A 54,495-nucleotide genomic window follows, 5' to 3' on the forward strand; every position below is an offset into this window, starting at 1 on the left:
AACTATCTCCCTGGGGGTTTTCGACTATCTAAAGACAAGGGCGCTCGCAAACAATTTCTGGGCCGGTTAGTCACGTCCACACCATAAGCGCGTATGCCTCGATCCGAGGCATCCGCTCTTCCCTGTGTTCCGGCGGTCCGGTGTGCCGACGTCAGCTGATCTTCCTGCGGTAGATCGCCATCGACGCGATGTAGGCGACGACGAGGATGCCGACCAGCCACGCCATCGCGACCCAGATGTCGGTGCCGACCGGCTGGCCGGCGAACAGCGCGCGCATCGAGTCGACGATCGAGGTGACCGGCTGGTTCTCGGCGAACCACTGCACCGGAGCGGGCATGCTCTCGGTCGGGACGAACGCCGAGCTGATGAACGGCAGGAAGATGAGCGGGTACGAGAAGGCGCTCGCACCGTCCACCGTCTTCGCCGTCAGGCCCGGGATCACCGCGAGCCACGTGAGCGCCAGCGTGAACAGCACCAGCATGCCGATCACTCCCAACCAGGCGCCGAAGCTCGCGCCCGTTCGGAATCCCATCAGGAACGCGACGCCGATGACGAGCGCCAGCGAGACGACGATCGACACCAGCGACGTCAGCACATGGGCCCAGAGCACCCCCGACCGCGAGATCGGCAGCGACTGGAACCGCTCGAAGATGCCGCTCTGCAGGTCGAGGAACAGCCGGTAGGCCGTGTACGCGATGCCCGAGGCGATCGTGATCAGCAGGATGCCCGGCAGCATGTAGTCGATGTACGACCCCTGGTCGGCGCCGGTGTTGATCGCTCCGCCGAAGACGTAGACGAACAGCAGCATCAGGGCGATCGGGGTGACCGCTGTCGTGATGATGGTGTCGGGGCTGCGCAGGATGTGACGCAGCGACCGGCTGGTGAGAACGGCGGTGTCGCCGATGGCGTGAGTGGTCATCGCCCTTCCTTCCGTGTCGTGGCGGCGCCGTCCTGGGCGTCGCCGGGCTCTGCGGTGTCGTCCTCGCCGGTGAGGGCGAAGAAGACGTCCTCGAGGCTGGGCTGCTTCTCGATGTACTCGACCTTCGCCGGCGGCAGCAGCTGCGTGAGCTCGCTGAGCGTGCCGTCGACGATGATGCGGCCCTTGTGGAGGATCGCGATGCGGTCGGCGAGCTGCTCGGCCTCCTCGAGGTACTGCGTGGTCAGCAGCACGGTCGTGCCGCCCCGCGTCAGCTCCCGCACCGCGTCCCAGACCTCGAGGCGGGCCGCGGGGTCGAGACCGGTCGTGGGCTCGTCGAGGAAGATCACCGGCGGGTCGCCGATGAGGCTCATCGCGATGTCGAGCCGGCGGCGCATGCCGCCCGAGTACGTCGACACCTTGCGGGAGCCGGCATCGGTCAGCGAGAACCGCGCGAGCAGTCCGTCGGCGATCGCGCCGGGATCCTTGAGGTGGCGCAGCTGCGCGATGAGCACGAGGTTCTCGCGGCCGGTCAGCACCTCGTCCACGGCGGCGAACTGCCCGGTGAGGCTGATCGTCTCGCGCACCTTCTGGGACTGCGCCGCGACGTCGAACCCGGCGATCGCGGCGGTGCCGGCATCCGCTTTCAGCAGTGTCGACAGGATGCGGACGACCGTGGTCTTGCCGGCGCCGTTCGAGCCGAGCAGTGCGAAGATGCTCCCTCGCGCCACGTCGAAGTCGACGCCGCGCAGCACGTGCAGGTCCTTGTAGGACTTCTCGAGCCCCTCGACCCGGATGGCGGTGTCGGTGGTCATTTCTGTTCTCCTCGTTCTGCGTCGTCGATCGCCTTGTTGAGGCGCGAGCGCTCCTTGTCGATCCACTGCTTGCCCGAGTAGGCGGCGGTGAACTCCTCGGCGAAGGCGGAGGCGTCCTCGCCGACGATGTCGCGCACCGGCGTGCCGTCGGCGGCCGCGCGCTCCCAGAGGTCGGCGGAGTCGCCGAGCATCTGCATCATCGTGACGCCGTCGGTCATCCCGCCGACGGTCATGAAGTACCGGTCCAGCGCCTTCGCGGCGGCGCGGTAGGGCTCAGGCAGGGCCTCGATGCGCGCCTTGTACTGGCGGTACTGCTTCTTCTGCTCGAGCGAGCCGGTGACGACTTCGTACCACTTGGCGGCCATGATCAGTCCTCTTCCTGGGGGTTGGCGTTGCTGTCTGCGTGTTCGCGGTGGAGCTGTTCGATGCGTTCTGCGAGGAAGCTCCAGGTCCTCCAGAACTCCGCGAGCTGCTCGCGGCCCTGCGTGTTGAGGGAGTACACCTTGCGCGGCGGTCCCTTCTCCGACGGGACCTTCTCGACGTCGACGAGGCCGCGCTGCTCGACCCTGACCAGCAGGGCGTAGACCGTGCCCTCGGCGATGTCGGAGAAGCCCTGGTCCCGCAGCCACGAGGTGATCTCGTACCCGTAGGCGGGCCGGCCGGAGAGGATCGCGAGCACGATGCCCTCCAGCGTGCCCTTGAGCATCTCGGTCTCCTGCTTGCCCATCGCGCACCTCCTTCTGACTACTCAGTGTTGTTGACTACTGGTAGACAGTAACACTAGGTACTGGTACTTAGCAACAGCGAATACCAAGATTCTCCGAGGGTGGAGAACAAGAAGAGCGGATGCCTCGGATCGAGGCATCCGCTCAAAGCGATGTCAGGGGGAGTGCCGGTGGTGGGAGTCGAACCCACACGCCCTTTCGGGCAACCGAGTTTGAGTCGGTCGCGTCTGCCATTCCGCCACACCGGCCCGCGCGCCGTGCCGCGCGTCCGCGATTGACCATACCGTAGGATTCAATGGTGACTGAGCAGGAGCAGACCGCCGCATCGACGGCATCCACCCCCCGCCGCGTCGTGGTCGCCGAAGACGAGTCGCTCATCCGGCTCGACATCGTCGAGATCCTCCGCGACAACGGATTCGACGTCGTCGGCGAAGCCGGAGACGGAGAGACCGCGGTGGCCCTCGCCACCGAGCTGCGCCCCGACCTGGTGATCATGGACGTCAAGATGCCGCAGCTGGACGGCATCTCGGCCGCCGAGAAGCTCAGCAAGAACCACATCGCCCCGGTCGTCCTGCTCACCGCCTTCAGCCAGAAGGAGCTCGTCGAGCGCGCGAGCGAGGCCGGTGCCCTCGCATACGTCGTCAAGCCGTTCACTCCGAACGACCTGCTGCCCGCGATCGAGATCGCGCTGGCCCGCTACGAGCAGATCATCACACTCGAGGCCGAGGTCGCCGACATGGTCGAGCGCTTCGAGACCCGCAAGCTCGTCGACCGCGCCAAGGGCCTCCTCAACGAGAAGATGGGCCTCTCCGAGCCCGAGGCCTTCCGCTGGATCCAGAAGGCGTCGATGGACCGCCGCCTCACGATGCAGGACGTCGCCAAGGCGATCATCGAGCAGCTCGCGCCCAAGAAGGGCTGAGCCCCCGAACGCGAAGAGAAGCGGATGCCTCGAGCCGAGGCATCCGCTTCTCTCGTTCCCGCCCGGGTTCAGACGGGCGGCAGCTCCTTGATGTGGTTCGTGATGCGCACGGTCGAGCAGCGGCGGCCGTCCTCGTCGGTGACGACGATCTCATGGACGGCGAGCGTGCGACCGAGGTGGATCGGCGTGCAGACGCCGGTCACGAGGCCCGACGTCGCCGAGCGCGTGTGCGTCGCGTTGATGTCGACGCCGACGGCCAGGCGGCCCGGGCCGGCATAGAGGTTCGCGGCCATCGAGCCGAGCGATTCGCCCAGCACGACGTACGCGCCGCCGTGCAGCAGGCCGACCGGCTGCGTGTTGCCCTCGACCGGCATCGTGGCCACCGCGCGCTCGATTGAGAACTCGGTGAAGACGATTCCCATCTTCTCCGCGAGCGCGCCCATGCCGCGGTTCGCCGCCCACGCGAGGCCGTCGACGGGGGAGGGGGAGTGCTCGGGCATGCGTCGCCTTCGGGGTGCGTGGGGCGGGAGATCGGGTGTCGCCGGCCCTGACTAGGCTTGCAGGGTGACGGACTCCGCAAAGCCTACCCTCCTCGTCGTCGACGGCCATTCGCTGGCATATCGGGCCTTCTACGCCCTTCCCGTCGACAACTTCTCGACGAAGGATGGGCAGCACACCAACGGGATCTACGGGTTCCTCGCGATGCTGATCAACCTGATCAAGGCGGAGAAGCCGACGCACCTGGCCGTGGCGTTCGACACCTCCCGGCAGTCCTTCCGCACCCGCGAGTACACCGAGTACAAGGCGAACCGCTCCGAGACGCCGTCCGAGTTCAAGGGGCAGATCCCGCTCCTGCAGGACTGCCTCGCCGCCATGAGCATCCGCGTGCTCCAGCAGGAGGACATCGAGGCCGACGACATCCTCGCGACCCTCGCGTCGCAGGGCGCCGCCCGGGGGTTCCAGGTGCTCGTGTGCTCGGGCGACCGCGACACCATCCAGCTCGTGAACGACGACATCACGCTGCTCTACCCGAACGTCCAGGGCGTTTCGCAGCTGAAGCGCTACGACCGCCAGGCGGTGATCGACCGCTACGGCGTGCCTCCCGAGCAGTACCCCGACATCGCCGCCCTCGTGGGCGAGACGAGCGACAACCTGCCGGGGGTGCCGAAGGTCGGCGAGAAGACGGCCGTGAAGTGGCTGACCCAGTTCGGCTCGCTCGACGCGCTCCTCGAGGGCGCCGACTCCATCAAGGGCGTCGTGGGCGGCAACCTGCGCGATCACCTCGACGACGTGCGCCGGAACCGCCGCCTCAACCGGCTGCTGACCGACGTCGACCTGCCTCTCGGTCCCGACGACCTCGAGGTGCAGCCGATGGACGCGCAGGCGGTGCGCGACATCTTCTCGCGCCTCGAGTTCAAGACGCTCATCCCGCGCGTCGCCGAGCTGGCCGGCATCGAGCAGCAGATGGCCGCGGTCACGTCGGCCGCGGCCGAGCTCGCGCCGGTCGCGGAGGAGCTCGCTCCCGCGGAGCTCGCCGCCTGGCTGACGGACGCGACCGGCGAGCTCGGCGTGACGATCACGGTCGAGGGCGGACTTCCGGCTCGCATCGGCGTCGCGACGACGAGTGCCGCGGCCGAGGCGTCCTGGACTCCCGAGCTCGCGGCGGCCATCGGGCCGTGGCTCGCCTCCGACGCGCCGAAGGTCTTCGCCGACGCCAAGCCGCAGGTGAAGGCGCTGCAGCGGGCGGGAGTACGCCTCGGCGGGCTCGCTTTCGACGTGATCCTCGCCGGCTGGCTGCTGCGCCCCAGCTTCCCCGACAAGACGCTCGCCGACCTCGTCGACCGCTACCTCGACGAGAAGCTCCCCGAATCCGACCCGACGCAGCTCGTGCCCGAGACGGAGGGGGCGACGACCGGCCAGCTGTCCTGGTATCTGATGCGCGTCGCGGCCGCCGTGCGCGCCGAGCTTCCTGAGAGCGTGGGCGCGGTCCTCACCGACATCGAGCTGCCGACGCTGCACACCCTTGCCGACATGGAGCTCGCGGGCGTCGCCGTGTCGCACGCGACGCTGTCGCAGTTCTCGGGCGAGCTCGGTGCCCGCGCAGATGCGCTCGCGCAGGAGGCGTACGCGGCGATCGGCCGCGAGGTGAACCTCGGCTCGCCGAAGCAGCTGCAGGAGGTGCTGTTCGAAGAGCTGCAGCTGCCGAAGACGCGCAAGACCAAGACGGGCTACTCGACGGATGCTGCGGTCCTGGCCGATCTGCAGGAGACCAACCCGCACCCGTTCCTCGACCTGCTGCTCCAGCACCGCGAGGCGACGAAGCTCCGGCAGATCATCGAGTCGCTCGACAGCGCCATCGGGGGCGACCGCACCAGCGGCGCCGACGGCCGCATCCACACGACCTATGTGCAGACCGGCAGCCAGACCGGGCGCCTGTCGAGCACCGACCCGAACCTGCAGAACATCCCGATCCGCACGGAGGAGAGCCGCCGCATCCGTTCTGCGTTCACCGTCGGCGAGGGCTACGAGACCCTGCTGACGGCCGACTACTCGCAGATCGAGATGCGCATCATGGCGCACCTCTCCGAGGACCCCGGGCTCATTGAGGCCTTCAACTCCGGCGAAGACACGCACCGCTTCGTCGGCTCGCGCGTCTTCGGCGTCGCCCCGGAAGACGTGACGCCCGCGATGCGCACGAAGGTCAAGGCGATGTCGTACGGCCTCGTCTACGGACTCTCGGCGTTCGGCCTGTCGAAGCAGCTGCGCATCGAGCAGGCCGAGGCGAAGCAGCTCATGATGGAGTACTTCGCGCGCTTCGGCGCGGTCCGCGACTATCTGCGCTCGTCCGTCGAGCAGGCGCGGATCGACGGCTACACCGAGACGATCTTCGGCCGCAGGCGCCCGTTCCCCGACCTCGCCAGCCCCAACCGCGTCCTGCGCGAGAACGCCGAACGAGCCGCGCTCAACGCGCCGATCCAAGGCAGCGCGGCCGACATCATGAAGATCGCGCTCTTCCACATCCATGACGATTTCACCGCTCAGCAGCTGAGGTCGCGCGTGCTGCTGCAGATCCACGACGAGCTCGTGATCGAAGTGGCGCCCGGGGAGTGGGAGGCCGCCGAGCAGATCGTGCGCACCCGCATGGGAGACGCGGCGCAACTGTCTGTGCCTCTCGACGTGCAGATCGGTCGCGGCGACAACTGGGACGTCGCCGGTCACTGATCGGCCGGCTCGCGTCGGCCGGTCCCGGCACCGGGATCCTCGTTTGTCGGCACCGCGTGCCATGCCTAGGCTCGTTGCTATGACAGACGAAACCCGCACGCCCACGCAGATCGACAAGATCGCTGATGCGTGGGTCGACACCCTCGCCGAGCTGGAACCCCGGATCGCCACGTACATCGGCCGCGACGAGTACAACGATCGATTCGGCGACTACAGCCCGGCGGGCCAGGAGCGCCTGGTCGACGAGGGACGCAAGACTCTGACCGCACTTCAGGCCGCGGACGCGGTCGACGACATCGACGCCGTCACGAAGGACGACCTGAGCCAGCAGATCCAGCTCGAGCTCGACCTGCACGACGCGAAGTGGCACCTGCGCGACCTCAACGTCATCGACTCGCACGCCCAGAACATCCGCGCCGTGTTCGACCTGATGCCCACCGCCACGACGGACGACTGGTCCGTCGTCGCCGCGCGCCTGGGCGCCGTGCCCGGGGCGATCGACGGCTACGTCGAGACGCTTCGCGAGGGCATCTCACAGGGCGTGGTGCCGGCTCGCCGGCAGGTCACGGAGGTGGCCACGCAGATCGCCCGCTACACCGCGGAGAACGGATTCTTCGCGAGCTTCGCCGCCGACGCCGCACCGGAAGAGGGCCAGCTCCCCGCCTCCCTCGCACGCGACCTCGCCGACAATGCCAACGCCGCCCGGGTCGCATACGACGAGCTCGCGGCGTTCCTCACGAATGAGCTCGCCCCCGTCGCCACGGAGAAGGATGCCGTGGGCCGGGAGCTGTACGCGCTGCACTCGCGCCGCTTCCTCGGGGCCACGATCGACCTCGACGAGACCTACGAGTGGGGCGTCGAGGAGCTCGCGCGCATGGTCGCCGAGCAGGAGGCGATCGCGAACGAGATCAAGGCAGGCGCCACCGTCGAGGAGGCCGTGGCGTTCCTCGAGCAGGACCCGAGCCGCAAGCTGTACGGCACCGAGGCGCTGCAGAAGTGGATGCAGGAGACCAGCGACCGCGCCGTCGCCGAGCTCGGCGCGACCCACTTCGACATCGCCGAGCCGATCCGCACGCTCGAGTGCATGATCGCGCCCACCAAGGAAGGCGGGATCTACTACACCGGCCCGACCGACGACTTCTCGCGTCCCGGCCGCATGTGGTGGTCGGTGCCCGAGGGCGTCGAGGACTTCGACACCTGGCGCGAACTCACGACGGTCTACCACGAGGGTGTTCCGGGCCACCACCTCCAGATCGCGCAGGCGGTGTACAACCGCGCGCAGCTCAACACCTACCGCCGGCTCCTCGGCGGCACGTCGGGCCACGCCGAGGGCTGGGCGCTCTACGCGGAGCGCCTCATGGAGCAGCTGGGCTACCTGTCGGACCCCGCCGACCGCCTCGGCATGCTCGACGGCCAGCGCATGCGCGCCGCCCGCGTCGTGCTCGATATCGGCGTGCACCTCGAGAAGCCGCGTCCCGATGGCCAGGGGCCGTGGGACGCCGACTTCGCACTCGAGTTCATGCTGCGCAACGTCAACATGCCCGACGAGTTCGTGAAGTTCGAGGTCAACCGGTACCTCGGCTGGCCGGGCCAGGCGCCGTCGTACAAGGTCGGCCAGCGCATCTGGGAGCAGCTGCGCGACGAGGTCGCCGAGCGCGAGGGCGATGCCTTCTCGATCAAGCAGTTCCATAAGCGCGCGCTCGACCTCGGCGGTGTCGGACTCGACACGCTGCGCTCCGCCCTCTCGCGCTGACCCTTCGACGGGCTCAGGGACCGGCGACCTCGTCGGTCGCTGAGCCTGTCGAAGCGGAGCGCAGCAGTGCCACGACCTCGGCGTCGGTCGTCTGACGGAAGTCGTCGTAGTACTGACCCACCGCCCAGAAGTCGGCTTCCCGGTTCGGGCACACGAACGCATCGACCGCGTCGGCCGGTGGCTCCCACCGCTCCGGTGCCACGGGCACGGCGAGGACGATCTGCTCCGGGGCGCGGGCGCGCAGAGCACGGCACGCCGCGATCGCGGTCGCGCCGGTCGCCACGCCGTCGTCCACCACGATCGCGGTGCGCCCCGACAGCTCCACGGACGACGAGCCGAAGGCATCCGTCCGCCGTGCCAGCTCGTCGCGCTCGGCTGCCTCGACGCGTTCGAGATCGCGCGACGACATGCCCGCCCACCGCATCGCGCCGGGCGTGACGATGCGCACCCCGTCGGCGATCGCACCCACGGCGTACTCCTCGTGCCCCGACGCGCCGAGCTTGCGCACGACGACCGCGTCGAGCGGGAGCCCGAGCACCTCGGCGACCGCTGCGGCGACGACGACGCCGCCTCGCGGGATGCCGAGGACCACGGCATCCGTTCCCCGCCATCGTTCGAGCTCTGCGGCGAGCTCGCGCCCGGCGGACCGGCGATCCGCGAACGGGATCATGCCTCCACGCTACGCTCGCGGGGCGTGGCTGTGTCGGGAATGCGGTGGCTGCTCACCGGGTTCATGCAAGCGCATAGAAGGAGACGAACACATGACCTCTGTCGACCCCGCCACCATCGAGCTCGGACTCGACACCTTCGGCGACGTGACGCGCGACGCGTCCGGTGAGCTCATCAGTGACGCGCAGACGATCCGCAACGTGGTCGAGCAGGCGGTGCTGGCCGACCGCGTCGGCCTGTCGTTCTTCGGGGTGGGGGAGCACCACCGCAGGGAGTTCGCGGTGTCGAGCCCTGAGATCGTGCTCGCCGCCGCGGCTGCACGCACCGAGCGCATCCACCTGGGCACGGCGGTCACGGTGCTCTCGAGCGACGATCCGGTGCGCGTCTTCGAGCGCTTCGCGACGCTCGATGCGGTCTCGAACGGTCGTGCCGAGGTCATCCTCGGCCGCGGATCGTTCATCGAGTCGTTCCCGCTGTTCGGCTACGACCTGCGCGACTACGAGGCGCTGTTCGACGAGAAGCTCGACCTCTTCTCGCAGCTGCTGACGGAGAAGCCCGTCACGTGGAGCGGGACGCTCCGCGCGTCCCTCGACGAGGCCGACGTCTTCCCCAAGACCGAGAACGGACTGCGCGCCTGGGTCGGCGTGGGCGGGACCCCCGAGTCTGCGGTGCGCGCCGCGCGCTACGGCTACGGGCTCATGCTCGCGATCATCGGAGGGCCGGCCGGGCGCTTCGCGCCCTTCGCCGAGCTGTACCGCCGCTCGCTCGACACCTTCGGGCAGCAGCAGCTCCCGGTGGGGGTCCACTCGCCGGGCCACGTCGCCGAGACCGATCAGCAGGCGTGGGACGAGGCGTACGAGGGGTTCGAGGCGATGAACAACTCCATCGGGCGCGAGCGCGGCTGGCCGACCTACAACCGGCTCCGCTTCCAGCACGACGTCGGCCCGGAGGGGGCGCTGTACGTCGGCTCGCCCGAGACCGTCGCCCGCAAGATCGCCGACACCGTGCAGACCCTCGGCGCCTCCCGCTTCGACATGAAGTTCTCGACCGGCACCCTCTCACACGAGAAGATGATGCGCTCGATCGAGCTGTTCGGCACCGAGGTCGTGCCGCGGGTGCGCGACATGCTGTCGTGAGCCCCGCGAAGGTCGCGGCATCCGTAGCATGACGCTATGACGGATGCCGGAACCCGCGCGTCGTCGACGCTCTCGGAGCGCCTCGACCATCTGCCCTTCACCCGCAAGCACCTGCGCGTGCTCACCGGATCGGGGATCGGATGGGCGCTGGACGCGATGGACGTCGGGCTCATCTCGTTCATCATCGCCGCGCTGGCTGCGCAGTGGAGCCTGACACCGACCGAGGCGAGCTGGATCGCCTCGGTCGGCTTCGTGGGAATGGCGATCGGCGCGAGCGTGGGCGGGCTGCTCGCCGACCGGTTCGGACGCCGGCAGGTGTTCGCCCTCACGCTCCTCGTGTACGGCCTCGCGACGGGCGCGAGCGCGCTCGTCGGCGGGCTCGCGGCGCTCCTCGTGCTGCGATTCCTCGTGGGGCTGGGGCTCGGCGCCGAGCTGCCGGTCGCGAGCACGTACGTGAGCGAGTTCGCTCCCGCGCGCATGCGAGGACGCCTCATCGTGATCCTCGAAGCCTTCTGGGCGGTCGGCTGGACGCTCGCGGCCCTCATCGGCTACTTCGTGATCCCGACCTCCGACGACGGCTGGCGCTGGGCGTTCGCCTTGGGCGCCATCCCCGCGGCGTACGCGCTCATCGTGCGGTGGGGCCTGCCCGAATCGGCGCGCTGGCTGGAGCGGCGGGGACGCTTCAGCCAGGCGGAGTCCGTCGTGCGCACGTTCGAAGACGCAGGCGGCGTGCCGGCAGTCCCTGCCGTCGGGCGGCCGACGGTGCCGCCACCCGCCGCGACCTCGCTGGGGGAGCGGCTGGGCGCGCTGTGGTCGGCCGAGTTCCGGGTCCGCACCGCGTGCCTCTGGCTGGTGTGGTTCTGCGTCAACTTCTCGTACTACGGCGCATTCATCTGGATCCCGTCGATCCTCGTGGCGCAGGGGTACGACCTCGTGCGCTCTTTCGGCTTCACCCTGATCATCACGCTCGCGCAGCTTCCCGGTTATGCCGTGGCGGCGTGGCTCATCGAGGTGTGGGGACGCCGGGCGACGCTCTCCGTATTCCTCGTCGGTTCGGCGGTGTCGGCGATCTTCTTCGGCACCGCCGCTGGAGCCGGCGCGGTCATCGCGGCCGGCATGGCGCTGTCGTTCTTCAACCTGGGCGCGTGGGGTGCGCTCTATGCGGTGACTCCCGAGATGTATCCGACGTCGCTGCGCGCCACCGGCTCAGGCTGGGCCGCCGGCGTCGGGCGCATCGCGTCGATCGTGGCGCCGCTCGTCGTGCCGCCGCTGCTCGTCGCCGGCGGCGCGCCGGTGCTGTTCGTCGTGTTCGCGGTGTTCTTCGCCATCGCCGCGACCGTCGCCTGGGGGCTCGTCGACCGGCGCGGCGTCGCGCTCGACGACCGCTGACGACGCCGCGCCCGCGCCGCGCCGAGCCGGTCGTAGGCTGGAGCCCGTGGCATCCGTTCGATACGTCGCGATCGGCGACTCCTTCACCGAGGGTGTGGGCGACGAGCTCCCCGATGGACACGTGCGCGGCTGGGCCGACCTCGTCGCTCAAGGCTGGGCGGACGCCGTCGATCAGCCGGTCGAGTACGCCAACCTCGCGATCCGCGGCAAGCTCGTGTGGCCGATCGTCGAGCAGCAGCTCGAGCCGGCGCTCGCGCTGAGGCCGACGCACCTGTCGTTCAACGGCGGGGGCAACGACATGCTGCGCCCGCGGACCAGCGTCGCGCACGTGCTGGCAGCCTTCGAGACCGTGCTCCGTCGCTGCGACGAGGAGGGCGTGCAGCTCATCGTGCTGTCGGGGGCGAACCCGACGGCGCAGCTGCCGCTCAAACGCGTGATCCAGCGGCGCGGCGACCTTCTGTCGTACGCCGTGGAGGCGCGCCTGGCCGCGCGCACCGACGTCGTGCAGGCGTACAACTGGTTCGACGAGGAGCTCGCGACACCCCCGTACTGGTCGGAGGACCGCCTGCACATGAACTCGCGCGGACACCACCGCGTCGCCGCCCGTGTGCTGAGCGCGCTCGGCGTCGAGCCGGTACCGGACTGGTGGTCGCAGCCGCCGCTGCCCCCGATGGGCCCCCGCGGCGCGGCTTACTACCGCGAGCATGTCGGCCCCTGGGTCCGGCGACGCCTGACCGGGACGTCATCGGGCGACGGCCGCGAGCCGAAGTTCGGTCAGTGGGCCGAGATTGCCCCGACCAGCTGGTAAACGCTCACGCCGAGCCACCGGTCACGGCATAGGTCAGCTCGGCGAACGCGCCCGCCTGCCGTGCGGCCTTCAGCTCGAGCCGATCGGCGCCGAGGCTGCGGGGGAGGAGCGGCTTGCCCGAGGGCAGCGTGGCGGGCGCGATCGAGACCCGGATCTCGTCGAGGAGTCCCGCATCCGCGAACTGGCCCGCGAGATCGCCACCGCCCACGATCCACACGTCGCGGTCGCCCGCCGCGTCGCGGATCTGCGGCCACACCTCGCGGACGTCGCCGGAGGCGAACCGGATGTCGACGCCGGGCACGACGGGCTGGTCCTTGCTCGTGAAGACCCAGGTGGGACGGTCGCCGTAGTAGGACGGCCACTTCTCGGGGTGCGCGACCAGATCTTCATGCTCGAGCACCCACCGGTACGTCGACGAGCCCTGGACGAGCACGCCGATGCCCGACAGGAAGCGCTGGAAGTCCTCGTCGCCGCCCTCGCCGCCGGGAGCGGCGAAAAGCCACTCGAGAGAGTCGTGGTCGTCGGCGAGGAAGCCGTTGAGCGTGGTGGCGGTGTAGAAGACGACGCGGGGCATGCGGTCACGGTAGCGCGCATCTCGGACAAAGTCCTTGACACGATATTCAACCGATGAGTACTATACCTATTGGTTGAATACAGGAGACGAGATGACCGATGCACTGAGCCGCACGTTCGCGGCGCTCGCCGACCCGACGCGTCGCGCCATGCTCGCACGACTGAGCGAGAGCGAGGCGACGGTGGGGGAGCTCGCCGAGCCGTTCGACATGACATTCGCCGCCGTGTCGAAGCACCTGCGCGTCCTCGAGGGGGCAGGGCTCGTCACGCGGGGCCGCAACGCCCAGTACCGGCCCGCCCGGCTGGACGCGCGACCGCTGGCCGCAGCATCCGTCTGGATCGGCGGTTACGCGCAGTTCTGGGAAGACAGTCTCGGCGCCCTCGATCAGTACCTCAACGCCCTGCAGCAGCTCGGGGCGCCGCGCACGACACCGACCGGCGGCCCCGCCGCACCCATCGAGAAGGAGAACGACAATGACTGAGTACTTCACCATCACCCGCACCCTGCAGGCGCCTCGGGAGCTGGTCTTCGAGACCCTGACCAAGCCCGAGCACTTCGCCGTGTGGTTCGGCACCGCGGCCGTCGACGTGCCGCAGGACAGCCTGACGATGGACGTGCGTCCTGGCGGCGCCTTCCGCGCCGTGATGCTGCTGCCCGACGGCAACCGGATCGACTGGGCGGGGGAGTACAAGACCGTCGAGCCGCCGTCGCACCTCGCGATGACGCTGACCGACCAGCCCGGCGACGACGCGGGGCTGCCCGTGCTCTTCGACCTCGAGGAGTCCGGCGACGCAACCGTGCTCACCATCCGCCAGGACCGCAGCGACTTCACCGACGAGCAGGTCGCCGCGACGATCGCCGGCTACAACTCGTTCATCGACGACATCGAGCGCGTGCTGGAGCGTCTGCAGACCGCCTGACGGCGATTCACAGGGCGCCCGGGCGACGCAGCGCACTCATCGCGAGCACGCTGCCCGCCCGGGCGCTCTCGCGCGGGCCGGCACCCTCCAGCGCCGCCACGATGAATCCCGCGGCGAAGGCGTCGCCCGCACCGGTCGAGTCGAGAACATCGTCCACCCGCTCCACGGGCACCTCCGTCGCCTTCCCGTCGACCGTGACGAGCACGGGCGCCGCGCCGCGCTTGACCACGTAGACGGCGTCCGGCTCGACGCCGAGCTCGGTCGCCGTGCGCGCCTCGTCCTCGTTGGCGAAGACGACGTCGGGCTTCAGTTCCCCGAGCACGCGCCGCAGTCCTTCGCCGCCGAGCGCGCGCATCGTCGCGACGCTCGATAGATCGACGCTGACCCGCGCACCCTGCGCAGCGGCCCGGGCGGCAGCATCCGTCACCGCACGCGCGGAGCGCACCGCCGCGAAGCCGTACAGCGGCGCGTGCACCCAGTCGGCGTCGGCCGTCCACGCGGGGTCGATGTCGTCGAGCTCGGCCGCCGCGCCGCGGTCGGTGATCATGGTGCGCTCGCCCACGGCGTCGACGAGCACCACGATCGAGCCGGTGCGGCCGTGCCGCTGCACCTTGGCGTCGACGCCGGCAGCCTCGAGCTCTCCGACGAGGGCGCGGGCGAGCGTGTCGTCGCCGACGCGGCCGATGAAGCGGGACGGATGCTGCACCGCAGCCGCCGCGGCGACGTTCGCGGCGCTGCCGCCCCGCGTGAGGCGGACCTCGGCGGGGTTGTCGGTCCCGCGCTCCAGCGTCGCGCCGCCGAGGACGATCAGGTCGGCGACGAGGTCACCGATCACGACCAGCATCAGGCGGTGCCCGCGAGCGCCCGCGCGATGCGTGCGCCGAGGTCGACGTTGCCGCGATACACCGCGACGTTCACGTCGAGGCTGCGCCCGCCCGTCTCGCGCTGGAAGAAGTCGAGCAGGAACGGCGTCGTGTCATGCCCCGAGATCCGCTCGGCATCCGCCGCGGCGAGCGCCCGCGCGAGCACGTCGTCATGCAGCGCCGGGTCGAGCTGCCGATCCGCGGCGACGGGATTGGCGACCAGCAGGGTCGACGAGATGCCCAGGGCGTCGCGGGTGCGCGCGATCGCGGCGATCTCGGCGGGGGAGTCCACCGAGTACTCCACGTCGTGGCCGGAATCGCCCACGTAGAAGCCGGGGTAGTCCGTCGTGCGATAGCCCACCACGGTGAGGTTCAGCGTCTCGAGGCGTTCGAGGGTCAGCGCGATGTCGAGGATCGACTTGACTCCCGCGCTCACCACCACGAGCGGCAGCCCGGCGAGGGTCGGCAGATCGGCAGACTCGTCGAAGGTCTGCGCGGCGCCGCGGTGCACACCGCCGAGTCCACCGGTCGCGAAGACCCGCACGCCCGCCCTCGCGGCGAGATGTGCTGTGGCCGCGACGGTCGTGCCCGCGCTCAGTCCCTTGACCGCGGCGACGGGCACATCGCGCACGCTCGCCTTGACGACGCCGTCGTCGGACGAGAGGCGCTCGATCTCGTCAGGGGTGAGTCCCACGGTCGGGCGGCCGTCGACGAGGCCGATCGTCGCCGGCACGACGCCCAGCGCGCGCACGCGGGCCTCGGCTTCGAGAGCGACCGCCAGATTGCGCGGTCGCGGCAGTCCGTGCGTGAAGATCGTGGACTCGAGGGCGAGCACGGGATCGCCCGTCGCGACGGCGTCGCGCACCTCCGGAGCGATGACGAGGGGATCGGACACGGGCATCCTTTCGGTCCGGGCAGCTCTTCCGGCCCGGACTAGGGACACAGTATCGAGCGGATGCCGCGACCGCCCGACGCTCGGGCTCAGCCGCGCCGGCGCCGCGGCGTCCGGGGCGGGTCCATCCCCAGGCGGATGCGCGTGCGCTTGCGTTCGATGACGATGAACGCGCTCCCGAGCGCCCACAGGGGCACCTGCATGAGGAACGCCAGCCGGAAGGCGTCGAGATCGTAGGTCGCAGGCGTGCCGGCGCCCTGCAGGTCGAGCGCGAGGCCGATGAGGAGGATCGCGACGAGCGCCGCGAGGAATCCGCCGGCGTTCGTCACCCCCGTCGCCGTGCTGAGACGATGCGAGGGGTTGTGGGTGCGCGCGTGGTCGAACGCGATCATCGACGCCGGTCCGCCGGTGGCGAGGGCGACCGCGAGTGCGATCAGCAGCCACAGCGGCGCGGGACCGGGGTACGCGATGACGGCGAGCCAGGCGACCGCCTGCACGGCGACGGTCGGAAGCACCAGGGCTCGTGACCGCAGGTGCGGGATGCGTCGCGACAGCTCGCCGATGATCGGGCCGAGCGCCATGCCGACGACGACGTACAGCGACATGATGGACGCGGCTCCGGCCGTGCTGAGGCCCTCTCCCGCAGTCAGGAACGGCATGCCCCACAGCAGCACGAATGCGGTTCCGGCGAACGGCGTCGTGAAATGCGACCAGAACGCCAGGCGTGTCCCCGGATGCGCCCACGCCGCACGGATGCCGACACCGGTGTCGACCGAGGACGTCACGACGCGGATCGCTCCGGTGTCGGTGTCGACCGACACGTCGTCGTCGCGGTCGGGCGGGTGGTTGCGGATGAGGACGAACACGAGGATCGCGAACAGCACGCCGAGCCCGGCGATGCTTCCGAACGTGATCGTCCAGGTGGTGGCGTGCAGCAGTGCGGCGAGCGGGATCAGCGCCACGAGCTGCCCCGCCTGCCCCACGATGCCGGTGAGCTGCACCATGATCGGGCCGCGCTGCGCCGGGAACCAGGTCGCGATGAGGCGCAGCACTCCAGGGAAGATCGCGGCGTCTCCCGCCCCCAGCAGCATGCGCGCGACGATCGCGACACCCACGCTGGGGGAGAGGGCCATGGTGAGCTGGCCCACCGCCATCAGCAGCATCCCGACCGTCATGATCGGCCGTGCACCGTAACGGTCGAGCAGCACCCCGATCGGGATCTGCATCCCGCCGTAGACCGCGAGCTGCACCACCGCGAAGAGCGACAGGGTGGCGGCGTCGGCGTCGAAGCGTGCCGCGGCGTCGACGCCCACGGCGCTCAAGGAGGAGCGGTTCGTGATCGCGAGGACATATCCGGCGACGCCCACCGTCCAGATCACCCACGCATATGCTCCCGGCCCCGTCGCGCGAGGACGGGACAGACTGTGCACCCTTCCACAGTAGTCACCGCAACGGATGCCTCTGCCAGCGCCCGCCCGCTCACCGGGCCGCAGGCCGGAATGACGTGGATCCACGCCTTGCGGCAGCATCCGTCACCTGTCAACCCCCTCCCGCAGACGACCGGGGATGCGGGAGCGTACGTACGGGACCACTCGTCCCGAGACAGGGGAGGCTGATCGCCGCGCCCCGGAAAGGACACCTCGCATGAGTATCGGAGCAGGCATCGCCCTCTTCGCCATCGGAGCGATCCTCGCGTTCGCGGTGAACGTGGAGGTCGAGTGGGTGAATCTCGACATGATCGGCTACATCCTCATGGGTGCCGGAGCCGTCATCTTCCTGGTCGGCATCGTCCTGCTGGCGCGCCGGCGTCGGTCGGAGTCCGTCACGCGGACCGCCGTCGACCCGAACGTCAACGAGCAGGTCACGCGCCGGAGCACGAGCTCGACGGACGACGCCGCCGGACTGTGAACGACCCTGCGACCGCGGGTGCTGAGGCTCCCGCGGTCGCGGCCGTGCGCGGTCAGTCGCCGGCGAGCACCGACTCGATCGACGTGCGGAACGAGTCGACACCGCGCATCTCGATCGGCGCGCCGAGCGCGGCGATGTGATCACGCCGGAGCGACTCCCAGCGCTCGCGCGACATCACGAAGCGGTTGTGCAGCACCGCGACGCCCTCACGGGCGACGAAGAACGCTCCGTCGGACTCGTAGCCCACACGCCGCGACACCGCATTGGACGGACCGTTGTCGACGAAAGCGCCGGAAGTGGCCTCCCGGGCACCCAGACCCTCGAACGCGAGGTGCAGCGCGAGCATCCGCATGCGGGTGCCGATCCCGCGCCCCTGGTGGGCACGCCCCAGCCAGGAGCCGGTGTTCACTCGGCGCAGTACGGACCAGTCGTTCGCCGTCAGGCCCTGGACACCGGCCGGCACGCCGTCACGGAGAACCGCGAACTCGAGGACGAACGCGTCCGGGGAGACGCGATTGCGGATGCCCCACTGGAACGTGAGAACGCTCCGCGCGACCTCCTCCGCCGTGCCGCGGGACCACGGGTGTTCGAACGGCATCGTGTCGGGATCATGGATGCCTCGACCCGCCAGTTCCGCCAGATGCACCAGCACTTCGTCGTCGATCCAGCGCAGTTCGAGGTCGCCCGCCCTCACCGACACGGCGCAAGCGGGCCAGAGCGAGCGCGTCGGTGTGCGGCATCCCGGAAGTCTGCCAGACGGACGCGATCGCAGGGTAGAGTGACCGCATGCCCACTTTTAATGGGCGGTTGCCCATTTGGAGGGTCGATGCCTACCGGACGCGCACTCGACGATGCCCGCGGACTCCTGCTGGAGGCGGGCCGCCGTATCCTCGCCGAGAAGGGTGCGAGCGCACTGACGAGCCGGTCGGTGACGGAGGCGTCCGGCGTAGCGAAAGGCGTGCTGCATCGCCACTTCGAGGACTTCGATGCCTACATCGCGGCGCTCGTCGTGGGTGAGATCGTCCGCATCCGCGAGATCGAGCCGCGCGTGGCGGAGTCCGCACCGGCGGCGGTCGCGGATGTGATCGAGCAGGTGTTCACCTCGACGATGCTCGCGCTCGTGAGCCTGGCGATCGGCCGTGACGGCGTGCGACGCAGGGTGAGCGACGGTTCTCGCGGCATTCCGCTGCTCGGCGACGCGACGACGGCGGTCGCCGACGTCTTGGCCGCCGGGCGTGAAGTGGGGTGGATCCGGAGGGACGCGGACGTCCCGGTTCTGGCATTGGCGCTCACCGGAAGCGCCTACCTGCTGTCTGCCGGTGGATCCGGCGCCCTTCCGGATGACGATGCGGTGGAGGAGTTCGTCCAGTCGATCCTCGCGGCGTCCCTCTGACCGGGCGAGCGGCAGGCCCTATTCGCGTTCGACCGGCAGCCACAGCTCGCAGGTCGCGGTGCGGAAGTCGGAGGAGCGGTCGAGCACCGACACGATCGACGGTCCCGGCCGCAGCCGCCAGGGGTTCGACGGGAACCAGTCGCTCGCCGTCGCCGCCCAGGTCGCCTGGAGTGCGGTGGGGTAGGGCCCTTCCGTGCGGAACACCGCCCACGTGCCGGCCGGGACCTCGATGACGTCGAGATCGCCGGGCACTGACGCGTCCTCGCTGACCGCGACGCCGTGCAGATAGGTCAGCTCGCTGCCCTCTGTGTAGTCGGGGTCGACGTCGGCGCTCACTTGCAGAAGTCCCGCCGGCTCGATGCTGCTCAGCTGCTTCAGCCGTTCGTGCTCGCCGGCGGGCAGAGCGGCGATGTGCGCCTGGATGTGCGGGTTGACGCCCTCGTGGATGAGGGGCACTCGCGCGGCGTGGCCGGCGAGCCGGAATGCCGGTCGGTCGGCGATGCGGGTGTCCATGGGTGAGTTCCCTTCTACGGTCAGGCGGAACCTGAGCTGCGTTTGTGAGCGAAGGGGACCGCCATCGCGGCGCACGTCAGCGGGGCTGACGCCGTGCACCGTCCGGAACGCACGACTGAACGCCTCCGTCGAGCCGTAGCCGTGACGAACGGCGATCTCGAGCAGCTCACCGTCTCCGAGCAGGTCGGCGGCGGCGACCGTCATCCGGCGACGTCGCACGTACTCGGACAACGGCATGCCCGCGAGCGACGAGAACATCCGACGCACGTGGTACTCGGTGGTGCCCAGGCTTCCCGCGACAGAGGTGAGGTCGACGTCGTCCGACAGGTCGAGCTCGACGAGCTCGATGACCCGGTTGAGAATCGCGATCACGGTTCCTCCTTCGACATCGAGTCTCGTGGGCCGCGAACGCGTGCACCCGACTATCGCGGTTCGATTCGATCGCGCCGTACCGGATGTCAGAAGGGCGGGTCCTCCGGCGGTTCCGCAATCTGGTCGAGAAGCGCACGGACCCGCTCGCGCAGACCCGCGAACGGGTTCGTGGTGCGATGCCCGCTCGGAAACTCGACCTCGATACTCCCGTCCTCTCGCCTCTGATGTCGGAGCAGCGTGGTGTCTTTGACGGCGTGATCAGGGTCGCACAGGGGATCGAGGTTCGCGATGTCGGTCTGGCCGCGTCCAGGGCCGTGATACGCGCAGTGGTGATCGATGTCGCCATCGATCGCGAGGCGGTCGCAGCCGTCGCGTGCGCAGGTGCCGTGCACCAATGCCAGCCACTCCCGTTGGGCACGAGTGGCTTTGCGGGCTCTGCGGTCCATGTCCAAGATCACGCCGGTGACCGGGTCTGTGACGACCCGCGTGAAGGCCCCGGCCTCGAGCAGCAACTGCCGGGCACTGGCATCGTCGATCGGCCCGACCCCGGGGATCAGGCAGTCGCTGTTCAGATCCAGGCCCGCCATCGGCGTGCGCGCACGGACGTCCCGTACGCTCGCACGCGCCTCAGGAGCGAGCCGGTCGAGCGGAACGGTCACCAGCACCTTCGCCTTCACTCTGGTGACGTCGCGGCCGCGCAACAGGTCGGCGAACAGATCGGCGCGGATCTGGCCTGTCGTGCGACCGTCGCGCTGGTCCGCGGACATCTGCTTCGCCGTGAGCGAGAGTTCGCGATCGAACGCGTGTGCACGATCTGTCGTGACCATCGCGTACACCCACGACATGCCGTCGGCTACGTCCTCGACGTACACCGTGCGACGAGCGAAGGCGGCTGCGTGCCGCTGGGTCCGCGTGGACCCGGTCATCCGGTCGGCGACCAGGCGAGCCTGTCGGCGAGTGGCCGCGACAGTGGCAGCCCGTGCGATATCGCACATCAGCTCATCGAAGCCGCCGATCACATCGGGGACACCTTCGAAGAGTGGAAGCTGGGCAAGCACAGCCTTCACGTGTGCGATCGAAATGAGCCCATCGCGCGCCGCCTGCCACACGTGGGGGAGCTCGGCGCGCGCCCGCTGTGCCACGGCCGCAGACGACCGCACTTCGCCCTCGGTCAGCCGCAGCCGCGAAGACGCCTCCAGAACCGCACACCGCTCTGCGAGCACGGCATCCCCACCGAGAGGTGGTACTTCTCCGGCGAGGCGCGGGTCGAAGTCCACGTTCACATACAGCTCCGGGTGGGCGCGCGCAAAGTCGAGCACGTCAGCGAGATACTCGCACTGCCGCGCCGCGCGGCGATTCATTTCGAACTGCGCCGACTCGGCATCCCAGAACAGCTCTCTGAGAACGAACTCGCCACCGACGCGTTCGAGCGTCGGCGAGGTGGGTTCCATAGGTCGAGTCTAGTACATTTATCCTATTATCAATAGACCTGTGCCGCCGATATACACGAACATAAAGTCCAGATTTGATCTCACACTCCAATCCCCAGGTGAGCCGGGTCTCATCGCACAGTCCCGCGCACTCAAGTCGAATTCCGGCCTCACCCGTCGCTGGGTAGCTCGCCCGCGCAGGAACGCGACGAGGATCGGGTCGAGGATGCCGGGGGAGTCCATCGGAAAGAGGTGGCTGCCGGGATGATGGCGAATTCGCGTTCGGGAACACGCGCGAGGCGGCGAGCATGTGCCCGGCGGCGACGAGGTCTTGCTCACCCTGCACGAGGAAGAGGGGGGAAAGTATTCCGGGCCGTCAGGCGCGAGCAGGACATGGCCTCGGGCGACGCTTTGAGCTGGTTCGATCTGTGCTCGCGAGACCGACAGTTCGATGACGACGTCGGCGCGCCGATTGCCGCCGCACTGTTCGGTGCCGTCGATGCGTACCCAGTCAGTGAGCGCGAGGATCCGCGGCTGCCGCGATCGAAGAGGCGAGTCGTCGCATGGACCTAGTCTCGGGGCGGTCGGGCCTCGCACGAGGAGATCGTTATGAGCCTGCGACCCGCGTGCCCGCATCGTTCGCCGAGTTCAGTGAGACGCTTTGGCGTCCGTGGGACATGTACTTTGTGTGGGCGGCGCGAAGGGAGCGGGCATGGATATCAGCGATGAGCTCGCAGCGGCAGACCCCGCGACGCCGAGCGATCCCAGGGTTCGGGAACTCGTCCGCGGCATGTCTGTGGAAGCCGAACGGGAGATCCGCAGCAACCGGAGGCCGTTCTGGCGGCGTCGTCGGGTCATCATTCCGACGCTTGTTGTCGGTGCGCTGACGCTGGCTGGTGCCGCGGTGGTGGTTCCTCTCAGCCTGTGGGTGAACGGCATGCAGGTGGATGTCGTGAACATCCCGATCAACTACACGACCGACACCGGCGTCCAGGTGAGTTGTCGATACGGGTTCTTCTTCGGCGACCCAGCAACCCGAACCGAAGCTGACGAGGAACTCACCGAGTTTGTCGAGAACCACGACTGGGACGGCATTGGTCAGCGCATCTACGACGAAGCAATGGCCAATCCGTTTGCCCCCGGGCCCAACGACGACTGGGAGGTGGACAACCAGGAACTCCGCGACTCTCACACGTTCATACTCGCAACGAGCCGGGTGATCTGGGCAGAGATCCCACCTGAACTACAACAGCAGAGCGGTTCGGCTGGCTCGACGTCGGACTGCAGGGGACAGCTGCGGTGATGAGCCGACGTCCCACGCCACCAGAACTGCGCGACTGGATCGAGATCGTCGTCGACGACAACGGCGAAGACCTGCTGCACTACCTGCAGCGCCGCACCCTCACCCCCGAAGACGCCGCCGATCTTCTAGGCAAGATCTTGCTCACGCTGTGGGAGCACGCCGCCAAGGTACCCACGGTCGAGGAGGATGCGCGGATGTGGTGCTTCGGCGTCGCCCGCAATGTGCTGCGCAACTATCGTCGACGTGGGATCGCTCAGCTCGCTCTCGCAGACACGCTGAGCGATGAGCTGCTGGAGCGCACTCCGGTCGACACGCCAGACGTCATCATCGAGACGCAGCTGAGGGCCCAAGAGGTCCGCGACGCTCTATATGCGCTCGACGGGCGTTCTCGTGAACTGTTGATTCTGGTCCACTGGGATGGGTTCAGCATCGCGCAGGCAGCCCGCGTCATGGGTCTCAACCCATCGAGCGCTCGCACCCGCTATTCCCGCGCGAAGCAGCGGCTCACGGCTAAGCTCGCGCACCTTGGACCACCGGAAACGGGAGCTACGCATGTTCCACAGGCGACCAGGGGATTGTGAGAACCGTTCTCGCTAGTTGCTGAGGTGTCGGATCAGGTCAAGCGATGGTTGTTCATCCCGTGGGCGGCCATTCGCCGCGCCACAGAAGGGGAGGCCGAGGGGAGAGGCCAATTCGCCTCAGACGCGAGGATGTCGTGTACGAGTTGACATAATGTGCATTATCGGCGCAAGGTGAACCAGCCGACCGGACACGGCTGTAGTTCTGCTGCGACGCCGGGTCAGACCACCCAGTCGCCGTCCCGCATGAGCACCCGGCCGGAAAGCTCGTTCGACTCGCGCCATGCCTGGATGCGGGTCGGCCGCAGCACGAGGAACACGTAGCCGCGAAGCCCGCGCGGGTCCCAGTCGGCCTGCGCCGCGTAGGCCTCGCCGAGCGATGCGTCATCGTCCACGCCCGCCGAGCGCTCGAGCACGACGTCGAGCATCGCCACGTCACGCGTCGGGCCGACCGCGAGTCGCGCGACCCCGGACGCGCCGATGTTGCGCGCCGTCACCGAGTCGCCCTCGAGCGCGATCACGGCGCGGTCGTCGATCCAGGCGAGCGACAGCGGCACGAGGTGCGGCGCCGCCTCGGGCGAGGCCGTCGCCACCCAGACGTCGGCCGCCGGTGAGGTCAGCGCCGCGAGCAGATCGGCCTTGCGGGTCGCGCGGTCACGGGGTTCAGGCATCCGGTGCTCCTTTGGTTCGGCGCGTGCCAGTCTGTCACCCAGCGGCACGCGATTCGCTCCCCGGACAACGACTTCCTAGGCTCGAAGCATGCTGGAGTCGCTCACCGGGTTCGTCGTGGTGGGCGTCGCGATCCTCGTGGGGTGGATCCTCGGACGCATCGACCTGCTCGGCGAGCACGCGCGGCCGGTGCTCGCACGGCTCACGTTCTTCGTGCTGTCGCCGTTCCTGCTGTTCGTGGTGCTCGCGCAAGCCGACGTGCGCACGCTGTTCTCGGCCCTGCTGCCGGTCTCGGCCATCGCCGCGGTGGCGGTGATCCTGGTCTACGCGCTGGTCGCCCGCCTCATCTGGCGGCGCTCCGCCGGCGAGACCGTGATCGGCGCCCTCAGCGCGGGGCAGGTCAACTCGAACAACATCGGCATCCCGCTGTCGCTGTATCTGCTCGGCAGCGCGGCGTATCCCGCGCCGGTGATCCTCTTGCAGCTGCTGGTGTTCACCCCCATCACGATGGCGATCCTGGATGCTGTCACCACCGCCCGCGCATCGCTCTGGCGCGCCGTGGGCCGCGTCGCGACGAACCCGATCGTCGTCGGCTCGGTGCTGGGCACGCTCGTCTCGGTGCTCGGCATCGAGCTGCCGCCGATCGTGATGGAGCCGGCGATGCTCATCGCGAACGCCTGCGTGCCGATCCTCCTGATCGCCTACGGCATCTCGCTGCATGGGCAGCGGGTGCTGGGGGCGTCGGGTCGGCGGCGCGACATCGTGCTCGCCACCGCGCTGAAGCTCGTCGCGATGCCGGTGATCGCGTGGGCGGTCGCCGAGTTCGTCTTCGGCCTCTCGGCGCACGACGTGCTCATCGTCACGGTGCTCGCGGCCCTCCCCACGGCGCAGAACGTCTTCAACTACTCGCAGCGCTACGACGTCGGCGAGACGATCTCGCGCGACACCGTGTTCCTCACGACCCTCGGCTGCGTTCCCGTGCTGATCCTCGTGACCCTGCTCCTGGGCTGACCTCCGCGCGCCGTCACGGGCGTGCGATCTCGTGGAGCATGCCCAGCACGAGCCGGACCCGCTCCCGATCGCGCAGCACTGTGAACAGCGTGTGCGTGCAGGCACGGCACCGGACGATGGCCGCGGTCTCGTCGATCTCCACGACGGCCTCGGCGAGCGGCGAGGCGTCGCCACACCCGCCGCATACCCCGACCAGCGCGGTGACGTCCGCGCCGAACACGTCCCACAGCATTCCCGCCGCGGCGTTGCCGTCGACGACGCTCGTCGCGTTCTCAGCACGCATCATGCACCTCCGAAGCGTTCGGTCCTGATCCGAGCGGGCTCATGCCCCAACCCGACGAGCGCGTCGGCGACGTGCTCGACGAACCCCGTCGGTCCGCAGACGTACGAGATGGGCTCGCGTCCCGGCTCCCAGGTCGCAGACCGCAGCGCGTCGTCGTCGACCCGCCCCACCCGGCCCGACCAGCCCTCGGGGGCCTCTCGGGTGTACCTCCAGGTGAGCCCCACTCCCCCCTCGGCCGCCAGGCGTTCGAGCTCTTCGCGATATATCGCGTCAGTCGTCGTGCGGACGGAGTAGAGCAGACGGACGGATGCTGCCGCCCCGGCGTCCGTCGCCGCCCGCGCGATCGCCATCAGGGGCACGATCCCCGACCCGCCGGCGATGAGCTGCACGGGGACCTCTCCCCCGGGCCGCCACACGAAGTAGCCGCCGAGCGGGCCCTTGACCTCGAGTTCGTCGCCCGGAAGGACGTCTTCGACCAGGTAGGGCGACACCTCGCCGTCGGGGACCTCGTCCACCGCGAGTTCGATCGTCTCCGCTGCGCCGTAGGTGGCGAGCGAGTACGACCGCACCGCCTGATAGCCGTCCTCGGCGGTGAGCCGGATGTCGACGTGCTGACCCGCGTCGTTGCCCGGCCAGCCCGGGACCTGAAGTCGCAGGATGCGCGCCGACGGCGTCGCGGGCACCGCCTCGACGACGCGCCCGGGCCGCCAGCCGCCGACCGTCACCAATACCGCTCCTCGGTCCAGGGGTCGCCGTGCATGTTGTAGCCGTTCTGCTCCCAGAACCCGGGCTCGTCGTCCTGCATGAGGGTGAGCCCGCGCACCCACTTCGCGCTCTTCCAGAAGTACAGGTGCGGAACCAGCAGCCGCGCCGGGCCGCCATGCTCGGGGTCGAGCGGCTCACCCTCGAACTCGAACGCTACCCACGCCTGGCCGCCGAGCAGATCCTCCATCGGCACGTTGGTCGTGTATCCCCCGTACGAGTGCGCCATCGCGTACTCGGCGTCGGTCTCGACGGTGTCGAGCAGCGTGTCGAGCGACACGCCGCGCCACGAGGTGCCGAGCTTGGACCAGCGCGTCACGCAGTGGATGTCGGTGTGGACGTCTTCGATGGGCAGCGCCAGGAACTCGTCCCACGTCCACGAGACGGCGTCGCCGCCCTCGGTGCGGATCCCGAAGCGCCAGTCGTCCTGCTCGATCCGCGGCGTCGGCCCGGCCGACAGCACCGGGAAGTCCTCGGTCAGGTACTGGCCGGGTGGAAGCCGCGGATCGCTCTCCCGACGACGCGCTCCGAACCCTCTCGACACGACGGCCATCGAAACCCTCCTCCTGCACGCCGCACCGGACGCGCACGCTACGCACGCTCACGCTAGCGCGCGGCGACCCGCCGGGGCGATGGGCATCGGGCAACACACGTTCACGGTCGCTTGCAAGTTCGATCTGGGGTCTAAGCTTTAGCCGCACAACGTACAGGGAACTCTCAGAAAGGCCCCTCATGTCCACTGCATCCGAAGCCGAGAAGTCGGCCGTCAACGGAATCCGCACGGCGCTCGGCGTCGGCGGCGTCCTCGCACTCATCGTCGGCATCCTGATCCTGGTCTGGCCGGGCAAGACCGCCGCCGTCGTCACCGCGATCATCGCGATCTACGCGATTGCCGCGGGTCTCGTCTACGCCGGTCTCGGGATCTTCTCGAAGACGAAGGGCGGCTGGGCGCGCGTCGGCCACATCCTGCTCGGCGTGCTATTCATCATCGCCGGCGTCGTGGCCCTGTTCAACCTCGGTCAGACCACCGCGTGGCTCGCGCTGTTCCTCGGCATCCTCATCGGAATCCTGTGGATCGTCGAGGGCATCGTGGCGCTGTCGACGCTCGGCGACGCGGCGTCGAAGGGCTGGTCGATCTTCTTCGCGATCCTGAGCATCATCGCCGGTATCGTCCTGCTCTTCTCGCCGCTGTACGTCTTCGCGCTGTGGTGGATCCTCGGCATCGCGCTCGTCGTGCTCGGCGTCATCAACATCGTGCGCGCCTTCACCTTCAAGGGCGACATCTGATCCGAGCCGAAAACGCCGTCGGCCCCGGGAGCGAAACGCTCCCGGGGCCGACTTCTGTCCGCGCTCGGATCAGCCGACCGGAAGGTGCCGGCTCCACCAGTCGAGCACGGCATCGAAGCGCTGCACGCGGTGCCGCGGCTGGCCCGAGCGCGTGAGCTCGTGGTTCTCGCCGGGGAACACCAGCAGCTCGGCCTCGGTGCCCTGACGCTTGAGGGCCGCGTAGTAGCGCGTCGCCTGCTCGAGCGGGCAGCGGAAATCGAGCTCCGAGTGCATCACCAGCGTCGGCGTCGTGACCTGACCGACCACGGCCATCGGGCTCTGGCGTGCGATGTCCTCGGCCGAGACCCCGACGTACTCGTCGCCGAAGAACGAGCCGATGTCGCTCGTTCCCTGGAACGACAGCGGTTCGAGGAAGCCCCGCTCGACGATCGCGCCGGCGAACCGGTGGTCGTGCGCGATGACCCACGCGGTGAGGTAGCCGCCGTACGAGCCGCCCTGCACGCCGACCCGCTCGCCGTCCAGGCGCGCGTCGCCCGTGATCGCGCCCTCGAGGAAGTCGATGACGTCGGCGAAGTCGACCGTGCCCATCTGCTGACGGATGCTGCGCCCGTGCGCGCGCCCGTAGCCCGCGGAGCCGCGGGGGTTCGAGTAGACGACCGCGTAACCGGCGTCGACGAGCACCTGCGTCTCGTCGAACAGGTGGACGCCGTACGAGGCGAAGGGCCCGCCGTGGATCTGCAGGATGACCGGGAACGGTCCCTCGCCCTCCGGCGTCGCGATCCAGCCGTGCACCGGGTAGCCGTCGCGTCCCGTGACCGTCAGCTCGCGCGGGAGGACGATTCCGGATGCTGCCGCCCGCGCTCCGAACGATGACAAGGTGCGCGCGGCCCCGTCCTCGACGAGGACGAGCTCGCCGAACGAGTCCGGCAGGGACACCGCAGCCACGACACGGCCGCCGCCGGTCGCGTGACCGACCACCTCGACGTCTCCGCCGAGCACCTCGGTGACAGCACCGTCGCGGGCGATCCGCAGCAGCCGCACACGGCCGCGCTGGGCGTCCTGCACGAGGAAGCCCTCGCCGTCGACCCGCAGGTGTCCTTCACCGAGGTTCAGGGCATCGGCGTCGGTGACGCGGCGTGCGCCGCCGTCCTCGACGAGCCACAGCCCCACGCCGGGGGCGATGAAGTCGACGCCGTCGCCGACCTCGTGGGCGAGGAGCGCGATCGTCCCGTCCGCGGCGGCCGCTGCTTCGTAGATCGCGATGCCGGAGTCGGTGCCGAGCACCTCGCGCTGCCCCGCGCCGTCGACGGCGACGGCGACCAGGCGATCCCGCAGATCGCGGCGGTCCCGCTCGATCTCGTCGGGCACTGTGAGCACTTCGCTGCCGTCAGCGGTGAAGACGACTCCGCCGTGCGATGCCGCGCCCTCGGTGAGCTGACGCGCCTCGGCGGCGACCAGCGTCTTCTTGGGGGGCGTCTCGTCGTCGGGGCGCACGGCGGCGGCGGGCTCGTAGAACGGCTCGGCGTCGACCTCGGGCACGGCGATCACGAACACATGGGCGGGGCGGTCGCCGAGGTAGCCGAGGCCGTTCGCGTGCCAGCGCACGCCCGTGATGTGCCGCGGCGCCTCGGCGGCAGCATCCAATCCCTCCACGCTGCCGTAGCGGCCCTTCTCGGGCACGCGCGCGATGAACGCGATGGTCGCGCCGTCGGGCGACCAGGCGAAGTCCTCGACGCCCAGGACCGCATCGGTCGCCTGCACCGGCTCGCCGCCGGCAGCGGCGACCACGTGCACCTGGGGCTTGCCCTTGGCGTCGCCGCGCAGGAAGGCGATCCGGCTGGCGTCGGGCGCGAGCTTGGGCGCACTGTCGGCGGTGCCGCGGGTGAGGCGTCGGGGCGCACCGCCGGGGAGGTCGACGCGCCACACCTGGCCGACGTTCCGGTTGGCCGCGATGTCGGGACGCGAGGTCGCGAAGACGACGAAGGAGCCGTCTGCGGCGATCTCGGGACGCCCGACCGAGACGAGGGTCTCGATGTCGTTCGCCTTCATCGGGTCACTCCGCTTCGAACGACGAGACGTCGCCGACCAGGCGGGTGTTGCCGGCCGGCACCGGGGCGAGCGCGGCCTGCGCGACCTCGGCGGCGAACTCCGACACGTTGTAGAGCTTGCCCGCGTCCTCGCGACGCGCGGCGATCGCACCCGGGTTCGCGCGTTCGAGCAGCGTCGCCGTGATCGTGCCTTCGATCATGTCGCCCGACACGACGACGAACTCGACGCCGCGCCCGGCGAGCGCGGGGATGCGCTCGCGGAGGGCATCCTCGCCGGCGCGCTTCGAGAGGGCGACCGGCTCGTACTCGGGCATCGTCGGAGTGGTGCGGATGAAGTGCGCCTGGTGGCTCGTGACGAAGACCACGCGCGAGCCCTCGCCGAGGAGAGGCAGCGCGGTCTCGAGCACGTTCACCTGGGCGTCGCGGTTGAGCAGCAGCGCGTAGTCCTCGGCCATGCCGGACTCCATGCCGCCCGATGCGTTGAGCACGAGGATGTCGAGCGAGCCGAACGTGTTCGCGACCTCGTCGAACATCGCCTGGACGGATGCCGGGTCGGTCAGGTCGGCGCCGACGACGAGGACCTGCACGCCGAGTTCGCGGAGCTCCGTGGCGAGCTTCTCGGCCCGCGGAGCCTTGTTGCGGTAGTTGATGACGACGTTCGCCCCTGCCTGTGCGAGGTAACGGGCGGTGTCCGCGCCGATGCCGCGGGACGAGCCGGTCACGAGCGCGGTCCTGCCGCTCAGCGAGCTCTCGGGAAGCGGGGTCAGAGTCTGAGTCACGTGTAGACCCTACCTGCTAGGTTCGAGCTGAGGAGGCGCACCGTGGAGCTCATCGAGGTCGTCGAACAGTGGGCATGGATCGGCTGGCTGGTGCTGATCCTCGTCTTCCTCGTGATCGAGATGCTGACTCTCGACTTCACGTTCCTGATGCTGAGCATCGGCGGGCTCGCAGGCCTCGTGACCGACCTGCTCGGCGCCCCCATCTGGCTGCAGGTGATCATCGCCGCCGGCGTCGCCGCCGCCCTCGTGCTCCTGCTCCGGCCACCGCTGCTGAGACGCCTGCGCCGCGGCGAGGACCCGACGCCGTCGAATGTCGACGCCCTCATAGGCCTGGCCGGCACCGTCGTCTCGTCGGTCGGCGCGCACAGCGGCCAGGTCAAGCTCGCCAACGGCGACATCTGGACAGCCCGCACCGAATCGGGCGACCTCGAGCCCGGGACGCGGGTGCGGGTCAGCCGCATCGACGGCGCGACCGCGATCGTCCGCTCCGACTCCCCCGCTCCGCTCACCCCCGCTCCGGAGGACCCGCTCGCATGAACGACTTCACCTCGGCCATCCCGACGGCGATCGGGTGGATCCTCGCGATCGCCGTCTTCATCTTCGTGCTGGTCGTGATCTTCCGGTCCATCCGGATCATCCCGCAGGCGACGGCCGGAATCGTCGAGCGCCTCGGCCGGTACCACAAGACGCTGAGCCCCGGTCTGAACCTGCTGGTCCCCTTCATCGACCGGCTGCGTCCGCTTCTCGACATGCGCGAGCAGGTCGTGTCGTTCCCGCCTCAGCCTGTGATCACCGAGGACAACCTCGTCGTCTCCATCGACACCGTCGTGTACTTCCAGGTCACGGATGCCCGGGCCGCCACGTACGAGATCGCCAACTACCTCAGCGCCGTCGAGCAGCTGACCGTCACGACCCTCCGCAACGTGGTCGGCGGGCTCAACCTCGAAGAGGCGCTGACGAGTCGCGACAACATCAACGGACAGCTGCGCGTCGTCCTCGACGAGGCGACCGGCAAGTGGGGACTGCGCGTCTCGCGCGTCGAGCTCAAGGCCATCGACCCGCCGCACTCCATCCAGGATTCGATGGAGAAGCAGATGCGCGCCGAGCGTGAGCGCCGCGCGACGATCCTGACCGCCGAGGGCTCGAAGCAGTCGCAGATCCTCGAGGCCGAGGGTCGCAGGCAGGCCGAGATCCTCAAGGCCGAGGGCGACAAGCAGGCCGCGGTGCTGCGCGCCCAGGGCGAGGCCGAGGCGATCCAGACCGTCTTCGACGCCATCCACACCGGCAACCCCGACGACAAGCTGCTCGCCTACCAGTACCTGCAGACGCTGCCGAAGATCGCGGACAGCGCGTCGAGCAAGCTCTGGATCATCCCCAGCGAGTTCACCGAGGCCCTCAAGGGTCTGACCGGGTCGTTCGCGGGAGTGATGGCGGATGCTGCGACCAAGGGCCGCACGCCGTCCACCGGTGGCGCGGCCACCTCGTCGGGCGGCACCGGCTCCGGCACCGCCGCGATCGGCGGCCCGCCACCGGCGGTCACCCCGCCCACCCCGTGACCCACCCGTGGTTCGAAGGCGTTCCGACGCCGCGCGTCCTCGCACACCGGGGGCTGGTCACTCCCGACGCCGCCCGCAGCGGCATCGCCGAGAACTCCTTCGCCGCCGTCGCCGCCGCCCACTCCGCCGGCGCGCACTACGTCGAGTCGGACTGCCACCGAACGGCCGACGGGGTCGTCGTGCTCTTCCACGACGATGATCTGTCGCGGGTCACCGGCGATCCCCGCAAGATCGCCGACGTGTCGGTGCGCGAGCTCGAGCACCTGATGGCCGGCCGGGGCGGGCTCATCACGCTCGCGCAGGCCCTGGCCTCGTTCCCGACCATGAGGTTCAACCTCGACGTGAAGGCGGCCGATGCCGCGTCCGCCGTCGGCACCGCGATCGCGCCCTTCGCCGACCGCGTGCTGGTGACGAGCTTCTCGGACGAGCGGCGGCGCGAGGCGCTGACCGCGGCACGGGCCGTGGGCGACGCCGCGGGGCACAGCATCCGTCCCGCCACATCCGGGGGTCGCGGCACCATCGCCCGTGTGCTGGCGGCGGTGTCTTCGCGGTCGGACCGGCTGATCGCGCGGGCTCTCGCGGGTGTGGACGCCCTTCAGGTGCCCGAGCGGCAGGGGCGTCTGCGCATCGTCACGCCCCGGCTCATCGCGGCCGCGCATCGGCACGGCATCGAGGTGCATGTGTGGACCGTCAACGCGCCCGACGACATGCTCCGTCTCGTCGAGAAGGGCGTCGACGGCATCGTCACGGACCGCGCCGACATCGCCCTCGCCGCTCTCGCCTAACATGGGGAGGTAACGGTCCGCATCTCCCCCTGTGCATCCACTGTGAAAGGTCGATGAACAGGGTCGCTTCGGATGATCCGCTCAGGTCACTTCGTTATACCTGTACAGCGACGAGAGGACCACAAAATGGCAGACCGCAGTCTGCGCGGCATCCGACTCGGCGCCCAGAGCCTACAGAGCGAAGAGGGCGTCGTATTCCATGAGCGCGCACAGCACATCTACTCGTGCACGTCGTGTGGACGTGACACGACTTTGACCTTCGCGGCCGACGCCGAGGTTCCGCCGGCGTGGGAGTGCCGCACGTGCGGTGCCGAGGCGCTGCTGCGCGTGGGTGAGGGCACCGCGACCGTCGACCACTCCGGCGACAAGACGCCCCGCAGCCACTGGGACATGCTCCTGGAGCGCCGCACCATCCCCGAGCTGGAAGAGCTCCTCGAGGAGCGCCTCGCGTACGTCCGCGCCCGCCGCGGCGCCGGCGAGGCCGTCACGGTGGACAAGCTCAGCGCCTGACCCGCGCACGCGCGACGCCGGCCCTACGGGGCCGGCGTTTTCGCGTGCCCGCGGAAGCGCCGGCGCGCCACGATGCCGAGCCCTGCGAGCACGACGACGCTGCCCCATGACACGAGGGCGTTCAGCCATGGCCCGACGATGACCGCCGGCGTCAGGCCGGTCCGGAGCGCGACGTCGGTGAGCATGTGCCCGGGCTCATCCGCCGGGAGCCCGTCGACGGTGGATCCGTCGGGCGCGATCACCTGGCTCGTGCCCACCGTCGACAGGTTGACCACGGAGCGCCCGGTCTCGATCGCCCGGAGCCGCGCGACGGCGAGCTGCTGCAGGTTCTCGTCGGTCCCCCGGAAGTCCGCGTTGTTGGTCTGGAAGAGGTACACCCGCGCACCGTCGCGGGCACCCTCCCACACGAGTGCGTCGTAGATGACGTCGAAGCAGATGGCGAGCCCGACGACGGTGCCGTCGATGTCGAACACCGGCGGGTTCGTGCCGGGCGTGTAGTCGCGGCCGATCATGCCGATGAGGTCGGGGGCGATCGACGCGTAGAACTCCCGGTCGGGCACGTACTCGCCGAACGGCACCGGGTTGCGCTTGTCGTACGTCTGCTCGATGCCGGCGCCCTCACGCCAGACGAACGACATGTTGAAGTACTCGTCGCCGCGCTGGTCGATGCGATTGGCGATCAGCGGCGCGCCCACCTGCCTCGCCACGCGGTCGAGTGCGGCTGCGGCGACAGGAGACCCCTCCGGGTCCACGTCGACGCTGCCCTCCGGCCACAGCACGACGTCGACGCCCTCCGCTGCGAACAGCGGCTTCGTGGCCTCGTACTGGGACTCGAGGATGTCGCCCGCCTCGCGTTCGTCGAAGTAGCCGGCGGGGCCGTTGCCCTGGACGCTCGCGACGCGCATCGTGCCGGCGGGCGTCGTCGCCCACGCGGGGACGAGGACGAGAGCGGTGGCGATGACGACGAGCACTCCCACCGGGAGGAGTGGACGGATGCCGCCTCCTCGCGCCCGCCGCGGAGACCGGACGAGCTCCACCGCGGCCGCGACGACCGCGACGACGAGGAACGTGAGCCCCGCGGTGCCCGTCCACGAGACGACCTCGGCGAACGGGCCGCTCACCTGCGACGTGCCCACGCGTCCCCACGGGAAGCCGCCGTACGGAAAGCCTCCGATCACCGCTTCCTTCGCGGTCCACAACCCGGCGACGAGGACCGGGGTGAACAGGATCCGGCTCCGGCGCGGCACCACCACGGGCGTCCACCGGTACGCCAGCGAGATGAGCACCGCGCCGCCTGCGACGAACAGCGCCTCGAGCAGGGAGAGCGCGAGCCAGGGAAGCGGCCCGACCCACTCGGCGGTGAAGTCGACGTTGAGCAGATAGAACGACAGGCCGTAGGCCAGCCCTGTGAGGAATGCCCCGCCCGCCCGGCGCCCGATGAGCGTCACGAGCGCCAGAGCGACCGACGCGAAGGCCATCGGCCACCACGCGACGGACGGGAACGCCAGGTCGAACAGCACCCCGGCCAGCGCAGAGAGGAGAACCGCCGCCCATAGCGGGAGGATCGGGCGAGGTGGCACGGATTCAGCCTAAGCGAGCAGACCGGCGATCCTTCGCCGCGCCGGCGGCTCTACACGCCGGAGTACGCGACGATGCCGCGGCGCACAGCATCCAGCGCCTTGCGTGCCGTGCCCGCGATCGGCTGGTCGGCGACGATCGACAGCTGGTCGAGCAGGTCGATGGTCTGCTTCGACCAGCGCACGAAGTCGCCGGCTGCCATGTCGGCCTCGATGAGGACGCGGTCGAGCATGCCGCCGCGCGCCCACGTGTGCATGGCCTGCGCGAGGCCGGCCGAGATCGGCTCGGTGCCGGGCAGCCGATGCTCCTGCTCGAGGTCGTCGAGCTCCTGCCACAGCGACAGCGTCGCCTCGAACGCCGGGCGGAACGCACCCCGCGGGAGCCCCCGCTCCCCCGGGCCGCCGTCGTCGCGCCGGGGCTCGTAGACGAGCGAGCAGGCGAGCGCCGCGAGGGACGCCGCATCCAGGTCTTTCCAGATGCCGCGGCGCAGCGACTCGGCGACGAGCAGGTCCCGTTCGCCGTAGATGCGGCGCATCGTGCGGCCGGCGGGGGTCAGCGTCGTCGCACCGTCGCCCTGGATCGACACGTACTCGAGGGCGCCGAGCACATCGACGACGCGGTCGAAGATGCGCGCGACGGTGCCGGTGCGGGTCTCGATCTGGCGCCGCAGCCTGTCGATCTCGCGCTTGAGCTTCCAGTACCGCTCGGCCCACCGTGCGTGGTGCTCGCGATCGGGGCACTGATGGCACGGATGCCGCTGCATCTGCTTGCGCAGGCTCGCGATGTGCCGCTGCCGTTCGTCGCGGGTGCGCCGCGAGGCGTTCGCGTCCTTGCGGTTGAGCTTCTCGAGATCGCTCAGCTCACGGCGGATGCGCGAGTACTCGGCGAAGTCGCCGCGGTCGCACGTCATCGCCTTCGCATAGCCGGCGAGCGACTCCTCCTGCTCCTTCACCTGCCGGGCGAGCCCGACGACGGCGCGATCCGCCTGGAACTGGGCGAACGACGACTCGAGGATCTCGCGCGCCTTGGCACGGCCGAACTGGTCGATGAGGTTGACGGCCATGTTGTAGGTCGGCCGGAAGCTCGAGTTCAGCGGGTACGTGCGTCGGGACGCGAGCGCGGCGACGGCCTGCGGGTCGAGACCCTCGGTCCACTGGATGACCGCGTGCCCCTCGACGTCGATGCCGCGGCGCCCCGCGCGCCCCGTGAGCTGGGTGTACTCCCCCGACGTGATGGCGACGCGGGCCTCGCCGTTGAACTTCTCCAGCTTCTCGAGCACCACGGTGCGCGCGGGCATGTTGATGCCGAGCGCGAGGGTCTCCGTCGCGAACACGACCTTCACGAGCTTGCGCTGGAAGAGCTCCTCGACGACCTCCTTGAACGCAGGCAGCAGCCCGGCGTGATGCGAGGCGACGCCGCGTTCGAGGTTCTCGCGCCACTCCCAGAAGCCCAGTACGGCCAGGTCCTCTTCGAGCAGGGTGCGGGTGCGCTCCTCGATCACCGCGCGGATCTCGCGACGCTCGTCCTGCGACGTCAGCCGCACCCCGGCGCGGCGCACCTGCTGCACCGCCGCATCGCAGCCCGCACGGCTGAAGATGAAGAAGATCGCCGGCAGCAGGTTGGCGCGCGACAGCAGCTCGACGACGTCGGGACGGTCGAGGCGCTCGATCCTCTGCACGTTCGCGGACCGCACCGGGCGCTTCCCGCCGCGGTGCGGACGACGACCGGATGCCTCGTACCCCGCCTGCCGCGCACTGTTCGACGCCTGCACCCGATGATTGCGCTCGAAGTTCTGGCCCTTGAAGGAGCGGATGCGCATGAGCTCCTGATTGACCTGCGCGGTCGCGATGCCGGCGCGGTCGTCGAACAGCGGCAGCAGGTCGCCCCGCACCAGCACATGCTGCTCGAGGGGCACGGGGCGCGTCTCCGAGACGATCACCTCGGTGTCGCCGCGGACGGTGTCGAGCCAGTCGCCGAACTCCTCGGCGTTCGAGACGGTCGCCGAGAGGGAGACCAGCCGCACGCTCGGCGCGAGGTGGATGATGACCTCCTCCCACACCGCGCCGCGGAAGCGGTCGGCCAGGTAGTGCACCTCGTCCATGACCACGTAGCGGAGGCCCCGCAGCGCCGGAGAGTCGGCGTACAGCATGTTGCGCAGCACCTCGGTCGTCATGACGACGATGCGTGCGTTGCCGTTGATGTTGGTGTCGCCGGTGAGCAGGCCCACCTCGCCCTCGCCGTAGACGTCCTGGAGCTCGCGGAACTTCTGGTTCGAGAGCGCCTTCATCGGCGTCGTGTAGAACGCCTTGTCTCCGGGCTCACGCATCGCCAGGTGCACGGCGAACTCGCCCACGATCGTCTTGCCCGCCCCGGTGGGCGCCGCGACCAGAACGCTCCGTCCCTCTTCGAGGGCTCGGCATCCTTCGATCTGGAACGGGTCGAGCGTGAACCGCTGCGACGCGGCGAAGTCGGCCGTGATCGGATGCGTCCGATCGAGCCGGGCCGACGCGCTCGCCCGGGCGTAGCGCTCCGCGGGAGCGGGGTCGCTCACGACACCTCGGGCGGCAGCAGGGTGGCGTCGCGCTTGGCCTTGCGTCGATCGAACAGCATCGACAGGCCCGCCGCCGCGACGAAGAGGACGATCAGGATGCCCGCCAGCATCAGCATGCTCACGACGTCGGCGGCCGGCGTGGCCAGCGCGGCGAACGCCGTCGCGACGATGACGGCGACCCTCCAGCCCTTGAGGATGGCGCGGCCGGAGATGATCCCCGCCAGGTTGAGCGCGACGAGGAACACCGGCAGGACGAACGAGACGCCGATGACGATCATCAGCTTGAACACGAAGTCGTAGTATTCGGCGGCCGCGTAGAAGTTCACGGCGCCGTCGGGCGTGAAGCCCCACATGAGCTCGATGACGTGCGGCACGATCAGCAGGCCGACGTAGCAGCCGATGAAGAACAGCGGGACCGCGGCGACCACGAACCCGACCGTGTACTTGATCTCTTTGCGGGTGAGCCCGGGCATGATGAACGCCCAGATCTGCCACAGCCAGATCGGCGCCGAGAGGAACAGGCCGATGGAGAACGCGATCCGCATGCGCAGATCGAAGGCGGAGGTGACGGTGCCGAAGTTCAGCGCCGAGAAGTCGTCACCCCGCTGTTCGGCGATGACACGGATCGGCTCGGTGATCCAGTGGATGATCGGGTCGGTGATGACGAAGGCCACCACCATGCCCGCGAGCAGGCCGATCGCCGCGAAGACGAGACGCTTGCGCAGCTCGAGCAGATGCGCGCCGAGCGACATCCGCTTGTCGCGCTTCGGCAGCTCCGGGCCGTCGACGGACGCGGAGCCGGTTGCGGCTACCATCCGCTACGACTTTTGATCGCGGATGCCGTCAGTGGTGCCGGGGGTAGCGGGGGTCGTCTTGTCGGCGACCGGAGTGTCCGCGACGTTCGTCGTGGTCGAGGCGTCGCCCGCCTTGTCGTCGTCCTTCATCGCCTTCATCTCGCCCTTGAACACCCGGGCCGACTGGCCCATGCTCTTGGCGAGGGCCGGCAGCTTCGCCGCACCGAACAGCAGCAGGATGACGACCAGCAGGATGATCAGGTGCCAGCCGTTCAGATTGCCCAACATGAGGTGCTCCGTCGTTCGCGTCAGCGGGGATGCCGCCCAGTCTAATATGCTCCGGACGGCCGTCTGCCGCCCTTATCGGTATTGCGCCAAGCCGGCCTCGGCCCAGTCCGCCACGGCCCGGCGTGCACCGGCGGGCTCCAGCACCTCGACGAGGCCGCCACGGCGGGCCGCGAGACGGCGCAGGCTCAGTTCGTCGGCGACCCGCATGGTCGCGACCGTCACGGCGTCCTCGGTCTCGAGCGACGCGCGGTCGAGGTATTCGCCGAGGAGCGGTGCGACGTCGTCCGCGAAGCGGATGCGTGCGACGACGTCACCGGCATCGGTGTCGAACCAGTCCGGCGCCTGCTCGCCCGCGTGGGTGCTCGCGATGTCGGTGAGCTCGAGGTCGCTCACGCGGTCGAGATGGAAGGTGCGCATCGCCTCGCGCAGGTGGCACCAGCCCTGCAGGTACCACTGCCCGCTCGCGATGTGCACCTTGACGGGGTCGACCGTGCGCGTCGTGGGTGCCGCATCGGGGGCCTTGTAGGTGAACGACACGGCGACGCCGCGGCGCAGCGCGTCGGAGACGAGGTCGCGCACGACGTCGACGGGCTCCGTGGCGAGGATCACCTCGGCCGGGATCCCCGAGGCGCCCCGTGCGAGCTTCGCGAGCAGTCCCGCGTAGAGCTCGGTGTCGCCGACCCCTGGGATCGACCGGGCGAGCTGCAGGCCGGCCAGCAGCGCGGCCGCCTCGCGCGCCGTGAGCTTCGGCGCGCGCTCGAGACCGACCGAGTTCGTGATGACGATGAGGTCGCGCTCGTCGAGGAGGTCCCAATCGATGTCGAAGAGGTCGTTCGCCATCTGCCAGTAGCCGCGATCACCGGGCAGGCCGATGACGGTGAGCTTCTCGACCATGGACCGCATCTGCTCGGGCGAGACGTCGAACTCATCCGCCGCCTCGACCAGCGAGACCTCGCCCTTGCCGATGAGATACGGCACGAGCTGGAGCATGAGGGCCGCGCGATCCGTCGCGACGAGCGGTCGGCGGGCGCTCAAGGGGCGCCTCCGTGCAGGGCGCGCGTCGCCGCGAGCCGGTCGATGACGCGGTCGCGCAGCTCCGCGGGTTCGACGACGCGCACCTCGGGCCCGTACGAGGCGAGCTCGTCGGCGAAGATGTGCGCGTCGACGTAGGGAACGCGGATGCCCTGCTCGGCCGGCTGCGCGCGACGCGCAAGCCGGAGCGCGGCCTCGGTGCCGGGATTCACCTCGAGCAGCGCCGAATTGCGCTCGGCGACCTCGTCGAGGCCGGCGAGCGCCCGCTCGCCCGCGCCCTCGCGCAGGGCGGGGTCGAACGACGCGCGGGTGAGCGCGACCGGGCCGACGATCCGCGTGAGGAGGAACGTGCGATCGGCGTCGACGTCGAGATCGATGCCGAAGACGTGCCACCGGCCCTCGTACTCGACGAGCGCGAGCGGCTGCACGCGGCGCAGGCGCGGCGCCGCCTCGCCGGGCTTCAGGTAGGGGAAGGTGACGACGCGGCTCGACTCGATCGCCTGCTGCAGCGGCGGGAAGGCGGGGTCGCGCAGGCTCAGGCGCGGTGAGAAGCCGATGATGGGCTCGTCGACGAGGTCGCCGAGCGCGCGGATCTTGCGCAGACCGCTGCGCGCGTCGTCCGACATCGAGCTCTCGCTCCACACCCCGCCGGCGAGCGTCAGCAGTGCCAGCTCTGCCGGCGTGAACTCGATGTCCTCCGGGAGCTCGTACTCGGCGCTCGGCACGCGGTATCGCGCCTCACGGAGGTCGTCGGGGTCGGCCCAGTCGCCGATCGTCTCGATCGGCACGCCGAGACCGCGGAGCGACTCCTTGTCGCGCTCGAACATCTTCTCCAGCGCATCCTTCGACGCGCCGGCCTGGCTCTGCTCGCGATAGCCCGCGACCGAGGTCAGGATGGTGTCCTTCGTGAGCCCCTGATCCGTCGCGATGAGCGCCACCACGAGGTTGACCAGGCGCTCCTCGGGCGGGATCTTCGCGGCGGCAGTGGCAGGCACCCGCCTATCCTATGGCCGCCCGCGGCGACCCCGCCGATCCCCGGGTCACTCCTGCGGGAGCGCGTCCAGGCCGAGGATGTCGATCACGAAGACGAGCGTCGAGCCGGCCGGGATCGCCGCCTGCTCCTGATCGCCGTAGCCCTGGTCCGGCGGCACGACGACCAGCACCTGCGAGCCGACCGTCTGGCCCTCGAGGGCCGCCGCGAAGCCGGGCACCACCGCGTCGAGGGTGAGCGCTGCGGGCTCGCCGTCCCACGTCGTGTCGAAAGGCTCGCTCTCGCCCCAGACCACACCGGTGTAGTGGACGCGCACCGGCTGCTCGCCGGTCACCTCCTCGCCGTCGCCCTTCTTGAGGGTCTGGATCGTCAGATCGCTCGGCGCCGCGCCGTCGGGGATGATGAGGCCCGGGCGGCCGTCGGGCGCGCGCACCACGCTCGGCAGGCCGAAGCCGCTGTTGAACTGGTTCTGACCGTCTGCCGCAGCCAGGTACACCTTGCGGAGGTCGACGACGGCGACGAGGCTGTCGCCCTCATCGAGCCCGGCCTGCTCGGCGACGCCCTCGGCGAGGTCGTCCGGCGACAGCGCGATGGCGACGCGCGATCCCTCGGTGGCGCAGTGGAGCGCCTCCTCGAAGCCGGGGAAGCTGGAGAACTGCGACACCGCGCCCACGCGCGACAGGTCGCCGTCGTACGGCGTCGAGGCGAGCAGCTCGCCGGTCGCGCCGCTGAACAGCGCGACGTCGAGCACCGCGGTCTGGTCGGGGGAAACGATCGCCGTGCCGTCGCCGGTGACGACGTCCTCGTAGGCGAGCTCCGACGCCTTGAGCGGCGTGTAGACGTCGACCTTCGGCGTGTCCTCGGTGTCGCCGGTGACGGTGATGAGGTCCATCACCTCGGGGTTCGACACGGAAGGCCGCGAGCAGTCGGACGCGGACGAGCCGGGCAGCGAGCATCCGGCGAGGCCGACGGTCACCAATCCCAGGACAACGAGGGCAGCGGGGATCTTGCGCACCGGGCTAGTTTAGGCGGACTCGTCGGGCGCGTCCGACCGTCCGGCCGCCTGGCGCGCGCCCTCGGCGGCGCGCTCCGCCTCGCGCACCCGCTTGCGCAGGTTCTTGTCGGTGATCTGCCGGTCGCCGACGGCGCCGGGCGTCCACAGCTCCACGTCCTCGTCGCCGTAGCTCGACTTCGACGCACGGCGCTTCACCTCCGGCGGGACGGCCCCGGGCGCGAGCCGCCGCGCCCAGACGAGGAAGCCGGTGTGCGCGACCATGCGGTGGTCGGGGCGCACGGCGAGGCCCTCCACATGCCAGCCGCGCACCATGGTCTCGTTCGCGTCGGGCTCGGTGAACAGCCCGGTGCCGCGGATGTACTCGGCGACGCGGCTCAGCTGGGTCGCCGTCGCGACGTAGCAGACCACGACGCCTCCGGGAGTGAGCGCCTCCGCCACCGCGTCGATGCACTCCCAGGGGGCGAGCATGTCGAGCACGACACGATCGACGGATGCCGCGGCCACCGTGTCGGTCAGCTCGTCGGCGAGATCGCCCACGACGACGTCCCAGTGGGGCGGGACGTGCCCGATGAAGGTCTCGACGTTCGCGCGGGCGACCGCGGCGAAGTCGTCGCGACGCTCGAACGACACGAGACGACCTTCGGCCCCGATGGCGCGCAGGAGCCACAGCGACAGGGCACCCGAGCCCACGCCGGCCTCGACGACCGTGGCCCCCGGGAAGATGTCGGCCTCGGCGAGGATCTGCGCGGCGTCCTTCGGGTACACGATGGCCGCGCCGCGGGGCATCGACATCACGAAGTCGCGCAGCAGCGGACGCAGCGCCAGGTACTCGTGCCCGCCGCTGTTGGCGACGACGGAGCCGTCGGGCTGCCCGACCAGCTGCGAGTGCCGCAGCACGCCGTGGTGGGTGTGCAGCTCGCCGCCCTCGCGCAGCGTGATGGTGTGCAGGCGCCCCTTGGGTCCGGTGAGCTGCACGCGGTCGCCGAGCCGGAACGGGCCGCTCGGGCGCTCGCCGGTGTGGTCCAGGATCTCGGTCATCGGGCGGTCTCCTCGGCGGGGTGCGGGGCATGGACACGGGCGCGATGCGCCGCGTGGAATTCGGCGACGTCCGCGGCGGTGCGCCCTTCGAGGCTCTCCCACAGCGTGTGGGCGCCGGCGCCGGTGAGCGACACCATGAGCGGCACGCCGATGACCGACGCGCCGGAGGCCACCGCCGAGCGCAGGCCGTTGGGCGAGTCCTCGATGGCGACGGTCTCCTCGGGAGCCACACCCAGTGCCTCGCACGCCTGCAGGTACGGGTCGGGGAAGGGCTTCGGCCGCGTGGCGTCGTCGCCGGCGATCACGACGTCGAACGCGTCGAAGTCGATCAGGTCGACGACGGTCTGCGCCATGCGGCGCATCGACATCGTCACGAGCCCGGTCTTGACGCCGGCGTCCCGCAGGCTCGACAGCAGCTCGCGGGCGCCGGGGCGGAAGGGCACGCCCGTGGCCGACAGCTGACGCATGACGTCCTCGGTGAGGTGGTCGATGATCGCGTCGGTGCTCATGCGCACGCCGGTTCCCTGCAGGATGCGGGCGGAGTCCTCGAGGCCGAGGCCCACCAGCCCGAGCGCCTGCTCGTGGGACCACGTCCCGCCGAAGCTCTCGATGAGGGGTGTCTCGGCGGCCATCCAGTACGGCTCGGTGTCGACGAGGGTGCCGTCCATGTCCCACAGGACGGCGGCGAGTCGGGGCGCATTCACCGTGCAATCCTACCGAGGGGTCTCCGGCCCTCCTCGGGGGTGGGGGCCTATCCTGGAAGGAACCCGCAGCGGCTGCGGGCGAAGGGGGTCTCGTGGACGGACTGGGTCGTCGTGTTCTCGTCGCAGCGTTCGACGGCTGGAACGACGCGGGCGAAGCCGCGTCGTCCGCCATCACCCAGCTGCGGGAGGGCGGCTCGTACGAGACGGTGTTCTCGGTCGATCCCGAGCTCTACTTCGACTACCAGTACACGCGTCCGCACATCGCCGCGGACGGCGACGGACGCCGCACGCTCCGCTGGCCCGAGGCGACGCTCCTGCGTCCCGCGCAGGCGACCCGGGGCACGCAGCTGTGGCTGCTCACCGGCGTCGAGCCCGCCCGCGCGTGGCAGGCGTTCTCGTCGGAGCTCATCGACGTGGCCCTGCGCGAAGACATCACCGGGTTCGTCGCGATCGGCTCCATGATGTCCGACGTGCCGCACACGCGGCCTATCTCGGTGTTCGCCGGCAGCGACAACGAGAACCTGCGCAGCACGCTCCACCTCGAGCGCAGCACCTACGAGGGGCCCGTCGGGATCCTCAGCGTGCTGGGCGACGCAGCCGAGCGCTCCGGCATCCCCACCGCGAGCCTGTGGGCGAGCGTGCCGCACTACGTCGCGGGCCACACGCCGTCGCCCAAGGCGACGCTCGCGCTCCTGGACAGGCTCGAGGACATCACCGGCGCGACCGTCCCGCGCGGCGACCTCGCGACCGAGGCCGCGGCCTGGGAGGCCTCGATCGACGCGGCGGCGGCCGACGACGAGGAGATGACCGAGTACATCCACCAGCTCGAGCGCACGCGCGACACGTGGGACTCCCCCGAGGCCTCGGGCGACGCGATCGCTCAGGAGTTCGAACGGTACCTGCGACGCACCGACGGCAAGCCGGGCGACGGGCCGAGCAAGCCCGGCCGCGACGACCCGCGCCGCTGAGCAGCATCCGTCTCCCTCAGGGGTTGATGACCCCCATGCTGAGGAGCACGAGGAGCAGCGAGCCGAGCGCCACGCGGTAGACCACGAACGGCAGGAAGCTGTGCTTGGAGATCCAGTTCATGAAGAACGCGATCACCCCGAGCGCGACGATGAACGCGACGGCCGTCGCCACCGCGGTCTCGCCCAGCGTGAACACCCCGGGCTCGTCCAGGCTCTTGAACAGCTGGAAGAAGCCGCTGCCGAAGACCGCGGGGATCGCGAGCAGGAACGCGTATCGGGCGGCGGCGGCGCGCTCGTAGCCCATGAAGAGGCCGGCGGTGATGGTGCCGCCGGAACGTGACACGCCCGGGATGAGCGCGAGCGACTGCGCGAAGCCGTAGATCACGCCGTGGCCGATCGTGATGTCCTGCAGCTTGCGCTTCTTGGCGCCGACATGGTCGGCGATGCCGAGCAGCACGCCGAAGAAGATCAGCATGCCCGCCGTGATCCACAGCGACCGCAGCACCGTCTCGATCTGGTCCTGGAACAGCAGGCCGAGCACCACGATGGGGATCGATCCGACGATGATGAGCCAGCCGAGCTTCGCGTCGGGGTCGTTGCGCGGGATGCGGCCGAACAGCGCACGGAACCAGTGCCCGATGATGCGCACGATGTCGCGCCAGAAGAAGACCACGACGGCCGCCTCGGTGCCGATCTGCGTGATGGCGGTGAAAGCCGCCCCCGGGTCCTCCGCCGACGGGAGGAACTCGCCGAGGATGCGCAGGTGCGCGCTCGACGAGATCGGCAGGAACTCGGTCAGTCCCTGGACGAAGCCGAGGATGATCGCTTCGAGAAGCATGGGCGCCTTTCAGACGTGGCATGACGGATGCGGCGGGCCGCAGCATCCGTCGGAATCTCAGTAGGTGCGGAGCAGATCGGTGAGCACGGCCTGGCCGAACACCAGCGCGTCGATCGGCACGCGCTCGTCGACGCCGTGGAACATGCCCGTGAAGTCGAGATCGGACGGCAGGCGCAGGGGCGCGAAGCCGTATCCGGCGATGCCGAGCGCCGCCAGCGCCTTGTTGTCGGTGCCGCCGCCCATGAGGTACGGCACGACCGGCGCACCCGGATCGTGGCGGCCCAGCGCCGCGACCATCGCGTCGACGAGGTCGCCCGAGAACGGGACCTCGAGGCCGATGTCCTGGTGGACGATCTCGACCTCGACGCCGTCGCCGACGATACGGCGGATGTCGGCGAGGGCGGCCTCCTCGGTGCCGGGGAGCACACGCACGTCGATGAGGGCCTCTGCGCGGTCGGGGATCACGTTGTGCTTGTAGCCGGCGACGAGACCGGTCGGGTTGGTCGTCGTCCGCAGCGTCGAGCGGAGGAATCCGGATGCTGCGCCCACGGCCGCGGCGACGGCATCGGGGTCGGCGGCGTCCTGGCCGGTGAGCTCGGCGAGGCGCTGCGTCATCTCCCGCGTGGTGTCGGTGAGCGTGACGGGCCACGCCGTGCGGCCGAGCGCCGCCACGGCCTCGGCGAGACGTGTGACCGCGTTGTCGGAGTGCAGGCTCGAGCCGTGGGCGGCGCGGCCGCGCGCGACCAGCCGGATCCAGACGAGCGCCTTCTCCCCCACCTGCAGCAGGTAGGCGTGGCGGTCGCCGATCGGGATCGAGTAGCCGCCGACCTCGCTGATCGCCTCGGTGGCGCCCGCGAACCACTCCGGGCGGTTCTCGACCACGAGGGCGGAGCCCTCGACGCCGCCGTTCTCCTCGTCGGCGAAGAACGCCAGGACGAGGTCGCGCTCGGGCTGCTCGCCCGCGCGGAGGATGTCGGCGACCGACGTCAGGATCATGGCGTCCATGTCCTTCATGTCGACGGCGCCGCGGCCCCACAGCATCCCGTCCTTCACGACGCCCGCGAACGGGTCGACGCTCCAGTCCTCGGCGATCGCCGGGACCACGTCCAGGTGGCCGTGCAGCACGAGGGCGGGCTTGCCGCGGTCGCGCCCGGGAACCCGGGCCATCACGTTGGTGCGACGCGGGATCGGCTCGTAGAACTCGGGCTTCAGGCCCAGCGTCTCGAGGTAGGCGCCGACGTACTCCGCGGCGTCCCGCTCGCCGGCGGCGCGGCCGCCGCCGTGGTTCGTCGTGTCGAAGCGGATCAGATCCCGCGCGAGCGCGGCGACCTCGGGGAGTTCGGCTTCGGGCATGCGGACAAACCTATCCTCTCGACGAAAGAAGGCCCCCTTTCGGGGGCCTTCTTCACTGTGTGCGCGAGGGGGGACTTGAACCCCCACGCCCTATACGGGCACTAGCACCTCAAGCTAGCGCGTCTACCTATTCCGCCACCCGCGCAGGTGGTTTTCGGTTTCGCAACCGAGGAATGACATTACCACGTCACTGCACGTTCAACGAATCGCCGGACGCGCCCGGGCGCGTCATCCCATCGAGACGCCGAACACCAGACCGAGGACGTAGGTGACGGCGGCCGCGCCGAAGCCGATGCCCAGCTGGCGCAGCGCCCGGCGCAGCGGCGGAGCGCCCGAGAGGAGTCCCACGGCCGCACCCGTCGACATCAGCGCGACCCCGACCAGCGCGAGAGCCACCACGACGGCGGTGAGGCCGGAGAGGCCGAAGATCCACGGCAGCACCGGGATGATCGCCCCCGACGCGAAGAACAGGAAGCTCGACAGCGCGGCCGCCCAGGCACTGCCGACGACGTCCTCGTGGTCGGCGACGGAGATGGGGCCGGTGTCGGTGCGTCCCTGGCCGAGAGCGTGCGCGGCTTCGACCACCCGCCGGGCGCGCGCGGACGCCTCGGCCTCCGGCATGCCACGGGTCCGATAGACGAGGGCGAGCTCGTTGGCATCGATGTCGAGGTGCGGAATCGCGCCGTCGGCGTAGTCGCTCGGCTCCGTGGCGGCGAGGAGCTCCCGCTGCGAGCGCACCGACACGAACTCCCCCGCGCCCATCGACAGGGCCCCCGCGAGGAGGCCCGCGATGCCGCTGAACAGCACGAACTGGCTCGAGACCCCCGTCGCGCCGATGCCCATGACGAGCGCGAGGTTCGACACGAGGCCGTCGTTGGCGCCGAACACGGCCGCGCGGAACGTGCCCGAGAGGCGGCGGCGTCCGCGGGCGGCGAGCCCTCGCACGACCTCGTGGTGGATCCTCTCGTCGGCCGCCATCGTCGGGGTCGCGAACGGCTCGTCGTCGTAGGGCGATCGGGCCTCGGCGTTCTGGGCGAGGGCGAGCACGAAGATCGAGCCGAAGCGCTTGGCCATCCAGCCGAGCATGCGCGTGCGCACATCGGCCTGCGGCAGTCGCGCCGGCTCGCTGCCCAGGAGCTGCAGCCAGTGCGCCTCGTGGCGCCCCTCGGCCTCGGCGAGGGCGAGGAGGATCTCGCGCTCCTCCCCGGTGCGGCGGCCCGCGAGCTCTCGGTACACGCGCGCCTCGGCGCGCTCGTTGACGAGGTACCGCGCCCAGCGGCGTCGATCGCGTTCGGTCGGTGCGGCGGGCGTGCTCACTCGGGCCTCCAGTCGGGGGTGCTGCGGGACCCGTCAACGCTAGCCACCGCCGTCCGCGCGGGAGCTGCACAACCGAGGATTGCCAGCATTTCGGGGTTCCGAACCTCACCGACCCTCGAGCGCCGCGAGCATCCCGCGTTGGCCGGCGCGCATCACGTGCGCGTGCGCGCGTTCGAAGACGGGACGCAGCAGCCAGGCGGTGGCGTTCATCCAGGTGCGCCGGGTCTCCACGTCCCAGTGGAAGGTCACCACGGATGCCGCCGCCCCGTCGGCGTCGACGGTCACGCGCCCGCTCCCCCGCAGGTCGCCCTCACTCGTCGCGCCGATCGCACGACCGGGCTCGATGTCGCGCAGCTCGAGCAGCACGCGGAGGGAATATCCGAGGGGGCTGCGGACGGCGAGCACCATGCGCTCCCCCGCGACCAGGCGTCGCGGCGGCATCGGCAGCGTCAGCGCGGACCACCAGCGGCGGCCGGCGCCGGGGCGCAGCATCCGTTCCAGCTCCGTCCAGGCGCGCTCGGACGGCACCGGCAGCTGCCAGCGCGACACGAACGAGTACCTCGCGGTCATGCCCGGAGTCTAGGCCGGCGGGTGCCGGGCGTCAGGAGCGCACGCGCTTGCGCAGGACGTCGATGCGGGACTGCAGCTGGGTGACCGTCGCGTGCGACACGGCGGGACCGCCGCAGATGCGGCGCAGCTCCGCGTGCACAAGACCGTGCGCCTCGCCGGTCTGACGGGCGTAGAGGCCGACGAGGCTGTTGAGCAGCTGCCGCTGCTCCTTGAGGGTGCGGTGCAGCGCCTGCGGCAGGGCCGGCTCCTCCTCGGGCGCGGCCTGGGACTCACGGGCCTCCCGCGCCGTCCGGTGCCGCGACTGCCGTGACACCCGGGACATCAGCACGTCGTGCACCTGGTCGGGTTCGAGCAGGCCCGGGATCCCCAGGAACTCCTCCTCCTCGGGGGTCCCGGGCACCGCGAGCTGGCCGAACTCCTTGCCGTCGAAGAGCACGCGGTCGAAGTGCGCGAGCGAGCCCAGCGCCTGGTACGAGAACTCCTCGGTGAGCGCGTCGGAGGCTTTGTCTTCGCGCTCCGCCGCGTCCATCATGTCGTCTTCGGCGTTCCACTCGTCCTCGCCGTCGGAGTCGCGGTCCAGCGCGTGGTCGCGCTGCCGCTCCATCTCGTTCGCCAGGGCGAGCAGCTGCGGCACGTTCGGCAGGAAGACGCTCGCGGTCTCGCCGCGACGACGTGCGCGCACGAAGCGCCCGATGGCCTGGGCGAAGAACAGCGGCGTGGACGCGCTCGTCGCGTACACGCCGACGGCGAGCCGCGGCACGTCGACGCCCTCCGACACCATGCGGACAGCGACCATCCAGCGGCTGGTGGACTTCGAGAACTCCTCGATGCGGCTCGAGGCCTCCGCCTCGTCCGACAGCACCACCGTCGGCGCCTCGCCGCTGATCTGGTGCAGGATCGCGGCGTAGGCGCGCGCGGCGGTCTGGTCGGTGGCGATCACGAGGCCGCCGGCATCGGGGACGTGCTCGCGCACCTCGGTCAGACGGCGGTCGGCCGACCGCAGCACCGCGGGGATCCAGTCGCCCTCCGGGTCGAGCGCCGTGCGCCAGGCCTGCGAGGTGATGTCCTTCGTGTTGTCCTGCCCGAGCTGCGCCTCCATCTCCTCGCCGGTCTTGGTGCGCCAGCGCATCTGCCCGGCGTAGACCATGAAGAGCACGGGACGAACGACGCCGTCTTCGAGTGCGCGGCCGTAGCCGTAGGCGTAGTCGGTGCGCGAGACGCGGATGCCCTTGGCATCGGGGTGGTACTCGACGAACGGGATCGGCGCGGTGTCGCTGCGGAACGGCGTTCCGCTCAGCAGCAGCCGGCGGGTCGCCCGCGCGTACGCCTCGCGGAGCGCGTCGCCCCAGCTCAGCGCGTCCCCGCCGTGGTGCACCTCGTCGAGGATCACGAGCGTGCGCGCGTCCATCGTCAGGCGCTGATGGACGGATGCCTTCACCGCGACCTGCGCGTACGTCACGGCCACGCCGTGGTACTGGCGGGCGGGCGCGAAGTGACGGTTGCTGAAGGCCGGGTCGAGGCGGATGCCGACACGCGCCGCCGCGTCCGCCCACTGCGACTTGAGGTGCTCGGTGGGAGCGACGACGACGATGCGGTCGACGACCCGCCGACGCAGCAGCTCGCTCGCGAGACGGAGGGCGAACGTCGTCTTGCCGGCGCCTGGCGTCGCCGCGGCGAGGAAGTCGCGGGGACCGCCGCCGGGACCGTCCGGGCCGTCCAGCCCGAAGTACAGGTCGAGCGCCTCGGCCTGCCACGCGCGGAGGCGCTGAGCGGTTCCCCACGGCGCGCGCTGCGGGTACGTCGGCGACAGGTGCTCGGCGGCGAAACTGCCGATGTGGGCCTCGGCGCCGTGGGGTCCGGTGGTGAGCCCCCCGGCGGCGGAGGGCTCGGTGAGCGGGTGTTCGGGTGGAGCGGGCGGCGACTCGATCGTCGTTTCGTCCGTCACCGATCACACCTCCCCCGTAGACAACGAGTCACCACGATAGACGACCCGCACGACATGACGGTCCGGTTCCTCCCTGAGTCGCAGCATCCACCCCCGTTCGTTCGTCACAGATGTACGCCGATGCCGGAGTGCGGCGTACATCTGTGACGAACGAACGGATGGGAGCAGGCGCGGGCGAAGCTCGGGCAGGCGTCGAAGCCTGCGGGCCGCGATAGCCTGATCGTCGGTCACGAGCCGAGGAACGGAAGACGGATGTCCACGAGAGAAGATCCCCGCAGCCCCTACGTCGCGAACGCCGAGCCGCACCCGTGGCGCCGCTACGTCGCGATCGGCGACTCCTTCACGGAGGGCGTGGGCGACCCCGAGCCGTCGGCCCCGAACGGGTTCCGCGGGTGGGCGGACCGCGTCGCCGAGGTGCTCTCGGAGCAGGTCGAGGACTTCGCGTACGCGAACCTCGCGATCCGCGGACGCCTCATCGGCCAGATCGTCGACGAGCAGGTGGCGCCGGCGATCGCGCTCAAGCCCGACCTGGTGACCTTCTCGGCGGGCGGCAACGACGTCATCCGCCCGAACGGCGACCCCGACCACGTCGCGCAGCTCTTCGAGGACGCCGTCGTGCGTCTCTCGCGCGACGGTGCGACGGTCGTGGTGTTCACCGGCATCGACACGGCGTTCACCCCGGTGTTCCGCGGCATCCGCGGCAAGGTCGCGATCTACAACGAGAACATCCGCGCGATCGCCGACAAGTACGACTGCATCGTCGCCGACCAATGGGCGCTCAAAGAGGTGCAGGACATGCGCTTCTTCGACGACGACCGCCTGCACTACAACGCACTCGGCCACCACGAGGTCGCCCGTATGGTCCTGCGCGCGCTCAACGTGCCGAACGACCTCCAGCCCATGCAGCCCGACCCGCTTCCGATCCGCACGTGGCGCGAAGCACGGGCGGTCGACGTCATGTGGGCGCGCGAGTACCTGGTGCCGTGGGTGCTGCGGCGCCTGCGCCACCAGTCGTCCGGCGATCACGTCACGGCCAAGCGACCCGACCCGCTGCCGGTGATCACGCTGGCCCCGGGACCGGACCCGGCGCCTGCGCGCGGCGAAGAGGTCTGACGTGGCGACGCACCTCATCACGGGGGCGGGCTCCGGCATCGGCGCGGCGCTGGCCGAACGGCTCGCCGCGCGCGGCGATGACCTGTGGCTGCTCGTGCGCGACGCCGGCCGGGCCGCCCAGCTGCGCGAGCGCCTCCCCGGCGCGCAGACGCTCGTCGGCGACCTCGCCGACCCTGCGCGCCTGTCGTGGGCGTTCAGCCACCAGAGCGTGCCGCCGCGCCTCGACTCGCTCATCCACGTGGCCGGCGTCGTGGAGCTCGGCGCGATCGGCGAGACGCCCGTCGCGACCTGGCAGCGCCAGCTCAACGTCAACGCCGTCGCGCCGGCGGAGCTCACCCGGCTGATGCTCCCGGCGCTGCGCACCGCACGCGGGCGCGTCGTGTTCGTGAACTCCGGCGCGGGACTGCGCGTGAGCCCCGAGTGGGGTTCGTACGGGGCGAGCAAGTTCGCGGTGCGAGCCGTCGCCGATGCCCTCCGCGAGGAGGAACGGGCGAACGGCGTCCGCGTGACGACGGTGTACCCCGGGCGCACGGCGACCCCGATGCAGGAGAAGGTGCACCAGCAGGAGGGCGCCGAGTACGACGCGTCCCAGTGGATCGACCCGGCCTCGGTCGCGACCGCGATCCTCGCCGCACTCGACCTCCCGCGCGACGCGGATCTCACCGAGCTGATGGTCCGTCCCGGCGCCTGAGGGCGCCTGACATCGGCGCGTCGCGGGGCCGGGTCAGCGCGACCGCAGCTCCCACAGCGCCACCGCGCTCGCCGCGGCGACGTTGAGCGAGTCGACCCCACCGGCCATCGGGATCGTGACGACGGTGTCGGCCGCCTCGAGCGCGCGACGGGAGAGGCCGTCGCCCTCGGCACCGAGCATGAGCGCGACACGTTCGGGGCGCCGCGCGCTGAACGCGTCCAGTGCGACGGCGTCGTCGGAGAGGGCGAGCGCAGCCAGCTCGAAGCCCGCGTCGTGCAGCACCTCGCGGGCCTCGCCCCACTCGGGCAGCCGCGTCCACGGCACCTGGAACACCGTGCCCATGCTCACGCGCACGCTGCGCCGATAGAGCGGGTCGGCGCACCTGGGGCTCACGAGCACGGCGTCGGCGCCGAGCCCGGCCGCCGCGCGGAAGATGGCGCCGACGTTGGTGTGATCGACGATGTCCTCGAGCACGACCACGAGCCGCGCACCCGCGACGACGTCGGCCACCGGCGGGAGCTCGGGGCGATGCATCGACGCCAGCGCACCCCGGTGCACGGCGTACCCGGTCAGGGACTCGGCGATCTCTGGCGTCACCACGTACACCGGCACCGCAGCATCCGTCACGCGGTCGGCGACGTCGGGGAGCCACTTCTCCTGCACGAGCACGGACCGCGGGCGATGGCCGGCCGCGATCGCGCGGCCGATGACCTTCGCCGACTCGGCGATGTACAGGCCGCCCTCGGGCTCGATCACACGCCGCAGCGCGACATCGGTGAGATCGCGGAAGTCGGCGAGTCGCTCATCGGAGGCGTCGGAGATCCGTTCGATGGCCACCCGCCTACTCTCGCAGACGCCGTAACATCCCGGAAAACCGCGGGGCCTACACTCGACGCGAAGGGGGTGCACCGTGACCACGATCGCGACCGGATTGGACGCCCGGACGACGGATGCCGTGGCCCAGGCCATCGCCACGCTCTCGGGCCGGCGGATCGCCGTGCTGACGGGCGCAGGCGTCTCGACCGATTCGGGGATCCCCGACTACCGCGGTGCGGGCGCGCCCGTACGCACACCGATGACGGTCGAGCAGTTCCTCTCGAGCGACGCATCGCGCCGCCGCTACTGGGTGGGCAGCCACCTCGGCTGGCGGGCCTTCGCCTCGGCCGAGCCGAACCCCGGCCACCGCGCCCTCGCCGACCTCGAGGCGCGAGGGATCGCGACCGGGGTCGTCACGCAGAACGTCGACGGCCTCCACGTGCGCGCCGGCAGCCGCCGCGTCGTGGAGCTGCACGGCACGATGCGCCGCATCTTCTGCACGCACTGCGGCCAGGTCTTCGACCGCCGCGACCTCGCCCGCCGCGTCGAGGACGACAACCCGTGGATCCGCGTGCCCGAGAACGTCGCGCTCGGCCCCGACGGCGACGTGCTCCCCGAGAGCACCGAGGGCTTCCGCATTCCCGAATGCAGCGTGTGCGGCGGGATGCTGAAGCCCGACGTCGTGTTCTTCGGCGAGTTCATCCCCGCCGAGAAGTTCCGCGAGGCCGAGCAGCTCGTGCACACCAGCGAGGCGCTCATCGTCGCCGGGTCGTCGCTGGTCGTGAACTCCGGCATCCGCCTGCTCGAGCGGGCGCGCCGCCGCCGCCTGCCCGTCGTCATCGTGAACCGCGGCGTGACGCGCGCCGACGCCCGCGCGACGGTCAAGATCGACGCCGGCACGAGCGAGGTGCTGCGGGCGCTCGCCGACGGGCTGCCCTCGCTCGCGTGAAGCGGCTGACGTCCAGGCGGCCCGGGTAGGGTCGAGAGCATGACCGCGCTCACCCTGATCCGCCACGGCGAGACCGATTGGAACCGCGACCGGCGCATCCAGGGCTCGACAGACATCCCCCTCAACGACACCGGCCGGGCGCAGGCGCGCGCCACCGCCTCGCTGCTGCGCGATCGCCTCGACGGCGGCCTGCCGGTCACCATCGTGTCCAGCGACCTCGCCCGCGCCCGCGAGACGGCGGAGATCATCGCCGCCGAGCTCGGTCTCGCTGCTCCCCGCACGTACGCCGGTCTGCGCGAGCGCGCGTACGGCGAGGCCGAGGGCGTCGGCATCGACGAGTTCCGTACCCGCTGGGGCGACTGGCACACGGCCGAGGTGCCGGGGGCCGAGCCGTGGCCCGAGCTGCGCGCACGCGCCATCGCCGCCCTCGGCGGCATCGTGCGGGAGCACCGTCGCGCGACCGCTCCCGCCTCGGCCTCGCTCATCGTCGTGAGCCACGGCGCGCTCATCCGCGAGGTGATGCGCCACGCGACCGCCGGCGAGCTGCCGCTCGAGGGCGAGCGCCTCGCCAACGGCGCGACCCACGACTTCGTCTACGAGCGCGACCACCTGCGGCTCGTCACCTACGCGGGGCTCGTCACCGAGGCTCCGGAGATCGCGGACGAGCGCGTCCGTCAGCCGGCGAGCGCCTGACCTCGGGCGGCGAGCTCTTCGTCGAGGATGCGGACCGCCTTCGGCCCGACACCGTGGATCGCCAGCAGCTCGCCGCGTGTGCGCTCGGTCAGTTGGTCGTAGCGGGTGATGCCGTGCACCGCGAGCTCGCGGCGGGCGACGGTGCCGATCCGCGTGGTGAGCTCGGACTCCGGGCTCATCCGTCCGCGCGGGCCAGCACGCCGCGGGCGTGGCGCAGCACCGGCTCGTCGACCATCCGCCCGTCGTAGGAGAACACGCCGCGCTCGCCGTCGGCGGCCGCGAGGACGGCTCGCGCCCACGCCACGGTCTTCTCGTCGGGGCGATAGGCGGCGCGGATGACGGCCACCTGGCTCGGGTGGATGCAGGCGGTGGCGCGGAAGCCGGAGGCCGCAGCATCCGCCGCCTCGATGGCCAGGCGCTTCGCGTCCTCGATGTCGAGGTGCACGGCGTCGATCGCCGCCTT

At 70.4% G+C, this 54,495-nt stretch carries 59 protein-coding genes and 2 tRNA genes (1 of these 61 only partly in view); 23 read left to right on the plus strand and 38 right to left on the minus strand.

The window, feature by feature from the left end; all coding sequences use genetic code 11:
- Window positions 1-151 precede the first annotated feature (151 nt).
- The 5 genes from ACFQ7C_RS13110 to ACFQ7C_RS13130 all read right to left on the minus strand — a co-directional run bounded on the left by ACFQ7C_RS13110 (window position 152) and on the right by ACFQ7C_RS13130 (window position 2,704).
- Window positions 152-919 carry an ABC transporter permease gene (locus ACFQ7C_RS13110; protein WP_378901633.1) on the minus strand — a complete coding sequence of 256 codons (768 nt, stop codon included), beginning with the start codon at window positions 917-919 and terminating at the stop codon, window positions 152-154.
- Window positions 916-1,731: an ABC transporter ATP-binding protein gene (locus tag ACFQ7C_RS13115; RefSeq protein ID WP_378901636.1), complete on the minus strand. Its 816-nt coding sequence runs from the start codon at window positions 1,729-1,731 to the stop codon at window positions 916-918. The genes ACFQ7C_RS13110 and ACFQ7C_RS13115 overlap by 4 nt, the downstream gene beginning before the upstream one ends.
- Window positions 1,728-2,096, minus strand: a complete 369-nt coding sequence (locus ACFQ7C_RS13120) for a DUF1048 domain-containing protein (RefSeq protein WP_378901639.1) — start codon at window positions 2,094-2,096, stop codon at window positions 1,728-1,730. Before ACFQ7C_RS13120 ends, ACFQ7C_RS13115 begins: the two co-directional genes overlap by 4 nt.
- Window positions 2,097-2,098: 2 nt before the next feature.
- Window positions 2,099-2,458 carry a PadR family transcriptional regulator gene (locus tag ACFQ7C_RS13125; protein WP_378901642.1) on the minus strand — a complete coding sequence of 120 codons (360 nt, stop codon included), beginning with the start codon at window positions 2,456-2,458 and terminating at the stop codon, window positions 2,099-2,101.
- Window positions 2,459-2,621: 163 nt separating this feature from the next.
- Window positions 2,622-2,704 (minus strand) — tRNA-Leu (locus tag ACFQ7C_RS13130).
- A 47-nt stretch (window positions 2,705-2,751) separates the two neighbouring features.
- Between ACFQ7C_RS13130 and ACFQ7C_RS13135 the strand changes: the two genes are divergently transcribed.
- Window positions 2,752-3,375 carry an ANTAR domain-containing response regulator gene (locus ACFQ7C_RS13135; RefSeq protein WP_109209425.1) on the plus strand — a complete coding sequence of 208 codons (624 nt, stop codon included), beginning with the start codon at window positions 2,752-2,754 and terminating at the stop codon, window positions 3,373-3,375.
- A gap of 68 nt (window positions 3,376-3,443) precedes the next feature.
- Here ACFQ7C_RS13135 and ACFQ7C_RS13140 read toward each other — a convergent pair whose 3' ends face one another.
- A complete protein-coding gene (locus tag ACFQ7C_RS13140; RefSeq protein ID WP_378901645.1) occupies window positions 3,444-3,875 on the minus strand; it encodes a hotdog fold thioesterase in 432 nt (143 codons plus the stop codon).
- Between the two features lie 64 nt (window positions 3,876-3,939).
- Between ACFQ7C_RS13140 and polA the strand changes: the two genes are divergently transcribed.
- A complete protein-coding gene (gene polA / locus ACFQ7C_RS13145; RefSeq protein ID WP_378901648.1) occupies window positions 3,940-6,597 on the plus strand; it encodes a DNA polymerase I in 2,658 nt (885 codons plus the stop codon).
- A gap of 79 nt (window positions 6,598-6,676) precedes the next feature.
- A complete protein-coding gene (locus tag ACFQ7C_RS13150; RefSeq protein ID WP_378901651.1) occupies window positions 6,677-8,350 on the plus strand; it encodes a DUF885 domain-containing protein in 1,674 nt (557 codons plus the stop codon).
- Between the two features lie 13 nt (window positions 8,351-8,363).
- On the opposite strand, the gene ACFQ7C_RS13155 is transcribed toward ACFQ7C_RS13150, so the two are convergent.
- On the minus strand, window positions 8,364-9,020 hold the full coding sequence (locus ACFQ7C_RS13155) for a phosphoribosyltransferase (protein ID WP_378901654.1): 657 nt from the start codon (window positions 9,018-9,020) through the stop codon (window positions 8,364-8,366).
- Window positions 9,021-9,111: 91 nt separating this feature from the next.
- On the opposite strand from ACFQ7C_RS13155, the gene ACFQ7C_RS13160 reads away from it, so the two are divergent.
- From ACFQ7C_RS13160 to ACFQ7C_RS13170, 3 genes are read left to right on the plus strand one after another with little or no spacing between them, the layout of a single operon-like run.
- Window positions 9,112-10,155 carry an LLM class flavin-dependent oxidoreductase gene (locus ACFQ7C_RS13160; RefSeq protein WP_378901657.1) on the plus strand — a complete coding sequence of 348 codons (1,044 nt, stop codon included), beginning with the start codon at window positions 9,112-9,114 and terminating at the stop codon, window positions 10,153-10,155.
- Window positions 10,156-10,191: 36 nt separating this feature from the next.
- A complete protein-coding gene (locus ACFQ7C_RS13165) occupies window positions 10,192-11,544 on the plus strand; it encodes an MFS transporter (RefSeq protein ID WP_378901660.1) in 1,353 nt (450 codons plus the stop codon).
- 46 nt (window positions 11,545-11,590) lie between these two features.
- Window positions 11,591-12,352 carry an SGNH/GDSL hydrolase family protein gene (locus tag ACFQ7C_RS13170; RefSeq protein WP_378901663.1) on the plus strand — a complete coding sequence of 254 codons (762 nt, stop codon included), beginning with the start codon at window positions 11,591-11,593 and terminating at the stop codon, window positions 12,350-12,352.
- 4 nt (window positions 12,353-12,356) lie between these two features.
- Here ACFQ7C_RS13170 and ACFQ7C_RS13175 read toward each other — a convergent pair whose 3' ends face one another.
- A complete protein-coding gene (locus tag ACFQ7C_RS13175; protein ID WP_378901666.1) occupies window positions 12,357-12,926 on the minus strand; it encodes a dihydrofolate reductase family protein in 570 nt (189 codons plus the stop codon).
- Window positions 12,927-13,017: 91 nt separating this feature from the next.
- On the opposite strand from ACFQ7C_RS13175, the gene ACFQ7C_RS13180 reads away from it, so the two are divergent.
- Both ACFQ7C_RS13180 and ACFQ7C_RS13185 read left to right on the plus strand, forming a co-directional pair.
- Window positions 13,018-13,407: an ArsR/SmtB family transcription factor gene (locus ACFQ7C_RS13180; protein ID WP_378901669.1), complete on the plus strand. Its 390-nt coding sequence runs from the start codon at window positions 13,018-13,020 to the stop codon at window positions 13,405-13,407.
- Window positions 13,400-13,846 carry an SRPBCC domain-containing protein gene (locus ACFQ7C_RS13185; RefSeq protein ID WP_378901672.1) on the plus strand — a complete coding sequence of 149 codons (447 nt, stop codon included), beginning with the start codon at window positions 13,400-13,402 and terminating at the stop codon, window positions 13,844-13,846. The genes ACFQ7C_RS13180 and ACFQ7C_RS13185 overlap by 8 nt, the downstream gene beginning before the upstream one ends.
- Before the next feature lie 7 nt (window positions 13,847-13,853).
- Here the strand turns inward: ACFQ7C_RS13185 and ACFQ7C_RS13190 are convergent, their stop codons facing one another.
- The 3 genes from ACFQ7C_RS13190 to ACFQ7C_RS13200 form a co-directional block, all read right to left on the minus strand.
- Window positions 13,854-14,690 carry a carbohydrate kinase family protein gene (locus tag ACFQ7C_RS13190; protein WP_378901675.1) on the minus strand — a complete coding sequence of 279 codons (837 nt, stop codon included), beginning with the start codon at window positions 14,688-14,690 and terminating at the stop codon, window positions 13,854-13,856.
- Window positions 14,690-15,610 (minus strand): pseudouridine-5'-phosphate glycosidase, encoded by a 921-nt coding sequence (locus ACFQ7C_RS13195; protein WP_378901678.1) that lies wholly within the window; start codon window positions 15,608-15,610, stop codon window positions 14,690-14,692. Before ACFQ7C_RS13195 ends, ACFQ7C_RS13190 begins: the two co-directional genes overlap by 1 nt.
- Before the next feature lie 80 nt (window positions 15,611-15,690).
- Complete coding sequence (locus ACFQ7C_RS13200; RefSeq protein WP_378901681.1) at window positions 15,691-16,980, minus strand: nitrate/nitrite transporter; 1,290 nt, start codon at window positions 16,978-16,980, stop codon at window positions 15,691-15,693.
- A gap of 265 nt (window positions 16,981-17,245) precedes the next feature.
- Between ACFQ7C_RS13200 and ACFQ7C_RS13205 the strand changes: the two genes are divergently transcribed.
- Window positions 17,246-17,509 (plus strand): DUF6458 family protein, encoded by a 264-nt coding sequence (locus ACFQ7C_RS13205; protein WP_378901684.1) that lies wholly within the window; start codon window positions 17,246-17,248, stop codon window positions 17,507-17,509.
- Window positions 17,510-17,561: 52 nt separating this feature from the next.
- On the opposite strand, the gene ACFQ7C_RS13210 is transcribed toward ACFQ7C_RS13205, so the two are convergent.
- Window positions 17,562-18,209, minus strand: coding sequence for a GNAT family N-acetyltransferase (locus tag ACFQ7C_RS13210; RefSeq protein ID WP_378901686.1), 648 nt, complete (start codon window positions 18,207-18,209; stop codon window positions 17,562-17,564).
- A gap of 126 nt (window positions 18,210-18,335) precedes the next feature.
- Here ACFQ7C_RS13210 and ACFQ7C_RS13215 point away from each other — a divergent pair, with 126 nt between their 5' ends.
- On the plus strand, window positions 18,336-18,902 hold the full coding sequence (locus tag ACFQ7C_RS13215; protein WP_378901690.1) for a TetR/AcrR family transcriptional regulator: 567 nt from the start codon (window positions 18,336-18,338) through the stop codon (window positions 18,900-18,902).
- 18 nt (window positions 18,903-18,920) lie between these two features.
- On the opposite strand, the gene ACFQ7C_RS13220 is transcribed toward ACFQ7C_RS13215, so the two are convergent.
- On the minus strand, window positions 18,921-19,787 hold the full coding sequence (locus ACFQ7C_RS13220; protein WP_378901693.1) for a GyrI-like domain-containing protein: 867 nt from the start codon (window positions 19,785-19,787) through the stop codon (window positions 18,921-18,923).
- Window positions 19,788-19,873: 86 nt separating this feature from the next.
- A complete protein-coding gene (locus ACFQ7C_RS13225; protein WP_378901696.1) occupies window positions 19,874-21,238 on the minus strand; it encodes a DUF222 domain-containing protein in 1,365 nt (454 codons plus the stop codon).
- A 691-nt stretch (window positions 21,239-21,929) separates the two neighbouring features.
- Between ACFQ7C_RS13225 and ACFQ7C_RS13230 the strand changes: the two genes are divergently transcribed.
- Window positions 21,930-22,520 (plus strand): hypothetical protein, encoded by a 591-nt coding sequence (locus tag ACFQ7C_RS13230; protein WP_378901699.1) that lies wholly within the window; start codon window positions 21,930-21,932, stop codon window positions 22,518-22,520.
- A complete protein-coding gene (locus tag ACFQ7C_RS13235) occupies window positions 22,520-23,101 on the plus strand; it encodes an RNA polymerase sigma factor (protein ID WP_378901702.1) in 582 nt (193 codons plus the stop codon). The genes ACFQ7C_RS13230 and ACFQ7C_RS13235 overlap by 1 nt, the downstream gene beginning before the upstream one ends.
- Before the next feature lie 218 nt (window positions 23,102-23,319).
- Here the strand turns inward: ACFQ7C_RS13235 and ACFQ7C_RS13240 are convergent, their stop codons facing one another.
- Complete coding sequence (locus tag ACFQ7C_RS13240) at window positions 23,320-23,769, minus strand: pyridoxamine 5'-phosphate oxidase family protein (RefSeq protein WP_378901705.1); 450 nt, start codon at window positions 23,767-23,769, stop codon at window positions 23,320-23,322.
- Between the two features lie 88 nt (window positions 23,770-23,857).
- Here ACFQ7C_RS13240 and ACFQ7C_RS13245 point away from each other — a divergent pair, with 88 nt between their 5' ends.
- Window positions 23,858-24,778, plus strand: a complete 921-nt coding sequence (locus ACFQ7C_RS13245; protein WP_378901708.1) for an AEC family transporter — start codon at window positions 23,858-23,860, stop codon at window positions 24,776-24,778.
- 13 nt (window positions 24,779-24,791) lie between these two features.
- Here ACFQ7C_RS13245 and ACFQ7C_RS13250 read toward each other — a convergent pair whose 3' ends face one another.
- The 3 genes from ACFQ7C_RS13250 to ACFQ7C_RS13260 are packed head-to-tail and all read right to left on the minus strand — an operon-like array spanning window position 24,792 to window position 26,376.
- Window positions 24,792-25,064, minus strand: coding sequence for a DUF6510 family protein (locus ACFQ7C_RS13250; protein WP_378901711.1), 273 nt, complete (start codon window positions 25,062-25,064; stop codon window positions 24,792-24,794).
- Window positions 25,061-25,786 (minus strand): ferredoxin reductase, encoded by a 726-nt coding sequence (locus ACFQ7C_RS13255; protein WP_378901714.1) that lies wholly within the window; start codon window positions 25,784-25,786, stop codon window positions 25,061-25,063. Before ACFQ7C_RS13255 ends, ACFQ7C_RS13250 begins: the two co-directional genes overlap by 4 nt.
- Window positions 25,783-26,376, minus strand: coding sequence for a sulfite oxidase-like oxidoreductase (locus ACFQ7C_RS13260; RefSeq protein WP_378901717.1), 594 nt, complete (start codon window positions 26,374-26,376; stop codon window positions 25,783-25,785). The genes ACFQ7C_RS13255 and ACFQ7C_RS13260 overlap by 4 nt, the downstream gene beginning before the upstream one ends.
- Window positions 26,377-26,555: 179 nt before the next feature.
- On the opposite strand from ACFQ7C_RS13260, the gene ACFQ7C_RS13265 reads away from it, so the two are divergent.
- Complete coding sequence (locus tag ACFQ7C_RS13265) at window positions 26,556-27,110, plus strand: HdeD family acid-resistance protein (RefSeq protein WP_378901719.1); 555 nt, start codon at window positions 26,556-26,558, stop codon at window positions 27,108-27,110.
- A 69-nt stretch (window positions 27,111-27,179) separates the two neighbouring features.
- Here ACFQ7C_RS13265 and ACFQ7C_RS13270 read toward each other — a convergent pair whose 3' ends face one another.
- Together ACFQ7C_RS13270 and ACFQ7C_RS13275 are read right to left on the minus strand one after the other, a co-directional pair.
- Complete coding sequence (locus ACFQ7C_RS13270) at window positions 27,180-29,159, minus strand: S9 family peptidase (protein ID WP_378901722.1); 1,980 nt, start codon at window positions 29,157-29,159, stop codon at window positions 27,180-27,182.
- Window positions 29,160-29,163: 4 nt separating this feature from the next.
- Window positions 29,164-29,937 carry an SDR family oxidoreductase gene (locus ACFQ7C_RS13275; protein ID WP_378901725.1) on the minus strand — a complete coding sequence of 258 codons (774 nt, stop codon included), beginning with the start codon at window positions 29,935-29,937 and terminating at the stop codon, window positions 29,164-29,166.
- A 42-nt stretch (window positions 29,938-29,979) separates the two neighbouring features.
- Here ACFQ7C_RS13275 and ACFQ7C_RS13280 point away from each other — a divergent pair, with 42 nt between their 5' ends.
- The 4 genes from ACFQ7C_RS13280 (at window position 29,980) to ACFQ7C_RS13295 (ending at window position 32,788) form a co-directional block, all read left to right on the plus strand.
- Entirely contained in the window at window positions 29,980-30,474 is a 495-nt protein-coding gene (locus ACFQ7C_RS13280) for an NfeD family protein (RefSeq protein ID WP_378901728.1), read from the plus strand.
- The gene (locus tag ACFQ7C_RS13285; protein WP_378901730.1) at window positions 30,471-31,493 is read left to right on the plus strand and encodes an SPFH domain-containing protein; all 1,023 of its coding nucleotides are present in this window, start codon (window positions 30,471-30,473) and stop codon (window positions 31,491-31,493) included. The genes ACFQ7C_RS13280 and ACFQ7C_RS13285 overlap by 4 nt, the downstream gene beginning before the upstream one ends.
- A complete protein-coding gene (locus tag ACFQ7C_RS13290; RefSeq protein ID WP_378901732.1) occupies window positions 31,490-32,278 on the plus strand; it encodes a glycerophosphodiester phosphodiesterase family protein in 789 nt (262 codons plus the stop codon). Before ACFQ7C_RS13285 ends, ACFQ7C_RS13290 begins: the two co-directional genes overlap by 4 nt.
- 126 nt (window positions 32,279-32,404) lie before the next feature.
- A complete protein-coding gene (locus ACFQ7C_RS13295) occupies window positions 32,405-32,788 on the plus strand; it encodes an RNA polymerase-binding protein RbpA (protein ID WP_378901737.1) in 384 nt (127 codons plus the stop codon).
- A gap of 23 nt (window positions 32,789-32,811) precedes the next feature.
- Here the strand turns inward: ACFQ7C_RS13295 and lnt are convergent, their stop codons facing one another.
- From lnt to ACFQ7C_RS13340, 9 genes are all read right to left on the minus strand, one after another.
- On the minus strand, window positions 32,812-34,368 hold the full coding sequence (gene lnt, locus ACFQ7C_RS13300; RefSeq protein WP_378901740.1) for an apolipoprotein N-acyltransferase: 1,557 nt from the start codon (window positions 34,366-34,368) through the stop codon (window positions 32,812-32,814).
- 50 nt (window positions 34,369-34,418) lie between these two features.
- On the minus strand, window positions 34,419-36,917 hold the full coding sequence (locus tag ACFQ7C_RS13305; RefSeq protein WP_378901743.1) for a DEAD/DEAH box helicase: 2,499 nt from the start codon (window positions 36,915-36,917) through the stop codon (window positions 34,419-34,421).
- On the minus strand, window positions 36,914-37,669 hold the full coding sequence (tatC, locus tag ACFQ7C_RS13310) for a twin-arginine translocase subunit TatC (RefSeq protein WP_378901894.1): 756 nt from the start codon (window positions 37,667-37,669) through the stop codon (window positions 36,914-36,916). The genes ACFQ7C_RS13305 and tatC overlap by 4 nt, the downstream gene beginning before the upstream one ends.
- A 66-nt stretch (window positions 37,670-37,735) precedes the next feature.
- Window positions 37,736-37,999, minus strand: a complete 264-nt coding sequence (gene tatA / locus ACFQ7C_RS13315; RefSeq protein WP_378901745.1) for a Sec-independent protein translocase subunit TatA — start codon at window positions 37,997-37,999, stop codon at window positions 37,736-37,738.
- A gap of 72 nt (window positions 38,000-38,071) precedes the next feature.
- Complete coding sequence (locus ACFQ7C_RS13320) at window positions 38,072-39,034, minus strand: helix-turn-helix transcriptional regulator (RefSeq protein ID WP_378901748.1); 963 nt, start codon at window positions 39,032-39,034, stop codon at window positions 38,072-38,074.
- Window positions 39,031-40,026, minus strand: coding sequence for a helix-turn-helix transcriptional regulator (locus tag ACFQ7C_RS13325; protein ID WP_378901751.1), 996 nt, complete (start codon window positions 40,024-40,026; stop codon window positions 39,031-39,033). Before ACFQ7C_RS13325 ends, ACFQ7C_RS13320 begins: the two co-directional genes overlap by 4 nt.
- Before the next feature lie 45 nt (window positions 40,027-40,071).
- On the minus strand, window positions 40,072-41,037 hold the full coding sequence (locus tag ACFQ7C_RS13330; protein ID WP_378901754.1) for an FKBP-type peptidyl-prolyl cis-trans isomerase: 966 nt from the start codon (window positions 41,035-41,037) through the stop codon (window positions 40,072-40,074).
- Between the two features lie 9 nt (window positions 41,038-41,046).
- Window positions 41,047-42,075, minus strand: a complete 1,029-nt coding sequence (locus ACFQ7C_RS13335) for a tRNA (adenine-N1)-methyltransferase (RefSeq protein ID WP_378901757.1) — start codon at window positions 42,073-42,075, stop codon at window positions 41,047-41,049.
- Window positions 42,072-42,779 carry an HAD family hydrolase gene (locus ACFQ7C_RS13340; RefSeq protein WP_378901760.1) on the minus strand — a complete coding sequence of 236 codons (708 nt, stop codon included), beginning with the start codon at window positions 42,777-42,779 and terminating at the stop codon, window positions 42,072-42,074. Before ACFQ7C_RS13340 ends, ACFQ7C_RS13335 begins: the two co-directional genes overlap by 4 nt.
- Window positions 42,780-42,871: 92 nt before the next feature.
- Between ACFQ7C_RS13340 and ACFQ7C_RS13345 the strand changes: the two genes are divergently transcribed.
- Entirely contained in the window at window positions 42,872-43,747 is an 876-nt protein-coding gene (locus ACFQ7C_RS13345; RefSeq protein ID WP_378901763.1) for a PAC2 family protein, read from the plus strand.
- A gap of 16 nt (window positions 43,748-43,763) precedes the next feature.
- Here the strand turns inward: ACFQ7C_RS13345 and ACFQ7C_RS13350 are convergent, their stop codons facing one another.
- The 6 genes from ACFQ7C_RS13350 to ACFQ7C_RS13375 form a co-directional block, all read right to left on the minus strand.
- On the minus strand, window positions 43,764-44,585 hold the full coding sequence (locus tag ACFQ7C_RS13350; RefSeq protein ID WP_378901766.1) for an undecaprenyl-diphosphate phosphatase: 822 nt from the start codon (window positions 44,583-44,585) through the stop codon (window positions 43,764-43,766).
- A gap of 57 nt (window positions 44,586-44,642) precedes the next feature.
- Window positions 44,643-45,938 carry a M20/M25/M40 family metallo-hydrolase gene (locus tag ACFQ7C_RS13355; protein ID WP_378901769.1) on the minus strand — a complete coding sequence of 432 codons (1,296 nt, stop codon included), beginning with the start codon at window positions 45,936-45,938 and terminating at the stop codon, window positions 44,643-44,645.
- Window positions 45,939-45,998: 60 nt separating this feature from the next.
- A tRNA-Leu gene (locus ACFQ7C_RS13360) sits at window positions 45,999-46,083 on the minus strand.
- 83 nt (window positions 46,084-46,166) lie between these two features.
- Window positions 46,167-47,255 carry a VIT1/CCC1 family protein gene (locus tag ACFQ7C_RS13365; RefSeq protein WP_378901772.1) on the minus strand — a complete coding sequence of 363 codons (1,089 nt, stop codon included), beginning with the start codon at window positions 47,253-47,255 and terminating at the stop codon, window positions 46,167-46,169.
- Window positions 47,256-47,360: 105 nt separating this feature from the next.
- Window positions 47,361-47,825, minus strand: a complete 465-nt coding sequence (locus ACFQ7C_RS13370; protein WP_378901775.1) for a hypothetical protein — start codon at window positions 47,823-47,825, stop codon at window positions 47,361-47,363.
- A gap of 31 nt (window positions 47,826-47,856) precedes the next feature.
- On the minus strand, window positions 47,857-49,659 hold the full coding sequence (locus ACFQ7C_RS13375) for a DEAD/DEAH box helicase (RefSeq protein ID WP_378901897.1): 1,803 nt from the start codon (window positions 49,657-49,659) through the stop codon (window positions 47,857-47,859).
- 363 nt (window positions 49,660-50,022) lie between these two features.
- Here ACFQ7C_RS13375 and ACFQ7C_RS13380 point away from each other — a divergent pair, with 363 nt between their 5' ends.
- Both ACFQ7C_RS13380 and ACFQ7C_RS13385 read left to right on the plus strand, forming a co-directional pair.
- A complete protein-coding gene (locus ACFQ7C_RS13380) occupies window positions 50,023-50,883 on the plus strand; it encodes an SGNH/GDSL hydrolase family protein (protein WP_378901778.1) in 861 nt (286 codons plus the stop codon).
- Window position 50,884: 1 nt separating this feature from the next.
- Window positions 50,885-51,574 (plus strand): SDR family oxidoreductase, encoded by a 690-nt coding sequence (locus ACFQ7C_RS13385; protein ID WP_378901781.1) that lies wholly within the window; start codon window positions 50,885-50,887, stop codon window positions 51,572-51,574.
- Between the two features lie 33 nt (window positions 51,575-51,607).
- On the opposite strand, the gene ACFQ7C_RS13390 is transcribed toward ACFQ7C_RS13385, so the two are convergent.
- Window positions 51,608-52,411, minus strand: coding sequence for a TrmH family RNA methyltransferase (locus tag ACFQ7C_RS13390; RefSeq protein ID WP_378901784.1), 804 nt, complete (start codon window positions 52,409-52,411; stop codon window positions 51,608-51,610).
- 73 nt (window positions 52,412-52,484) lie between these two features.
- Here ACFQ7C_RS13390 and ACFQ7C_RS13395 point away from each other — a divergent pair, with 73 nt between their 5' ends.
- Both ACFQ7C_RS13395 and ACFQ7C_RS13400 read left to right on the plus strand, forming a co-directional pair.
- Complete coding sequence (locus tag ACFQ7C_RS13395; protein WP_378901787.1) at window positions 52,485-53,339, plus strand: Sir2 family NAD-dependent protein deacetylase; 855 nt, start codon at window positions 52,485-52,487, stop codon at window positions 53,337-53,339.
- A 39-nt stretch (window positions 53,340-53,378) separates the two neighbouring features.
- On the plus strand, window positions 53,379-54,032 hold the full coding sequence (locus tag ACFQ7C_RS13400) for a histidine phosphatase family protein (RefSeq protein WP_378901790.1): 654 nt from the start codon (window positions 53,379-53,381) through the stop codon (window positions 54,030-54,032).
- Here the strand turns inward: ACFQ7C_RS13400 and ACFQ7C_RS13405 are convergent.
- A complete protein-coding gene (locus tag ACFQ7C_RS13405) occupies window positions 54,014-54,211 on the minus strand; it encodes a hypothetical protein (protein WP_378901793.1) in 198 nt (65 codons plus the stop codon). The genes ACFQ7C_RS13400 and ACFQ7C_RS13405 overlap by 19 nt on opposite strands.
- Window positions 54,208-54,495: the final stretch of an HpcH/HpaI aldolase/citrate lyase family protein gene (locus tag ACFQ7C_RS13410; RefSeq protein WP_378901795.1), read on the minus strand. Its footprint extends 522 nt past the window's final position; 288 of the gene's 810 nt are visible here — the last part of the coding sequence; its start codon lies off the right edge, out of view; its stop codon occupies window positions 54,208-54,210. The genes ACFQ7C_RS13405 and ACFQ7C_RS13410 overlap by 4 nt, the downstream gene beginning before the upstream one ends.

Origin of the sequence: Microbacterium sp. NPDC056569 (assembly GCF_042793475.1) — a bacterium.
Lineage (GTDB): Bacteria > Actinomycetota > Actinomycetes > Actinomycetales > Microbacteriaceae > Microbacterium.

Bases quoted from the DNA above. Each gene is read 5' to 3' on its own strand.
- ACFQ7C_RS13230 (WP_378901699.1), top strand. From the start codon at position 21,930: ATGGATATCAGCGATGAGCTCGCAGCGGCAGACCCCGCGACGCCGAGC.
- ACFQ7C_RS13260 (WP_378901717.1), bottom strand. From the start codon at position 26,376: ATGGCCGTCGTGTCGAGAGGGTTCGGAGCGCGTCGTCGGGAGAGCGAT.
- ACFQ7C_RS13295 (WP_378901737.1), top strand. From the start codon at position 32,405: ATGGCAGACCGCAGTCTGCGCGGCATCCGACTCGGCGCCCAGAGCCTA.
- ACFQ7C_RS13215 (WP_378901690.1), top strand. From the start codon at position 18,336: ATGCCTACCGGACGCGCACTCGACGATGCCCGCGGACTCCTGCTGGAG.
- ACFQ7C_RS13155 (WP_378901654.1), bottom strand. From the start codon at position 9,020: ATGATCCCGTTCGCGGATCGCCGGTCCGCCGGGCGCGAGCTCGCCGCA.
- ACFQ7C_RS13125 (WP_378901642.1), bottom strand. From the start codon at position 2,458: ATGGGCAAGCAGGAGACCGAGATGCTCAAGGGCACGCTGGAGGGCATC.
- ACFQ7C_RS13185 (WP_378901672.1), top strand. From the start codon at position 13,400: ATGACTGAGTACTTCACCATCACCCGCACCCTGCAGGCGCCTCGGGAG.
- ACFQ7C_RS13405 (WP_378901793.1), bottom strand. From the start codon at position 54,211: ATGAGCCCGGAGTCCGAGCTCACCACGCGGATCGGCACCGTCGCCCGC.
- ACFQ7C_RS13240 (WP_378901705.1), bottom strand. From the start codon at position 23,769: ATGCCTGAACCCCGTGACCGCGCGACCCGCAAGGCCGATCTGCTCGCG.
- ACFQ7C_RS13265 (WP_378901719.1), top strand. From the start codon at position 26,556: ATGTCCACTGCATCCGAAGCCGAGAAGTCGGCCGTCAACGGAATCCGC.
- ACFQ7C_RS13110 (WP_378901633.1), bottom strand. From the start codon at position 919: ATGACCACTCACGCCATCGGCGACACCGCCGTTCTCACCAGCCGGTCG.
- ACFQ7C_RS13225 (WP_378901696.1), bottom strand. From the start codon at position 21,238: ATGGAACCCACCTCGCCGACGCTCGAACGCGTCGGTGGCGAGTTCGTT.
- ACFQ7C_RS13350 (WP_378901766.1), bottom strand. From the start codon at position 44,585: ATGCTTCTCGAAGCGATCATCCTCGGCTTCGTCCAGGGACTGACCGAG.
- ACFQ7C_RS13370 (WP_378901775.1), bottom strand. From the start codon at position 47,825: ATGACCGCGAGGTACTCGTTCGTGTCGCGCTGGCAGCTGCCGGTGCCG.
- ACFQ7C_RS13235 (WP_378901702.1), top strand. From the start codon at position 22,520: ATGAGCCGACGTCCCACGCCACCAGAACTGCGCGACTGGATCGAGATC.
- ACFQ7C_RS13270 (WP_378901722.1), bottom strand. From the start codon at position 29,159: ATGAAGGCGAACGACATCGAGACCCTCGTCTCGGTCGGGCGTCCCGAG.
- ACFQ7C_RS13355 (WP_378901769.1), bottom strand. From the start codon at position 45,938: ATGCCCGAAGCCGAACTCCCCGAGGTCGCCGCGCTCGCGCGGGATCTG.
- ACFQ7C_RS13250 (WP_378901711.1), bottom strand. From the start codon at position 25,064: ATGATGCGTGCTGAGAACGCGACGAGCGTCGTCGACGGCAACGCCGCG.
- ACFQ7C_RS13160 (WP_378901657.1), top strand. From the start codon at position 9,112: ATGACCTCTGTCGACCCCGCCACCATCGAGCTCGGACTCGACACCTTC.
- tatC (WP_378901894.1), bottom strand. From the start codon at position 37,669: ATGTCGCTCGGCGCGCATCTGCTCGAGCTGCGCAAGCGTCTCGTCTTC.
- ACFQ7C_RS13120 (WP_378901639.1), bottom strand. From the start codon at position 2,096: ATGGCCGCCAAGTGGTACGAAGTCGTCACCGGCTCGCTCGAGCAGAAG.
- ACFQ7C_RS13380 (WP_378901778.1), top strand. From the start codon at position 50,023: ATGTCCACGAGAGAAGATCCCCGCAGCCCCTACGTCGCGAACGCCGAG.
- ACFQ7C_RS13115 (WP_378901636.1), bottom strand. From the start codon at position 1,731: ATGACCACCGACACCGCCATCCGGGTCGAGGGGCTCGAGAAGTCCTAC.
- ACFQ7C_RS13190 (WP_378901675.1), bottom strand. From the start codon at position 14,690: ATGCTGGTCGTGATCGGTGACCTCGTCGCCGACCTGATCGTCCTCGGC.
- ACFQ7C_RS13180 (WP_378901669.1), top strand. From the start codon at position 13,018: ATGACCGATGCACTGAGCCGCACGTTCGCGGCGCTCGCCGACCCGACG.
- ACFQ7C_RS13150 (WP_378901651.1), top strand. From the start codon at position 6,677: ATGACAGACGAAACCCGCACGCCCACGCAGATCGACAAGATCGCTGAT.
- ACFQ7C_RS13175 (WP_378901666.1), bottom strand. From the start codon at position 12,926: ATGCCCCGCGTCGTCTTCTACACCGCCACCACGCTCAACGGCTTCCTC.
- ACFQ7C_RS13135 (WP_109209425.1), top strand. From the start codon at position 2,752: ATGGTGACTGAGCAGGAGCAGACCGCCGCATCGACGGCATCCACCCCC.
- tatA (WP_378901745.1), bottom strand. From the start codon at position 37,999: ATGTTGGGCAATCTGAACGGCTGGCACCTGATCATCCTGCTGGTCGTC.
- ACFQ7C_RS13195 (WP_378901678.1), bottom strand. From the start codon at position 15,610: ATGCCCGTGTCCGATCCCCTCGTCATCGCTCCGGAGGTGCGCGACGCC.
- ACFQ7C_RS13335 (WP_378901757.1), bottom strand. From the start codon at position 42,075: ATGACCGAGATCCTGGACCACACCGGCGAGCGCCCGAGCGGCCCGTTC.
- ACFQ7C_RS13205 (WP_378901684.1), top strand. From the start codon at position 17,246: ATGAGTATCGGAGCAGGCATCGCCCTCTTCGCCATCGGAGCGATCCTC.
- ACFQ7C_RS13140 (WP_378901645.1), bottom strand. From the start codon at position 3,875: ATGCCCGAGCACTCCCCCTCCCCCGTCGACGGCCTCGCGTGGGCGGCG.
- ACFQ7C_RS13245 (WP_378901708.1), top strand. From the start codon at position 23,858: ATGCTGGAGTCGCTCACCGGGTTCGTCGTGGTGGGCGTCGCGATCCTC.
- ACFQ7C_RS13285 (WP_378901730.1), top strand. From the start codon at position 30,471: ATGAACGACTTCACCTCGGCCATCCCGACGGCGATCGGGTGGATCCTC.
- ACFQ7C_RS13400 (WP_378901790.1), top strand. From the start codon at position 53,379: ATGACCGCGCTCACCCTGATCCGCCACGGCGAGACCGATTGGAACCGC.
- ACFQ7C_RS13165 (WP_378901660.1), top strand. From the start codon at position 10,192: ATGACGGATGCCGGAACCCGCGCGTCGTCGACGCTCTCGGAGCGCCTC.